51 protein-coding genes and 4 pseudogenes are annotated in these 55,121 nt (G+C 43.2%); 24 read left to right on the top strand and 31 right to left on the bottom strand.

Translation table 11 applies throughout. The features are described 5' to 3' along the window. Nucleotides 1-165: 165 nt before the first annotated feature. The 3 genes from F6K64_RS30070 to F6K64_RS30060 form a co-directional block, all read right to left on the bottom strand. Nucleotides 166-1,206 (bottom strand): adenylate/guanylate cyclase domain-containing protein, encoded by a 1,041-nt coding sequence (locus F6K64_RS30070; protein WP_008181506.1) that lies wholly within the window; start codon nt 1,204-1,206, stop codon nt 166-168. Nucleotides 1,207-1,526: 320 nt separating this feature from the next. Beyond that, entirely contained in the window at nt 1,527-2,168 is a 642-nt protein-coding gene (locus F6K64_RS30065) for a DUF3120 domain-containing protein (RefSeq protein ID WP_008181504.1), read from the bottom strand. A gap of 221 nt (nt 2,169-2,389) precedes the next feature. After that, nucleotides 2,390-2,551, bottom strand: coding sequence for a hypothetical protein (locus F6K64_RS30060; protein WP_154659716.1), 162 nt, complete (start codon nt 2,549-2,551; stop codon nt 2,390-2,392). A gap of 24 nt (nt 2,552-2,575) precedes the next feature. On the opposite strand from F6K64_RS30060, the gene F6K64_RS30055 reads away from it, so the two are divergent. The 3 genes from F6K64_RS30055 to F6K64_RS30045 all read left to right on the top strand — a co-directional run bounded on the left by F6K64_RS30055 (nt 2,576) and on the right by F6K64_RS30045 (nt 5,273). Further along, complete coding sequence (locus tag F6K64_RS30055; RefSeq protein WP_131827016.1) at nt 2,576-2,779, top strand: hypothetical protein; 204 nt, start codon at nt 2,576-2,578, stop codon at nt 2,777-2,779. 144 nt (nt 2,780-2,923) lie between these two features. Continuing rightward, nucleotides 2,924-3,910, top strand: coding sequence for an undecaprenyl-diphosphate phosphatase (locus F6K64_RS30050; protein WP_502708086.1), 987 nt, complete (start codon nt 2,924-2,926; stop codon nt 3,908-3,910). A gap of 13 nt (nt 3,911-3,923) precedes the next feature. Beyond that, nucleotides 3,924-5,273, top strand: coding sequence for a TIGR03279 family radical SAM protein (locus F6K64_RS30045; RefSeq protein ID WP_287267300.1), 1,350 nt, complete (start codon nt 3,924-3,926; stop codon nt 5,271-5,273). A 184-nt stretch (nt 5,274-5,457) separates the two neighbouring features. Here the strand turns inward: F6K64_RS30045 and F6K64_RS30040 are convergent, their stop codons facing one another. Next, the gene (locus tag F6K64_RS30040) at nt 5,458-5,580 is read right to left on the bottom strand and encodes a hypothetical protein (RefSeq protein ID WP_287267299.1); all 123 of its coding nucleotides are present in this window, start codon (nt 5,578-5,580) and stop codon (nt 5,458-5,460) included. Nucleotides 5,581-5,832: 252 nt separating this feature from the next. Between F6K64_RS30040 and F6K64_RS30035 the strand changes: the two genes are divergently transcribed. From F6K64_RS30035 to F6K64_RS30025, 3 genes are all read left to right on the top strand, one after another. Continuing rightward, a complete protein-coding gene (locus F6K64_RS30035) occupies nt 5,833-6,087 on the top strand; it encodes a hypothetical protein (protein WP_071986830.1) in 255 nt (84 codons plus the stop codon). A gap of 477 nt (nt 6,088-6,564) precedes the next feature. Further along, complete coding sequence (locus tag F6K64_RS30030) at nt 6,565-6,960, top strand: ArsR/SmtB family transcription factor (RefSeq protein ID WP_008181489.1); 396 nt, start codon at nt 6,565-6,567, stop codon at nt 6,958-6,960. 245 nt (nt 6,961-7,205) lie between these two features. Then, a complete protein-coding gene (locus tag F6K64_RS30025; protein ID WP_008181488.1) occupies nt 7,206-9,368 on the top strand; it encodes a heavy metal translocating P-type ATPase in 2,163 nt (720 codons plus the stop codon). A 287-nt stretch (nt 9,369-9,655) separates the two neighbouring features. Here the strand turns inward: F6K64_RS30025 and F6K64_RS30020 are convergent. From F6K64_RS30020 to F6K64_RS29980, 9 genes and pseudogenes are all read right to left on the bottom strand, one after another. After that, nucleotides 9,656-9,799: pseudogene (locus tag F6K64_RS30020) on the bottom strand (antitoxin family protein); the annotation flags it as partial. Nucleotides 9,800-9,989: 190 nt separating this feature from the next. After that, complete coding sequence (locus tag F6K64_RS30015) at nt 9,990-10,430, bottom strand: HNH endonuclease (protein ID WP_287257087.1); 441 nt, start codon at nt 10,428-10,430, stop codon at nt 9,990-9,992. A 30-nt stretch (nt 10,431-10,460) separates the two neighbouring features. Then, complete coding sequence (locus F6K64_RS30010; RefSeq protein WP_287267297.1) at nt 10,461-10,718, bottom strand: hypothetical protein; 258 nt, start codon at nt 10,716-10,718, stop codon at nt 10,461-10,463. A gap of 38 nt (nt 10,719-10,756) precedes the next feature. Then, nucleotides 10,757-11,086, bottom strand: a complete 330-nt coding sequence (locus tag F6K64_RS30005; RefSeq protein WP_287267295.1) for a hypothetical protein — start codon at nt 11,084-11,086, stop codon at nt 10,757-10,759. A gap of 46 nt (nt 11,087-11,132) precedes the next feature. After that, nucleotides 11,133-12,104 (bottom strand): NAD(P)-dependent alcohol dehydrogenase, encoded by a 972-nt coding sequence (locus F6K64_RS30000; RefSeq protein WP_008181485.1) that lies wholly within the window; start codon nt 12,102-12,104, stop codon nt 11,133-11,135. Between the two features lie 51 nt (nt 12,105-12,155). Next, entirely contained in the window at nt 12,156-12,683 is a 528-nt protein-coding gene (locus F6K64_RS29995; RefSeq protein ID WP_287267293.1) for a P-loop NTPase family protein, read from the bottom strand. 199 nt (nt 12,684-12,882) lie between these two features. Continuing rightward, entirely contained in the window at nt 12,883-18,009 is a 5,127-nt protein-coding gene (locus F6K64_RS29990) for a tetratricopeptide repeat protein (protein ID WP_287267291.1), read from the bottom strand. Between the two features lie 195 nt (nt 18,010-18,204). Next, nucleotides 18,205-18,780, bottom strand: coding sequence for a Uma2 family endonuclease (locus tag F6K64_RS29985; RefSeq protein WP_044492501.1), 576 nt, complete (start codon nt 18,778-18,780; stop codon nt 18,205-18,207). 645 nt (nt 18,781-19,425) lie between these two features. Continuing rightward, the gene (locus F6K64_RS29980; RefSeq protein WP_008181478.1) at nt 19,426-20,748 is read right to left on the bottom strand and encodes a P-loop NTPase fold protein; all 1,323 of its coding nucleotides are present in this window, start codon (nt 20,746-20,748) and stop codon (nt 19,426-19,428) included. Nucleotides 20,749-21,117: 369 nt separating this feature from the next. Here F6K64_RS29980 and F6K64_RS29975 point away from each other — a divergent pair, with 369 nt between their 5' ends. After that, the gene (locus F6K64_RS29975) at nt 21,118-22,065 is read left to right on the top strand and encodes an Rpn family recombination-promoting nuclease/putative transposase (protein WP_008181476.1); all 948 of its coding nucleotides are present in this window, start codon (nt 21,118-21,120) and stop codon (nt 22,063-22,065) included. A 238-nt stretch (nt 22,066-22,303) separates the two neighbouring features. On the opposite strand, the gene F6K64_RS29970 is transcribed toward F6K64_RS29975, so the two are convergent. Together F6K64_RS29970 and F6K64_RS29965 are read right to left on the bottom strand one after the other, a co-directional pair. After that, complete coding sequence (locus F6K64_RS29970; RefSeq protein ID WP_008181473.1) at nt 22,304-23,491, bottom strand: GNAT family N-acetyltransferase; 1,188 nt, start codon at nt 23,489-23,491, stop codon at nt 22,304-22,306. A gap of 81 nt (nt 23,492-23,572) precedes the next feature. Beyond that, the gene (locus F6K64_RS29965) at nt 23,573-23,989 is read right to left on the bottom strand and encodes a hypothetical protein (RefSeq protein WP_131827015.1); all 417 of its coding nucleotides are present in this window, start codon (nt 23,987-23,989) and stop codon (nt 23,573-23,575) included. A gap of 261 nt (nt 23,990-24,250) precedes the next feature. Here F6K64_RS29965 and F6K64_RS29960 point away from each other — a divergent pair, with 261 nt between their 5' ends. Together F6K64_RS29960 and F6K64_RS29955 are read left to right on the top strand one after the other, a co-directional pair. Beyond that, on the top strand, nt 24,251-24,469 hold the full coding sequence (locus F6K64_RS29960) for a hypothetical protein (protein WP_287267289.1): 219 nt from the start codon (nt 24,251-24,253) through the stop codon (nt 24,467-24,469). A 280-nt stretch (nt 24,470-24,749) separates the two neighbouring features. Further along, the gene (locus tag F6K64_RS29955; protein ID WP_008181471.1) at nt 24,750-25,877 is read left to right on the top strand and encodes a hypothetical protein; all 1,128 of its coding nucleotides are present in this window, start codon (nt 24,750-24,752) and stop codon (nt 25,875-25,877) included. 33 nt (nt 25,878-25,910) lie between these two features. On the opposite strand, the gene F6K64_RS29950 is transcribed toward F6K64_RS29955, so the two are convergent. Further along, on the bottom strand, nt 25,911-26,054 hold the full coding sequence (locus F6K64_RS29950) for a hypothetical protein (protein ID WP_229414379.1): 144 nt from the start codon (nt 26,052-26,054) through the stop codon (nt 25,911-25,913). 164 nt (nt 26,055-26,218) lie between these two features. On the opposite strand from F6K64_RS29950, the gene secA reads away from it, so the two are divergent. Beyond that, on the top strand, nt 26,219-29,035 hold the full coding sequence (gene secA, locus F6K64_RS29945) for a preprotein translocase subunit SecA (RefSeq protein WP_008181469.1): 2,817 nt from the start codon (nt 26,219-26,221) through the stop codon (nt 29,033-29,035). Nucleotides 29,036-29,309: 274 nt separating this feature from the next. On the opposite strand, the pseudogene F6K64_RS29940 reads toward secA, so the two are convergent. Next, nucleotides 29,310-29,655, bottom strand: a pseudogene (locus tag F6K64_RS29940) (zinc ribbon domain-containing protein); the annotation flags it as partial. A 369-nt stretch (nt 29,656-30,024) separates the two neighbouring features. After that, the gene (locus tag F6K64_RS29935) at nt 30,025-30,858 is read right to left on the bottom strand and encodes a DUF3153 domain-containing protein (RefSeq protein ID WP_008181465.1); all 834 of its coding nucleotides are present in this window, start codon (nt 30,856-30,858) and stop codon (nt 30,025-30,027) included. Nucleotides 30,859-30,995: 137 nt separating this feature from the next. On the opposite strand from F6K64_RS29935, the gene F6K64_RS29930 reads away from it, so the two are divergent. Next, nucleotides 30,996-31,319 (top strand): PepSY domain-containing protein, encoded by a 324-nt coding sequence (locus tag F6K64_RS29930; RefSeq protein ID WP_008181460.1) that lies wholly within the window; start codon nt 30,996-30,998, stop codon nt 31,317-31,319. Between the two features lie 20 nt (nt 31,320-31,339). Here the strand turns inward: F6K64_RS29930 and F6K64_RS29925 are convergent, their stop codons facing one another. The 3 genes from F6K64_RS29925 to argB all read right to left on the bottom strand — a co-directional run bounded on the left by F6K64_RS29925 (nt 31,340) and on the right by argB (nt 33,080). Then, nucleotides 31,340-31,534, bottom strand: coding sequence for a hypothetical protein (locus F6K64_RS29925; RefSeq protein WP_154659714.1), 195 nt, complete (start codon nt 31,532-31,534; stop codon nt 31,340-31,342). A gap of 33 nt (nt 31,535-31,567) precedes the next feature. After that, nucleotides 31,568-32,086, bottom strand: coding sequence for a hypothetical protein (locus tag F6K64_RS29920; RefSeq protein ID WP_008181458.1), 519 nt, complete (start codon nt 32,084-32,086; stop codon nt 31,568-31,570). Nucleotides 32,087-32,186: 100 nt separating this feature from the next. Further along, the gene (gene argB / locus F6K64_RS29915; protein WP_008181456.1) at nt 32,187-33,080 is read right to left on the bottom strand and encodes an acetylglutamate kinase; all 894 of its coding nucleotides are present in this window, start codon (nt 33,078-33,080) and stop codon (nt 32,187-32,189) included. 549 nt (nt 33,081-33,629) lie between these two features. On the opposite strand from argB, the gene F6K64_RS29910 reads away from it, so the two are divergent. From F6K64_RS29910 to F6K64_RS29895, 4 genes are all read left to right on the top strand, one after another. Beyond that, nucleotides 33,630-34,283: a DUF8692 domain-containing protein gene (locus F6K64_RS29910; RefSeq protein WP_008181455.1), complete on the top strand. Its 654-nt coding sequence runs from the start codon at nt 33,630-33,632 to the stop codon at nt 34,281-34,283. A 294-nt stretch (nt 34,284-34,577) separates the two neighbouring features. Further along, nucleotides 34,578-36,614 (top strand): PAS domain-containing sensor histidine kinase, encoded by a 2,037-nt coding sequence (locus F6K64_RS29905; protein WP_008181453.1) that lies wholly within the window; start codon nt 34,578-34,580, stop codon nt 36,612-36,614. Nucleotides 36,615-36,634: 20 nt separating this feature from the next. Then, nucleotides 36,635-37,084, top strand: a complete 450-nt coding sequence (locus tag F6K64_RS29900) for a response regulator (RefSeq protein ID WP_008181452.1) — start codon at nt 36,635-36,637, stop codon at nt 37,082-37,084. A gap of 2 nt (nt 37,085-37,086) precedes the next feature. Beyond that, entirely contained in the window at nt 37,087-38,397 is a 1,311-nt protein-coding gene (locus tag F6K64_RS29895) for a hybrid sensor histidine kinase/response regulator (RefSeq protein ID WP_287249190.1), read from the top strand. 59 nt (nt 38,398-38,456) lie between these two features. Here the strand turns inward: F6K64_RS29895 and F6K64_RS29890 are convergent, their stop codons facing one another. After that, nucleotides 38,457-39,284, bottom strand: coding sequence for an ABC transporter permease (locus tag F6K64_RS29890; RefSeq protein ID WP_287249193.1), 828 nt, complete (start codon nt 39,282-39,284; stop codon nt 38,457-38,459). Between the two features lie 91 nt (nt 39,285-39,375). On the opposite strand from F6K64_RS29890, the gene F6K64_RS29885 reads away from it, so the two are divergent. Beyond that, entirely contained in the window at nt 39,376-39,501 is a 126-nt protein-coding gene (locus F6K64_RS29885; RefSeq protein ID WP_287267286.1) for a hypothetical protein, read from the top strand. Nucleotides 39,502-39,607: 106 nt separating this feature from the next. Here the strand turns inward: F6K64_RS29885 and F6K64_RS29880 are convergent, their stop codons facing one another. Together F6K64_RS29880 and F6K64_RS29875 are read right to left on the bottom strand one after the other, a co-directional pair. Then, a complete protein-coding gene (locus F6K64_RS29880) occupies nt 39,608-40,939 on the bottom strand; it encodes a TRAP transporter large permease (RefSeq protein ID WP_287267284.1) in 1,332 nt (443 codons plus the stop codon). Between the two features lie 4 nt (nt 40,940-40,943). Continuing rightward, nucleotides 40,944-41,483 carry a TRAP transporter small permease subunit gene (locus F6K64_RS29875; protein WP_287267282.1) on the bottom strand — a complete coding sequence of 180 codons (540 nt, stop codon included), beginning with the start codon at nt 41,481-41,483 and terminating at the stop codon, nt 40,944-40,946. 504 nt (nt 41,484-41,987) lie between these two features. Here F6K64_RS29875 and F6K64_RS29870 point away from each other — a divergent pair. From F6K64_RS29870 to F6K64_RS29860, 3 genes are all read left to right on the top strand, one after another. After that, complete coding sequence (locus F6K64_RS29870; RefSeq protein ID WP_287267279.1) at nt 41,988-42,254, top strand: DUF2281 domain-containing protein; 267 nt, start codon at nt 41,988-41,990, stop codon at nt 42,252-42,254. A 2-nt stretch (nt 42,255-42,256) separates the two neighbouring features. Next, nucleotides 42,257-42,643, top strand: coding sequence for a type II toxin-antitoxin system VapC family toxin (locus F6K64_RS29865; RefSeq protein WP_287267276.1), 387 nt, complete (start codon nt 42,257-42,259; stop codon nt 42,641-42,643). 328 nt (nt 42,644-42,971) lie between these two features. Beyond that, on the top strand, nt 42,972-44,063 hold the full coding sequence (locus F6K64_RS29860; RefSeq protein WP_287267273.1) for an ISAs1 family transposase: 1,092 nt from the start codon (nt 42,972-42,974) through the stop codon (nt 44,061-44,063). A 260-nt stretch (nt 44,064-44,323) separates the two neighbouring features. Here the strand turns inward: F6K64_RS29860 and F6K64_RS29855 are convergent, their stop codons facing one another. Together F6K64_RS29855 and F6K64_RS29850 are read right to left on the bottom strand one after the other, a co-directional pair. Beyond that, complete coding sequence (locus F6K64_RS29855) at nt 44,324-45,871, bottom strand: WD40 domain-containing protein (protein ID WP_287267271.1); 1,548 nt, start codon at nt 45,869-45,871, stop codon at nt 44,324-44,326. Nucleotides 45,872-46,003: 132 nt separating this feature from the next. Then, nucleotides 46,004-48,364 (bottom strand): nSTAND1 domain-containing NTPase, encoded by a 2,361-nt coding sequence (locus F6K64_RS29850; protein ID WP_287267268.1) that lies wholly within the window; start codon nt 48,362-48,364, stop codon nt 46,004-46,006. Nucleotides 48,365-48,455: 91 nt separating this feature from the next. On the opposite strand from F6K64_RS29850, the gene F6K64_RS29845 reads away from it, so the two are divergent. After that, nucleotides 48,456-48,860, top strand: coding sequence for a CU044_2847 family protein (locus F6K64_RS29845; RefSeq protein ID WP_287267266.1), 405 nt, complete (start codon nt 48,456-48,458; stop codon nt 48,858-48,860). A gap of 380 nt (nt 48,861-49,240) precedes the next feature. Here the strand turns inward: F6K64_RS29845 and F6K64_RS29840 are convergent. After that, nucleotides 49,241-49,635: pseudogene (locus tag F6K64_RS29840) on the bottom strand (tyrosine-type recombinase/integrase); the annotation flags it as partial. Nucleotides 49,636-49,752: 117 nt separating this feature from the next. On the opposite strand from F6K64_RS29840, the gene F6K64_RS29835 reads away from it, so the two are divergent. Beyond that, entirely contained in the window at nt 49,753-50,601 is an 849-nt protein-coding gene (locus F6K64_RS29835; RefSeq protein ID WP_287251475.1) for a hypothetical protein, read from the top strand. 257 nt (nt 50,602-50,858) lie between these two features. Here F6K64_RS29835 and F6K64_RS29830 read toward each other — a convergent pair whose 3' ends face one another. Continuing rightward, entirely contained in the window at nt 50,859-51,311 is a 453-nt protein-coding gene (locus F6K64_RS29830; RefSeq protein WP_287267265.1) for a hypothetical protein, read from the bottom strand. 405 nt (nt 51,312-51,716) lie between these two features. Here F6K64_RS29830 and F6K64_RS29825 point away from each other — a divergent pair, with 405 nt between their 5' ends. From F6K64_RS29825 to F6K64_RS29815, 3 genes are all read left to right on the top strand, one after another. Continuing rightward, on the top strand, nt 51,717-51,842 hold the full coding sequence (locus F6K64_RS29825) for a hypothetical protein (protein ID WP_287255003.1): 126 nt from the start codon (nt 51,717-51,719) through the stop codon (nt 51,840-51,842). 351 nt (nt 51,843-52,193) lie between these two features. Continuing rightward, nucleotides 52,194-52,859 (top strand): hypothetical protein, encoded by a 666-nt coding sequence (locus F6K64_RS29820; RefSeq protein ID WP_287255000.1) that lies wholly within the window; start codon nt 52,194-52,196, stop codon nt 52,857-52,859. Nucleotides 52,860-52,947: 88 nt separating this feature from the next. After that, on the top strand, nt 52,948-53,451 hold the full coding sequence (locus tag F6K64_RS29815; RefSeq protein ID WP_287267263.1) for a hypothetical protein: 504 nt from the start codon (nt 52,948-52,950) through the stop codon (nt 53,449-53,451). Nucleotides 53,452-53,710: 259 nt separating this feature from the next. Here the strand turns inward: F6K64_RS29815 and F6K64_RS29810 are convergent, their stop codons facing one another. The 3 genes and pseudogenes from F6K64_RS29810 to F6K64_RS29800 form a co-directional block, all read right to left on the bottom strand. Further along, nucleotides 53,711-53,905: a hypothetical protein gene (locus tag F6K64_RS29810; RefSeq protein WP_287267260.1), complete on the bottom strand. Its 195-nt coding sequence runs from the start codon at nt 53,903-53,905 to the stop codon at nt 53,711-53,713. A gap of 576 nt (nt 53,906-54,481) precedes the next feature. Further along, a pseudogene (locus F6K64_RS29805) lies at nt 54,482-54,811 on the bottom strand (tyrosine-type recombinase/integrase); the annotation flags it as partial. A gap of 42 nt (nt 54,812-54,853) precedes the next feature. Next, on the bottom strand, nt 54,854-54,994 hold the full coding sequence (locus F6K64_RS29800) for a hypothetical protein (RefSeq protein ID WP_287267258.1): 141 nt from the start codon (nt 54,992-54,994) through the stop codon (nt 54,854-54,856). Between the last annotated feature and the right edge of the window lie 127 nt (nt 54,995-55,121).

The raw sequence follows: 55,121 nt of genomic DNA, 5'->3' as shown, positions 1-55,121 counted from the left end.
AATTCTAAATTCTAAATTCTAAATTCTAAATTCTAAATTCTAAATTCTAAATTCTAAATTCTAAATTCTAAATTCTAAATTCTAAATTCTAAATTCTAAATTCTAAATTCTAAATTCTAAATTCTACTAACCTTTACCAAAATGAGTGATACTTTTTCCTAAAGCTTATTCAACAATTGGTATAGTAGAGTTAACTCGCAAGAAATTATCTAAATCTCCATAGGTTCCAGCGTAGGTAATAGTGGAATTATCATAACCTTTGAGATTTACAGTGTGTTGCTTGAAGTTAAGCTCAGACTTTCCGATTTTAGAAACGTAACGGTATGTATCCTCCCCTAGGGCAATATCTAGACCAAGTTCCTTGGTGGCAGATTCGAGGCGAAAAGCGGCAATTACAGTATCCCCAACAGCAGTGTATTCTGGGCGATCGCCACTACCAGTGGTGTTACCAACAATAGCATAACCGGTGTTGATTCCAGTACCAATTCGCAGTGGGAAGGGCAGAGGATATTCCTTAGAGAGATTGGTAGTCATTTTGTTGAGGTCATTGACTGCTTGCAAAATACTCATGGCTTCTTGATCACTGACCCCTTGAGAGCCATGAAACCAAATCGCCATAATCGCGTCACCGATGTATTTATCTACCCAACTGCCACACCTTTTCAGAATTTCTCCAGACTCCCGGAACCAACTACCAATTGCCACTGAGAGGGTAGTTTCATCTAACTGGTGGGTGAGTACGGTAAAGTTTCGGATGTCCACCACCATCACAGAAATCAGGCGGCGCACGTGCAATATTGACGTTTGGGTATCTTTATGTATAGGTTCGGATGGTTCAGTTTTATGAGCCTTGGGTGGGCAATAAAACTCCAATTCTGTCTGACCAAAGGTAAGATGATCGCCATTGCGCAAGGTCACCGGAATACTGACTCTGCGTCCATTGACAAATGTACCGTTACGGCTGCCTAAATCAATAAGATAGAAATCACCGTTTTCGGTACACTGCAACATCGCATGGTTTCTGGAAATCCAGCGATCTGAAAGTACAAAATTGTTATCATAACTACGACCGACGGTCCAGCAATTACTACCAACTAATGGCATATACTGATCGTCAGAGTCGGTAGGCATAAGTAGGTAAGGGGTGGATCGCAAAGTCACCACAGATATAGGAGCAACAACAGGGTTAACGGAGAGGTTGATCATTGCATCAATTTTCCAAGATTTCCCCTGATCAGGGAAGGATAGCGCAGAAGTTGGAGAAACAATAGCAGCAATAAGTTACTGACTAGTTACTGCTAATCGAGCTTGAGTATGCTGCTGTCAAAAACCCAGCAAGACTCAGAAGCTGACCCTAGTAGATACATTCACAGGATGATGGAGTCATTTCGGAATAACCATCACAATGACAATGGTCAAAACTTACCTAATATTTATATATATATATAAATATCTATATATAAATAAATGAATAAGGCTTCCGAAGAAGCCCACACTGTACCTTTTAGGGTCAGTGTCTGGAGTCATCATGCTAGGTTAGCTGCCAACCAAAAAAGACTATCTACCACGATTGTACTCAAAACGGCTCCACTAAACGTCCACCAATGGGGCTGTTCTTTTGTCAATGACCAAAGACCAACTATTCCTAGCGTAGCAACCAAAAGCACTGCCCAGCTAATTCCCCAAGGAGTTTGGACTTGTGCGATCGCATTTTGAAAGACTGGTTTTGCCAGGACTGGCTCTACTACCATCACCTGACGCCAGTAGGGAATTAGATTCGTCAAGTAGAAATAGATGTCGGTCATGGCTGTACCGAATAACGAACCCAAGTAAAACAGATTTCCTACCTTTCCCCAACCCCGCCACAATCCCCACAGAGCGAATGGTAGACCAATTGCCTCTACCGGTAAATGCAGTAGAGGTTCAGTCCGCAACCAACCCCAATATAGTGAACCAGCCAGCCAACTCCAGCTAAATCCCAACAGCAAGTCACCCCAGACTTGGGTTGATGGACGTTGGAGCAGTTTTATCCCTAGCCACACCCAAGCCAGGGTGATGACTAAACTCAACAGTGGGAAAAGGCGCACTAGGGGAGCTTGGAAGAACACTGGCACAGAAACCAGGAAGGAGGCGGCAGCAAATAATAGCCATCCTTGAGGATTACTCACTCCCCTAGGGGGTATCGATAGAAGTAGTTGCCCTAAATTATTAGAATTCCTTGGGGATATACCAGAAAACCAAGTATTTTTCAACAAAATTTTGTTATTTATCTTTAATTATCTTTATTCAACTTAATATATCATTACCAATATCCCCCCAGGGGGCATATTGGTAAGAGTACTTGAATGTGGTGGTTTATGGCAAGGGTTGAAATATAGCAGTTATAGCGCTACGCGCAAGGCAAGAGGCAAGAGGCAATAGGCAATAGGCAATAGGCAAGAGGCAATAGGCAAGAGGCAAGAGGCAATAGGCAAGAGGCAATAGGCAAGAGGCAATAGGTCTGACGGGGTGAACTCAAAAATTTATGGAAAATTAAGATTTGCTTAGCCATTGGTGATGCCCTACGGTCAGGGCCATGGCTATTGCTAGACTTTTTCCCGATTCCCGATTCCCGATTCCCGATTCCCGATTCCCGATTCCCGATTCCCGATTCCCGATTCCCGATTCCCGATTCCCGACTCCCGACTCCCAATTCCCAATTCCCGATTCCCGATTCCCGATTCCCGATTCCCGATTCCCGATTCCCAAAAAGGATGAAATATTAAGGTTTAAGGATTAAAGATCAAGATGGAATGGAATTGGGATAAGATAAAGAGTTTGCTAAGCATCCAGATTCCCTTGGCGATTATTGGTAACTTATGCCAGAATACCGATTGAATTCAGGCTGGCTGATTCAGCTACAGCAACCTCAATAGGGGAAAGAATGGTCTTATCAAAACGTCAATTTATCAATTTTTCTATCATTGCTGTCCTTAGCGCCTGCCTTACCTTCCCCTTGAAGGTTCTCGCCACAACTCCTGCCCCAGATGTCTTATCCTCAACCAGTACCACTGCCACAATTACTACGCCTCACATGACTATTTTTCAGGCGGTGGTGCTGGGTTTTGTACAGGGGTTTACGGAATTCCTGCCCATCAGTAGTACCGCTCATTTAAAAGTGGTACCTGTGGCCTTAGGCTGGGGTGATCCAGGGGTTGCGTTTACGGCTGTGATTCAACTAGGCTCGATTGCGGCGGTGGTGTGGTACTTCTGGGGAGACTTGAGTAAAGTCACTACTGGCGCATTCAAAGCTATCCGTACATCCGATTACCAATCCCAAGACTTCCAGATGGCACTGGGAATTGCGTTGGGAACCCTACCCATTGTCTTCTTTGGACTGCTGATTAAAATCTTTATCCCTGATTATGACAATTCTCCGATACGGAGTACCATGTCAATCGCCTATGTCTCGATTGTGATGGGTTTGTTGATGGGTGTTTCTGAAGTGGTGGGTAAGCGTAAGCGTAACTTTGAGGATTTAGGTCTTAAAGATGGGATCGGGATGGGCTTGGCTCAGGCGTTGGCTTTAATGCCTGGTGTCTCCCGGTCTGGCTCAACTCTGACTGCTGGTTTATTCATGGGTTTGGAACCAGCAACCGCAGCAAGGTTTTCCTTTTTGTTGGGCATCCCAGCGATTACCTTAGCTGGTTTAGTGGAGTTAGTCGGTTTGCTCAAAGATGGCATCGGGGATGCTGGCGCAATGTCACTGATTGTAGGGGTGATTTCATCAGCAGTATTTTCCTACGTAGCGATCGCATGGATGATCAGCTATCTCAAGAAAAAAGGTGTATGGATATTCGTCTGGTATCGGTTATTGTTTGGGATAGCAATTCTAGGTGGTATCATAACTGGGCTGTTACAAAATAGTTAGCGTCCGCAAGTGAATGAGTCAAAGCTCGATTCGTCCAGTATTAATCACAAAGGTTCTTCCCAACTCCATTGCCGCTGAGATTGGATTTGAACCAGGGGATTCTATTGTTGCGATTAATGGTAGCCATCCCCGTGATTTGATTGATTATCAATTCCTGTGTGCGGATGAAATTTTAGAACTGGAAGTGCTGGATGGGGCGGGTAAGACTCATGTGATCGAAATTGAGAAAGACTATGATGACGATTTAGGGCTGGAATTCGAGACAGCGTTATTTGATGGTTTGATTCAGTGCAATAATCGTTGCCCATTTTGCTTTATCGACCAACAACCACCAGGTAAGCGCCAAAGCCTTTATTTCAAAGATGATGACTATCGGCTTAGTTTTCTCTATGGGTCTTACTTAACTCTGACCAATCTGACTCAAACCGAGTGGGATCGGATCGAACGGATGCGTCTATCTCCTCTTTATGTTTCGGTTCATGCTACTGAACCGGATGTGCGCATACGGTTACTGAAAAATCCTCGGGCTGGGCAAATTTTAGAGCAGTTAAGGTGGTTTCAGGAGCGACGGCTGCAAATTCATGCCCAGGTAGTGGTGTGTCCTGGGATTAATGATGGCATTCACTTAGAACGTACTCTGCTAGATTTAGCGCAATTCTATACCGATGATCTGCCCGCAGTGGCTTCAACGGCAGTAGTACCGGTGGGATTGACTCGATTTCGACCCCAGGAGGATGAACTAATTAGTGTTACTGGGGACAAAGCAAGGGAAGTGATTGGTCAGGTTCAAAGGCTTCAGGAGAAATTTAAGCACGAGTTGGGGTCTACCTTTGCTTGGTTGGCCGATGAGTGGTTTTTGATTGCTAGAGAAGAGTTACCGACAGAATCGGATTATGGAGACTACCCTCAAATTGGAAATGGTGTTGGTTCGATTCGTCTGTTCCTGAAACAATTCCAAACTGCTGCTACTGAAAGGTTGCCTAAGGGTCTAGAAATCCCCCGGCGGGGGACTTGGGTGGTGGGTAATGCGGTGGAAAAAGCGTTTGAACCTGTGGTAGAGCGGTTCAATGCTGTGGCAGGATTGGAGATTAACATGGTTGCGTTATCTAGTGATTACTGGGGTCAGGAGATAACGGTTACTGGCTTGCTGACTGGACAGGATTTACTGAAGGGATTAACAGGAAAAGATTTAGGAGAAATGATTCTGTTACCTGGGTTGATGCTTAAGCATGGTGATACCCGGTTTCTGGATGATATGACTGTGGCAGAAGTGGCTGATCAGCTCAATACTCCGATTATTCCGGTTAATGGTGTTGAGGAATTGATCGATGGGGCAATAGGGAAGTTAGAAGTTAGAAGTTAGAAGTTAGAAGTTAGAATTTAGAATTTAGAATTTAGAATTGGGGATAGGCAAGAGGCAAGAGGCAAGCTAGCAATAGGTAAAAATCCTGTTTACCTGATTAATGGGAGAAGCGCTAGATCAGTTTTGCGATCGCAAATAGTTTAGTTTCGTAGGGTGCGTGATAAGACGGGCTTGCCCTCATTTTCTACGTAGCCAGTTTTGGGACAGTCCGCCGGAAATGAAACGGGCAAGATGCCCGTTCCACCAAGATGCCCGTTCCACCAAGATGCCCGTTCCACCAAGATGCCCATTCCACCCACCAGGTCAAACAGCTTTAATGAGATGCTAGATCAGTTTTGCGATCGCAAATAGTTTAGGAATCAGTAATTAGTAATAATTATAGCACTATTCCCGATTCCCGATTCCCTTTTTTTACTACTCCTAAAAAAATCAGATCCCATTCCGTTCCCGTACATTTTATTTAAAATACCTTTCCTCAAAAAAAATCATAAAAGCCCTTGACAATTAACAATATAATCATTATGATTATATTGTTAACAACAAGCAAAAGGTGACCAATATGGATTCCGAATTTCGCCCAAATCCCGAAAATAACCCTGAGGATATTACTCCTAGTAATAATCCTCAGGAATCTTCTCCAAAAAAATACCCTGTTAAGCACATTCTTAAGGGCTCCCGCAAGGCTATCATCAACACGATGCATAGCCTCTATGCACTGCGTTACGCCGAGATTTCTGAGTGGAGTCCTCTGCAACCGACGGGCATTCCTGGGGAATTTATTACGATGATGACGAAGTACATAACTTTGGGTTAACGGATTAACTTTCTGGGGGGCTTTGCCCCCTGGCAAAATCATCGAGTCTGCTCCCATGGAAGCAGGTCTTGATAGGGTTGAAAACGGAATCACTAATGGTCAATTTCCTAGCCGTAGATAGTATTTCTGCGGCTATTTTTTTTTAAGGGAGTAGGGAATTTAGAATTTAGAATTTAGAATTTAGAATTTAGAATTTAGAATTTAGAATTTAGAATTTAGAATCGGGAATCGGTAATTGGGAGTAGGTAATCGGGAATTGGGAATAGCGATGCGCTGCATCAAGAGGTGCGACCCGAACGCGCCCCGCGTCGGCTTTGCCTCAAGGTGCGCGTTCGGGTCGCACCTTGAGCGAATTTAATTCTTAATGGTAAGAGCGCATCAGACAGGGAATCAATGTAAAAGAAAACTGTACCTCATAACTGCGGGAAACGCTATAGTATCATAGATCTAGAGATTAAATAGTAAATATAATTGATCATGGCCGATTCTAGTTCCTTAAATAAACCAACTGTCTACTCTTCTGATGCTCCAAGCTGTGATGAGTCCCTAGTTCATCTAGATAATGTGTGGCAGGTGCAGAGTAAGGTTCTAGCAACGGAAAAAGCGCAACAGATGGCAGAGTTTTTTAGCGTTCTTTCCGACCCCCATCGGCTAAAGTTGCTTTCAGCCCTCGCACAGCAAGAGCTTTGTGTCTGCGACTTAGCAGCGATAGTAAAAATGGGGGAATCGGCAGTATCTCATCAGCTACGAGTATTGCGATCGCAAAAGCTAGTCAAATATCGCCGTCAAGGTCGCAACGTTTACTACAGCCTTGCCGATGAACATATTGTGACTTTTTATCGAGAGGTAGCTCAACACCTTGATCAAGGTTGATTATTGAGCACAGATAGGGGAAGAAGTAATATAGCAATTCTACGCCTTGTGAGGTACATATTTCCGGGTTTTAGGGACTATTAAGCCTTGTATATGCGAACAGATAAAAAATAATTGGTACCTCATAGTAATGAAAAATACTGTCAATAATTTATTTTGCACAGCTACTTACTATATAATTTGAATTATCTTTCGTCTGAATAGTCTTTCAGATATTCAGGAGATGTTCACAGTTAGATATTGCTATGGCAGAACACCATCATCATCAAGACTGCTGCAAGTCTGGGCATTGCATTGAAGCCGTTGCTGAGGTGACAACCCATGATCACTGCTGCGGCAACAGTCAAGGACAGGAGGTGACAACCCATGATCACTGCTGCGGCAACAGTCAAGGACAGGAGGTGACAACCCATGATCACTGCTGCGGGAACAGTCAAGGACAGGAGGTGACAACTCATGATGACTGCTGCGGGAACAGTCAAAGACAGGAGGTGACAACCCATGATGACTGCTGCGGGAACAGTCAAGGAAAGAATGAATTTAACTTGTGGCGCGAGTTAAGAGCGGTCGCGATCGCTACTCCCCTTTTGTTAATCGGACTGATTTTTCAAGATAGTTTACATCAGACTCCTTTTGGCATAGCTGAATATGCCATCTTGATTCCTGCTTACTTACTCTGTGGTTGGGGAGTGCTAACCACTGCGGGGCGAAATATCCTGGGGGGTCGGATTTTTGACGAAAACTTTCTGATGACCATTGCTACCATAGGCGCGATCGCTATTCACGAACTACCGGAAGCAGTGGGGGTGATGTTGTTTTACCAGGTGGGAGAATTGGTACAGGGGTCTGCGGTGGGGCGATCGCGTCGTTCGATTCGAGCCTTGCTGGAAGTGCGTCCCGATACTGCTAATCTGCTAGTTAACGGCGAGATAAAAACCGTTTCCCCTGATCAAGTTGCTGTTGGAGAAATGATTCGGGTACGCCCTGGGGAGAAAGTTCCCCTAGACGGTGAGATTATTGAAGGAAGTTCCCAACTGGATACTTCTGCCCTCACAGGAGAATCAGTCCCCCGTACTGTTCTAACAGGAGATCTGGTGTTAGCAGGGATGATTAACCAGTCTGGAGGGCTAACCATTCGCGTTACTAAGCCCTTTGACGAGTCTTCCATTGCCAGAATTTTGGACTTGGTGGAAAACGCCAGAAGCAAAAAAGCCGACACGGAAAAGTTTATTACTCGCTTTGCCCGCTACTATACACCCGTTGTGGTGTTTCTTTCCCTAGCAATTGCCCTGTTACCACCTTTGCTGATTTCCGGAGCAAGCGCCAGTACCTGGACTTATCGAGCCTTGGTGCTATTGGTGATTTCCTGTCCCTGTGGATTAGTCATTAGTATTCCTCTGGGCTATTTTGGCGGTATTGGAGGAGCAGCCAAGCGCGGTATTTTGATTAAAGGTTCTACCTTTTTAGATGCCCTAACTCAGGTGAAAACCGTCGTCTTTGATAAAACTGGCACCCTTACTAAAGGAAACTTTCGAGTCACCGATATTATTACCCACAATGGTTTGAGTCAAGAGCAACTACTAGAATTAGCTGCTCATGTAGAATCTGGGTCAAATCATCCCGTCGCCCAATCGATTCGACAAGCTCATGGCAAACCGATTGATAGTTCTAAGGTTGAAAATTATCAAGAAATTGCGGGACAGGGTATTTGCGCCCAAATTGATGGAAAAGTTGTGATCGCAGGAAACGATCGCTTACTCCATCGAGAGGGGATTTCCCATGATGTTTGTGTGGCTGATGGTACGGTAGCTCACTTAGCGGTGGATGGTGAATACAGTGGGCGTATCTTAATTGCCGATGAACTCAAAGAAGATGCTATCAATGCTATCCAAGCACTGCACCAACAGCAGATTAAAACTGTGATGCTGACAGGAGACAGTCAAACCATAGCTAATACTATCGCTCGAACCCTAGGGATAGATGATTTTCAAGCCGAACTTTTACCAGAGGATAAGGTGAATGCTTTAGAGAAGATCCTCACAGCAGTAAACCAAACTAACCATAAAACCGCATTTGTGGGAGATGGCATCAACGACGCACCAGTAATTGCTCGTGCTGATGTGGGCATAGCTATGGGGGGATTAGGCTCAGATGCTGCTATCGAAACCGCCGACGTGGTAATTATGACTGATGCTCCCTCTAAAGTAGCAGAAGCGATCGCGATCGCCCGCCGAACCCTAGGTATTGTTTGGCAAAATATTATTATTGCTTTGGGAGTGAAAGTCATCTTTATTGCTCTGGGTGCGATGGGGGTAGCAACTCTCTGGGAAGCTGTATTTGCCGATATGGGAGTGGCTCTGTTGGCGATTCTTAATGCTAGTCGGGTATTGCAGATAAGGGAGAATTGAAGATGAGGTTTATTTCAATTAGGTGAGGTACATTTTTTAGGGAGCAGGCAAGAGGCAAGAGGCAAGAGGCAAGAGTTACAAAATATTTGTACCTCATAAAAATAAAAAAAAGCTATAAATCTTTGAATGAATAGGAGTAGAGTGGGCATCCTGCCCGCTCCAAAAGATCAGGAACAGGCAAGATGCCTATTCCACAGATGCGACCCAAGGGCGATTTACTCGGCCATTGGAAAGCGCACCTACTATTAAAATCATTCCATTATTAAGCAACACCATTATTTAAGCTTTTAACTATCTTCATGCAACACATCTCGTGTAAACTGAGGAGCATCAGAAGGAATAGGGTTTTGTTGCATTCGCTCAACAAGTAACCTTAAAAAATCTTGTCTAGCCTCAATATCGGTAATCTTAGGAGGAATAACTTGAGGGGAAAGCTCCATCATAAGAATTAGGGGTAGATTAGTTAGTTACTTAAAGTTTAGCCTATACAAAGGTAAGCATATGCGCTAAGTGCAGGCTACGCCAACAGCTAATGCGCTACTGGCAATCCGTGCTTTTAGGTGCGACCCGTGGAAATTTAATGCTTCATGGGTCAAGCGCACCTAAGGAAGATGATTTTATTTATGCTTTCATTTGTTTTAAGGCTTCAGGTGAAGGGTATCTATTTACCTCAATCAACAATTGTCTTTCTAAAATGCGATCGCTACTATTAAACTGTAAAATTCTGGCTGTGACTTCCCCAATATCTGTTAAAGATTGAATCATTGCACCCTCAAGACGAAAATGCTCAGACCATTGCTCTCGTCTAGGATTAAAAAATCTCACCAGATCACCTGTGGGCCAAATAATTGACCCTAAATCTGTTCCTTTATTTAGGTTACAATACAAACAAGCATAGGCTAAATTTTCCGCAGTCGTTTCACCCCCATGCTTGACACTAATAATGTGGTCAAATTGACACCCACCGCTATCCTGTTCAGAAATCAGACAATATTCACACAAACCTTTAGCCCGCTGACTGACTAATCGTTTCAGTTCTTTAGTGATATACTGTCTAGGCATAATTAATTTATTTATATACTTCTCTCTATACTAAGAGACAGATTTAAGGTATTGATGAGCTCTAGCTTTCGTCAATCTAATTAGATGTTCGACCACTAAAAACTGTTCAAGTTCGTTTTTTTCAGATGGGGATAAATCTCCTAATTTTGCTCGTTCCACTAAATCGTCTATCTGTTCCTTTGTAGCTTCCGAAAATTGAAAATTAGTCACACTTTCTGGGCTAGTTCCTTGAGCAATAAAATTAATAAATTCATCATATATTTTTTGAGTTTTTACTAAAGTCGTCATGGTCACATTCCGAACAACGATAACAATGGGCAACTATATTATAGACAATCAGGGGATAGAGTTGGTAAAATCAATATCTCTTGATCGATTTCTTGCCGATAGGCAGCAATTTCAGCCTGTAGATCGTCAAAGGTCGGGTCATCCTTAAACCATCCAAATTTATCCAGCCAAGGATTTCCTGTCTTCCCTAGTAGGGGAATGTCAACTTCAACGACTTCAACCTGATTCGTTAGATAGTCAAGTAGTTGGGCTTTAAGCTGATTGATGGCAGCATCACGGCTATTTTCTACAACCATGACTTCGGGCCATTCTTTGGCACGGGCGATATATTTATCGTTTTCTCTACTGAGGATAACTTCATAAATCATGACTCCATTTCCTGCTCATCTTTAGTGGCTATTTCAATTTTACCTCTTACTCTAGAGCGATAACCACTTTGCCCTGATGTTTGCCTATACCGAAATACTGGATCATTTCAGGCACTTCACTTAATGTGTAAGGGCCATCTAGCACGGGCTTGACATCGCCAGCTTTGAAAAGCTTATTGATGTAATCCAAATCCTTGTTTGGTTTGAGAGTAACCAGACAGACTCTCTTATTGCTAAATATACGAATGATTGCCTGCAAGAGTAATACCTGAAAAAGACAAGCGGTGTCCCCCCCAACCGTTACATAGGTTCCCTGGGGATTCAGTACACGTAGATAATTGAATATCGAGCGATTTGTCTTGGTATCTAGTATCAAGTCGTACCGTTCCTTGCCCTGTGTAAAGTCTTCCTGGGTGTAATCGATCGTTTGCCCAAATCCGACTGAGTGCATCATGTCGAATTTATCAGAGCTATCCACTCCAGTCACGTCAGTCACGCCAATGGATTTGGCGATCTGCACAGCCAACGTACCAACACCACCACCTGCACCGTTGATCAATACTTTTTGTCCGGGCTGGATCTGTCCTTGATCAACCAAACCTTGTACTGCTAGCATTGCGGCATGGGGAAGTGCTGTGGCTTCAACAAATGTCATGGGGTCAGGCTTCAAGGCTAAAGCCGTTTCAGGCACACAGACATACTCGGCAAATCCACCAAACCCACATTCAGAAATATCTCCATAGACCGCATCACCAGGTTTAAACTGCGTGACATTGGGGGCGATCGCTTCAACTCGTCCGGCGATTTCAGCACCAGGAATTGGGATGTTTGGCTTAAACAGACCACAGAGCAAACGGATATAAAATGGTGTGCCTCGCATCAGGCACCAGTCCCAGTCATTGATCGCTGTGGCCTGAATTTTGACTAAGACTTCACCCTCCTTCGGCTTTGGTTTTTCTACCTCTTGAAGCTCAAGCACATCTGATGAACCATATTTTGTTAAAACAATTGCTTTCATGAATTTCTATGTCTTTGATAGTGGTGTATTCCATTGCTGATGTGGACCGGCTTACCCTCCAAATTCTGTCACCATAGTTTGCAAAAAATACTTTACCTCTTGGGGCGATCGCAAATGGTAAACCTGCTTTGTTGCTTTAGCCGTTTCCACATAAGTCCGGTACTTAGGCGTTAGCTTTTTATGACACAGCCAGACCGTGTTATAGGAATTCAGTGTGCCTTTTACTAGGGGACTATTTTCAGGCCAGCCTTCCGGTGGCACCCAAAGACTTTTAACAAATCGCTTTGTGACCCACCAGTAATGTCGCAGCACAGCCATATCCAGATAGACCAGGGTATCGGCTACATCTAGCCGTTGCCACACGGTATCGAGTGAGCCAAATCCATCAACGATCCATTGCTCCTGTTGCAAGAGGTGATCATGGGCGGCTTTAAACTCGGCATGGGGCACCTGATCACCGCCCGGTCTATATTGCATGAGATCGAGGGGTACCAGGGGTAATCCAGTTATTTCCGCTAAACGTTTGCTGAGGGTCGATTTGCCAGCGCCAGCATTGCCAAATACTGCAACTCTCTTCATAGTTAGGGAGTAGGGAACAGGGAACAGGGAACAGGGAACAGATAAGAGGGAACAGGGAAAAATCCTGTGTACCTCATTAGGCTAAAAAACGCTATACTGTTCCCAATTCTCCATTCTAAATTCTAAATTCTAAATTCTAAATTCTAAATTCTAAATTCTAAATTCTCCATTCTAAATTCTCCATTCTAAATTCTAAATTCTAAATTCCCTTTAATTGTTGCTCCAATTCTATCACTTTTCCCTGAATATCTAAGGTCCGGTAAAATTCTAAACTTTCACTAAAAAATTGGGAAGCCCTTGCTTTAGCATTCGGTTGATTACCCTCAACACGACGCAAGTAAATTTCCCCTAAGAGCTGGCGAGCCGAGGCTTGTAGTTTCCGACGGTTGTAGTCTAGGAAGACTTGTAAAGATTCCATGGCTAACGCTTCCGCTCGGTCAAGGTTTTCTAAGACATTTACCTCTAGGTAAGCCCGGGAGATATCTAGAATTTCTTCCGCCCTATCGACAATTTCTCCAAGTTCTGAAAGTAACCTTAAGCCCATGGTGTAGTTGGTTTCAAATTGCTCTATCTGTTCCGGTAAAGTAGGATGGTTGGAGGGTAATCGGCGCAAGTGTTCTGAATAGAGTAAGCCAAGAGCGGTATAGTTGTAGGCTTGGTTGGCTTTGTAGTCGTTGGCTTTACTAATTTCGATGGCTTGACCAATACTTTGCTCCCCTTGGCTGAGTAAGTGGAGGGCTTGGGTTGTGTCTGGAGTATTTGTGGCTAGGAGCCGTTGGCTGTTACCAATTTTTCGATACCGATTAGCAATCTTTTCATTTTGACCCAGTTGTTGATGGAGATTTAGGCTTTGCTGGTAATAGTCAATGGCTTTGGTGTAATCACCTAATTCTCGATAACAATCAGCTAGCCAACGCCACTGATTGGCAACATTCTTCTGTAAATCTAACTGGTCATAGAGTTCACGACTTTGTTGGTAAGATGCGATCGCATTTTCATACTGACCCCAAGATTCATAGATTCTACCTAGTTGATAGTAGGCTAATGCTATCCTAGGTTGGTCATCAAGCTGCTGACGAATGGCTAAGTCTTTGAGTTCACAATCAACAGCTTGCTGATATTTACCCCAGTTTCGATAACAATCAGCTAAGTGATACCACAGATTGGCTACATCTTTCTTTTTATTCAACTTATCATAGAGTTCAAGGCTTTGTTGGTAATATGCGATCGCATTTTCATACTGACCCCAATCTTTATAGATTCTACCTAGGTGACCGTAGGCTAATGCTATCCTCGGTTGGTCATCAAGCTGCTGACGGATGGCTAAGTCTTTGAGTTGACAATCGACTGCTTGCTGATATTTACCCCAGTCTCCATAACAAATAGCTAGCCAATACCAGGAATCGGCAACATCTTTCTGTTTATCCAACTGGTGATAAAGGTCAAGGCTTTGTTGGTAGTATGCGATCGCTTGATCATACTTACACCAATCTTGATAAATGTAACCTATCTTCCAGTAGGCTAATGCTATATCTGATTGGTGATCAAGGTGCTGACGGATAGCTAACTCTTTAAGTTGACAATCTACAGCTTGCTGATATTTACCCCAGTCTCGATAACAATCAGCTAGCCAATACCACAGATTGGCGACATTTTGTTGTAAATCCAACTGGTGATAAAGGTCACGGCTTTGTTGGTAAGATGCGATCGCTTGATCATACTGACCCCAATCTTGATAGATTCTACCAAGCTGATAGTAGGCTAATGCTATCCTAGATTGGTCATTAAGCTGCTGACGAATGGCTAAGGTTTTGAGTTGACAATCAACAGCTTGCTGATATTTGCCCCAGTTTCGATAACAATCACCTAGCCAATACCACTGATTGGCGACATTCTTTTGTTTATCTAACTGGTCATAGAGTTCAAGACTTTGTTGGTGGTATGCGATCGCTTCATCGTACTTACGCCAAGCTTGATAGATTCTACCTAAATTCCAGTAGGCATCAGCAAGATTTAGTTGGTCATCAAGCTGCTGACGGATAGCTAAGTCTTTGAGTTCGCAATGGAGAGCTTGCTGATATTTCCCGGATAGTCGATAACAAATAGCCAGCCAGTACCATAATTTTGCTACATTCTTCTGCTTTCCCAACTGCTGATTGATTTCAATGATCTGTTCGTAGGATGCAATCGCTTTGTCATATTCCTCCTGTTTCCGGTAACAGGTAGCTATTGCCCAAGTAATGTAACCATTGATAGGACTATCTGAATTTTGATTAATCTCCTCTAAAATCCCAATAGCCTGATCATAGTTATCCGGGCGGATATAAGACAGTGCTGTTACAAACTCTATGGCTTGTTGACTTGCCTGAACCCGAATCGGATGTTGTCTAATTGCTTCCAGAGCTGGGGTCATGTCTTCCCCTAGTTCGGTCACTAAATCGATCAGATTATTGAATAGCTTAGGCTCTGCTTGGTTAACTAGCTGTTGAACAAATTCATTTACACCACTAACTAAGGTTTCTCCAGCTTGACTACAAGCTATGTATAAACTTGCTAACTGAGTCTTTACCCATCGCTGTTGACTTAGCTTTAAATTATTAGCCGCTTCTTGGAGACACTTAATCACTTCATATTTTTGATTAAACCTTTCAATATCTCGTAACCTGCTCAACAATTCCTTAATCGTTTCATGCTCAAAGTCTTCATCTAACCCCAAGTAAGTCCACACCAACTGCTGAATCACCCTGGCTCGAATCTTGCTGTTGACATCAACATCCGCCAAAACTTTACCTGCAAACAGTAAATCCTGCAATACCGATGGCGACTCCTGGTATGAAACCGTTGAATCTTCCCCTAAGACTGGCCAAACTAAAACCACATCCTGCGATGAATGCTTTATAATCCTGATTTCCCCATGATCAATCCTAGGCTGATACTGATCTAAGGGTTTAAAAAATCCTTGAACTAACTTATTTATTCGTCTGGGATTCTCACTGCCCAAATACCCTAAGGCTAACAAAATTGGTTCATCCCAACGGGCTTCATATCGATGGGAATTAATAATATCGAGAATCTCACTAACATCATTATCCGCAATATACCGAGCGGCAAAATATTCTTCAAAGGTCAGATGCATAAACCCATAACTACCAGGGGCACGTTCTACAAACAAACCGGTTGTTTCCCTGACCCTCAGCAAAAAATCATTAATTTGCCACTGCACGCTCTCGGAATCTGGGTCTTCATCATTCAACTCCCCATGGATTTGGGCTAGTTTTTTCCTAACTTCTGGTTCACTGACTAATCCCGAGGGTTTCTGTTCATGCATCCAGTAAGCCAAGGGAGCCAACAGTGCCATCACCTGACTTTCTTTGAGCACTACGGTCTCAGCACCAGGCAATTTTTTGCTCAATTGCCAATCTTCGGTCAAGGTCTGGACCGCTAATTCATAGAGTTTTACCCGTTGATTGGGCAAGCGAGAGCCATTGCGGTGAATTAATGCCAAAATCGTTAACAATAAGGGATTCCCGGTCATACGCTTGACTCCCTCACTGGCTGCGATCGCGCTCTTAAGTTCCCCACTTTGATGATCGGCTTCCTGCTGCCAATAGTGCTGACTAGCATCTGGCCTTTGAGCTTTCTCTACTGCTAAACACCATCGGTCGAGAAACCGCTCCACCTGTTCCGGTTCCATCTCAGTAATGGTGAAATGGGAAAACCGTTGGCTTAATTTAACCTCCCGATAGCCAGCAATCCGGCTAGTAATCACAAACTTGTTACTAGGGAATTTGGTAACAAACTCTTCAATTTGGTTAACTATCTGTTGGCGTATTTCCTGATTAAACACCTCATCCAAGCCATCCAACAGCACTAGACAATTACCATTATCGAGTTTGTGATGCAAATGCTCAAAAATGGTTGTAGTATTATCGGATCTACCAAGTTGACTTGGTTTTGCCCCCCTAGGGCGTGTCTTCAAACTCGGAGATCCCCCTAAATCCCCCGAGCGAGCAATCCCTCGCTCGGGGGACTTTGAGTATTGCTCCCCCCTTATTAAGGGGGGCTGGGGGGGATCATCATCTTGCGGAAAACTTTGAAAACACGCCCTAACCCCCCAATTTTGCGGGGAAATGGTATCAAAGTACCCCAGAATTGGGGGATTTAGGGGGCTATTGCTAACTCCTGTCTCAAAGTCCCCCAGAATTGGGGGATTTAGGGGGCTATTGCTCAGTTCGTTACCAGTCTGATTTGTAAATTCACCTTGCCACTGCTCAGAGAATTCCCTAAGAAACTGTTGCAAGCTCAAGTCGGATTCGGTTGCCAACCGTTCCGCATAATCAGCAATCCGAAAGAACACCGGTAAGCGAGTTTGCCCCAAATTCTCGTTAGCCTCCCCTGCCAATACCGTTTTCTGGTCATCCCGTTGAGCGGTGGCAAAATGGAGCGCTAGATATTTCAGCAGGGTAGTTTTCCCAGCACCAGGGTCTCCCAAAATCACGCTATACTGACTATCCTGTATAGCTTTCGCTAAATCAACCTTTTCCGGAATAGTTTTAGTATTGCTAGAGATATCGATATCCTGGGATATCCTTTCCAACTGATCTACCCCCATCGAAGGGCTAGATAAATTAGCTTTAGATAAATGCCTAGCATCGGAGGTATCAACCACCAGCTTCTGACGTTCAGCCTTCAGGGAAATATAGACCTGATCCAGAAAAATATCGACTTGGCGCTGCACCTGCATCACGCCACTAAACTTGACATAAGAATTCTGGGCAATTAACCAATCCAGATAGGGATAAAATAACTGTGCCGGGGGGGGATGGGTTTGAAATTCCACAATCTGCTCCCGCCAATCCCAGAAATCCGGAGCCCCGAGGCGAAACTCATCCAAAAATTGTCGTTTATTGAGCCAAAACATCAATACCATGTCTCGCTCAAACAGGGATTCTCTACCGACATTCAGTCGTTTTAGCTCATTGATGCGACGAGGTATCTCCAACTGCTCAATCCCGAAGGCCATGATCAGAGGACGACTGGGAGCAGGAGTGTTGACAGAGGTCTCTTGATCAACGGGATTGAGACGGTATAGAAAATTAATTAAAGAATCCTGACTGTAGAAAAAGTTGCGAACCTGAAACTCTTCCTCACTAAAGGCTTCTTGATTAACAACAGATGTAAACTGCTGCACCACCGGATGGTTGGGACCACTTTCGGGAGCAATAGCAAAAATAATGGTGGTGCCACTAGATAGTGCTAGAGTCGTGACTAAGCTATCCAGCTCATTATGGTCAGCAGGCGTCAATGGGTCAGGGGCTGTTTCCATGGGTGAATCTTGAGTGAGAGTGGGGAGATGGGGAGATGGGGAGATGGGGAGTGTGGGAGCGAGGATTAGTATTCACAAAAATCGTTAATTTATTGGATTTATGAGGTTGAGAAGAGTACCTCATAATAGATGCAAGAAACCCTATCAATTCTAAATTCTAAATTCTAAATTCCCTATTACCCATTACCATCGCGACTACTCAGAAATTGCCTTTCTGAAAAACCTCATTGCCTCAACTGTAGACGCCATTACTACAGACCTAGTTAACAACTCCATATCTAGGTCTGGTAACACCTCTGAGGTATAAATTCGTTCGTAACCGTCTGCTCTGAGATGATGTAAGGTAAATAGACCATCTTCCCAGAACCAGACTTCAGGTACACCCAACTCCCGATAGCGATTGAGTTTGGAGAGATTACCACTGGTAAAAACTACTTCGATAGATAAGTCTGGAATTTTCTTTGGCTTTCCGATACAATAAGACTCATCCGCTTGTGCTGAGGCTACCCCTGGTTTTTCTTGGGTAAAGCTTCCTGTAGGGGTGAACTCAATTCCCTTTTCTTCAAAGTAGATAGCTAACAGAATCCCGATCAAGCGGCTAAAGGTTTCGTGGTCTTGAGAAACTGCCAAGATTTCTACTTCTCCTCTGTAGTAGAATAACCGTATTCCTGGTGAATCAACAAAGCTCTGTTCCAGTAATTTGAATTGTTGCCAATTCATCCCAGAGTGAATCAGCCGTTGGTCTTTTGGTTTTGAGAGTGTCTGTGTCATTGCTTCCATTCCCGATTACCCATGCCCTTCCCCCCTTTTTAAGCAGGGCTGTTTAATTCTAACAAAACCCAAAGCCTAGACCGTCAGCCGTCCGCTTTTAGCTCACGCTACGTAAGCATTCAGCCGTCAGCAGTCAGCTGTCAGCCATTCCTGTCCCGTGGCCATAGGGCAAGGCTCAAGCTAAGCGAACAGCTTATTTTATTCAAAATTACGGCGTTGCTGAATCAAGGAATGAATGCGCGGACATCTGGTTTTAGTCAAGCCCCCTAAATCCCCCAATTTTGCGGTGCGACCCAAGGGCGATTTACTCGCCCATTGGAAAGCGCACCGGAAGGGACTTTGAAAGTCTTGTTCCCCCCAAAATTGGGGGGCTAGGGCGTGTCTTCAAACTCCGAGTACCCCCGTTTCCCTTAAAAAAGGGGGACTTTGAGTATGGCTCCCCCCTTAATAAGGGGGGCTGGGGGGGATCTAATATCTTGCGGAAAACTTTGAAAACACACCCTAGGGGGGCAAAACCATACCCAGAATCAGCAACGCCAAAATTACCTCAAGTAGGTTGGCCACAAGCCCCTGATAGCTGAATGCTGAATGCTGAATGCTGAATGCTGAATGCTGAATGCTGAATGCTGAATGCTTACCTAAAACCTAAGAGCTAACAGCTGAATTCTGACTAGCTTGCCACTGTTCCAAGTCTTCGATAATAATCGGATGCACATCAAACCAGGTATGGTCACCGTAATACCCTAAGACATACTTATTTTGTAAAAGTTCATCACAAATCACAATGTTGCCTTGCTTGGGCAAATGATGGGTATTGGTAGTTAAGCGACCAGTTTCGTGAACAGTAGCCAATTCCGGAAAATGATAGTCGTTGATAGTATAGGCTTTGCGTTCTTCTTGAATTGCCTCCTTAGCAATGGTTGTGTCTACATATTCCTTTCGTTTCTTCAGGGCGACCTGACAAGCCCCCCGCGCTAGTCGGATTAAATCCCGGATCACACCACCACTCTTCTCAGATAATAGATCTAAGGCATCGGGAGTGAATAGGTCTGTCTCGTTAATTTTAGCTAATCGTTTGGTAATCACAGACTTCAAGATATCTCGACCAACTTGGTTAGGGGTTGAGGTGGGACCAGAATTGCGTTCGCGTAGCGTGGCCGTAGGCCAATCGCACTGGAATACAGGCAAATTATACAAATCCAAACATTGAAAGCTTTCCATCGGTTGGCGAAAGCTAGGGGAATATCGTAAAGAAATTGGAATGGTGTAGATGATATGACACTCTAATTCTGTCAGGAGCGGACTAGCAAACATTTCCAGAGCAGTAATATAATCATGGCGATCGAGACCATCTACAATTACTAATAATTTTTGCTTGCGGTCTTTTTCAGCAGCTTTAATAATATCGTTGACGCGAGCAATGATGTCACTAACAGCAGGGCGAATGTTAAGGGTTTTGCTCATTTCCCGAGTTAATCCCCGTTTGAGAATTAACCCCAATTTTTTTAAAACCTCTGGTAACTCTAACTGTTCAGTATCTGTTTCTTTATCTTGATAAATTACAGTTGTCAGGCTATTTTCCAAATCATCCAGTAAGCGCTGATCCCGATTTGACCACCAGTCTGGTTTAATAGCTTGGCGACAAACTTCCATTCCAATCAACACCACCACCTCAGCATAACCAATATTATACCGGTCGAGAGCTGTTGCCGTATCAACCCAGATTACAGCATAATTTTCTGCTAGCTCCTGTTCAATTCGTCGCAATTCCGTTGTTTTTCCACTGCCCCGATGACCAGCTAATAAAAACTTAACTGGCTGGTCTTCCATTTCCAGAATAGGGATTAAATTTTCTACTGGACTATCCTCTCGCTGGATATAAAAGTCTCTGATTTCCTCTGGTGTCGTCAGGGGTTGCTCTGGGTTAAACAGTTGGTAAGCTGGTTTCCAATACTTGGCGTTGCTCATCGTTAAGGGGAATAGGGAGTAGGGAGTAGCGATGCAGCGCGGTCTTGGGGGTTTCCCCCATGAGCGACTGCATCAAGACGGGAGTAGGGAATAAAGTTTAGATGTACCTTAACTATCATAAACACTATACCTGAAGAAGTCAGGAGTCAGGAGTCAGGAGTTAGGAGTCAGGAGTTAGAATAACTTAATTTTTAAGTGAATTAGAAGCATTCAGCTAATTTTGACATTTATTTAAGTTTTTATTGACTTAAATAAAACTGTTTTTATACTAGTTTTGTGACTTGCAAATTTATCAAAAATATAGTATAATATTATCAAATAAATCCATTCATACATGAGCATCAATGGGGCGATTGCTCTAGCAGTGTCATGGCCTATCCACTCAAAGATAAGTACATTAGTTTACTCACCGATTTTGGCTTTAAGCGTGTCTTTGGTACTGAGCCAAATAAAGGGCTACTTATTGATTTTCTAAACACCCTTTTACCACCCCGACATCACATTGAAGATGTCACCTTCAAGAATACGGAAAATTTAGGAAATACTCCTGTAGACCGCAAAGGGATTTTTGACATCTATTGTCAATCCAAAACTGGGGAACGTTTTATAGTCGAGATTCAAAAAGCAAAACAAAACTTCTTTCAAGATAGAAGTGTTTATTATTCCACATTTCCGATCCAAGAACAAGCGCAAAAATGCGATTGGAATTATCAGTTAAAGGCGGTTTATACTGTCGGGGTGTTAGATTTTGTTTTTGACGACCATAAAGACGATAAGACAATCCTACATACCGTGGAGCTAAAAAATCAGGATTGTCAGGTATTTTATGACAAACTCAAATTCCTTTACATTGAGTTGCCCAAGTTTACCAAAACTCTAGACCAGTTAGAAACACATTTTGATAAATGGCTGTTTGTCCTAAAAAATCTCTCAGAATTAAACAATCGCCCTCAACCTTTCCAAGAGTCGGTATTCAATCAACTGTTTGATGTGGCAGAAATTGCTAACTTTTCTCGCACTGAACAGGATAACTACCAAAATAGTCTCAAATATTACCGAGACATGAATAATATTGTCGAAACTTCTAGACAAGAAGGGTTACAAGAAGGCTTGCTAAAAGGTCGAGAAGAAGGAGCACAACGAGAACGAGCACTGATACTCCGTCTGCTATCCCGTAGCTTAGGAGAAATACCCAGTGAACTGCAACAGCAAATTCATCAACTATCACTGGATCAGTTGGAAGGGTTGAGTGAAGCCTGTTTAGATTTCTCTAATCTTGAGGATTTAAGAGCTTGGTTGAATCCAACTCAAGAGTAATATCATGTTCGGTTGAACATTTATAAATAGTAGGGAACAGGGAACAGGGAACAGGGAACAGGGAACAGGGAACAGGGGATGAAGATGGAAATTACTTACCAGAAGTAAGCTATGTTTTTTGATAAATTATTATCTGAATATGATATAACAAGCCTCTGACAAATCGTGGCACAGGCTTCTAGCCTGTGACCCATAACCTGATAGCTGATAGCTGAGCGCTGAGCGCTGACTGCTTATATTAAAACATATCTGGCATCCAAGGTTCAGATCCAGAAAACAATAATGTCGCTACTGACAAAGCTTCGTTTGTGGCTTTCAAATAACCGGTAAGTTGCAGTTGTCTAGGACTATATAAACCAGTATACAAAGACGCTAAGCCTCGGATACTAATTTGAAGATCCCCATTACCTCCTGGAGTAACTTCACCTTGCCCTTGATTAACACGTAAACGGAATCTACCGTTATTAGCACTAATCAAATCATCCTCAACTTCTAAGTGTAATTCCCCATCAATTCCTACCGGATAACCTCGCTTTTCTAAGGCTTTGGGAACATCAATCACTCGTGACATCCAGTAATATCGAGTGTCAATTTTTGCCGTTTGTTCTGGTAACAGTAACATTAACGGGTCATGGGGAGAACTATACCAATACACCTGCTTGACTAGGGAGCGATGATCAGCGATAAAAGTCCAAAAACGCTTGATAGCAGCTGTGGTCAGCAATGCCCAATCGTCAATCGTAATCCGAAGCCCGTGATCGTCTTCCTGTTGAGTAAAAATAATGTAACCTTCCGGTAGAGTTTCTGAACCAATCAGATAGCTATAGATAGTTTCTTCTGGTTTTGCTACTATTGGTTTCACCAGATGTTTCCAGATAGCGTGATGGCGGTCTAAATTCCCATTGTTGGCTTGAGCTTGTTGGTGATAGATCTCCTCGAAGATCTGGTAATTCTCTGGCTCCACTCGATGCATGGGAAGATTGCGTTCGCTTAACGAAATCGTTTTGGTAGACAATTTCCACAGGCAACGGTTTCCTGCTCGTTGATAGCCTACTTTCCGGTATAGGGTGTCAGTAGAAGCATATAAAGTAGAAATTGGCACGCCCTGGTCATGGAGTTGCATGATAGTCTCAGCCATTAATTGGTAAGCTACCCCTTGACCGCGATACTCTGGCGCTACACCAACCACAGCAACTCCTGCCATCGGCACAGGTTTACCACCGTACCATTGTGCCATCGGATAAATTGCTAAATGAGCGATCGCATTTCCAGCTTGGCGAATGATGCGAAAGTTTTCAGTACCAATACGCTCAATGTAAGCCTCACAGTCACTTACGGAAACCCCAAAGCACTGAGATATAATCACCCCAATCTGCTCAAGGTCTTGTGAGTTGTCAACCGGACTATAGTCCAACCCAAGTGTCATATTAAAGAAGTTTGTATTACATATACTACTATAATACAAACTTCCCTTAATGGTGATCGATACCAATCGGATTTGAATCTTTTAGTAACGATAAAAAATCGAATCGTGCCTGCGCCTGGGAGAATATATTCTTACTCCCCTACGGTTACGATAGTAGATTTCATCGTCCCTGCGCTTGGGATAATAGACTCGCCCGCGCCCACGCCTAGGAGAATAGATTCGCACCCCCCCACGCTTAGGAGAATAGATGCGCACCCGCCCACGCCCACGCCTGGGATAATAGATGCGCCGACGCCTGCGGCGTGAACGATTCTTGTATTTACGCCCGAATGAAGAGATGAGAACGTCTCGGTTACTATCCCCAACAACGATGGGACTCTCTTGGTGCGCGTTCCCTAGGTCAGGAAACCCGACCGGGGTCGCACCGCTTTCAGCCTTAACTGGAGCGACAGGCACTAGAGCCATCAGTCCTGTGAGAAGCACAATTGAGAATTTCATATTGCTGACCTCCTGTGGAAGAGCAATGCTATTTCAGCTAGCGATAGATGAGGTAAAAGCGTCAGCTATCAGCTAAAGGCGTTTAGTTAGGTTTGTTTCACCTTTTTAGTCAGGTGTTTTTGCGGTGCGACCCCGGTCGGGTTTCCCGACCTAGGGAAGGCGCACCAAGAGAGTCGAACTAAAGATCCATCCTTGATAGCTGATAACTGATCGCTAAATACTTACACAGATAGACGAGATAGACGTAGCTTACCTTAACGAATGTTCCCATACCCCCCTCTCTGGTGGTATTTTTATGCGATCGCGAAGCGGTTCCAAAGGAACGTAAGCATTCAGCTAATGCGCTACGCGCACGCTTGGCCTTGGCCGTTGGCCACGCTACGCGAATGGCCACGCTCCTTGAGGTGCGAACAGCTATCAGCGTGTCGCGTATCAGCTCATGGGTTATGCACATTCTTATTGATGAGGAAAGCATTTTGAATAAAAGAGGTAAGCATTTGTTTAATCTGAGTTAAGTCTGCTGTTTCCTTAGCTTGAGCCTTGGCCTATGGGCACGCTAGGGGAATGGCTGAAGGCTGAAGGCTGAAGGCTGAAGGCTGAAGGCTGAAGGCTGAAGGCTGAAGGCTGATTGCTGAATGCTTACGATTACTGACCACCAACCCTCACCCCTCACCAAAATAGTTAAGAAGTGTGAAGTTTAGATCTCAAAGATGATTAAAACAGTAGATAATAATAAATTTGGCAGAAAAAGGATAATACCATGGCAGATTACCAGCAGTGGGAGGAATCGCTCGTCGCACCAATTATACGTCAGGCTCAGCAAAAACTGATGTCTCCCAGGAAATTTCATGCCCTCTGCCAACAGGTGATCAAATCTACTGGTCAAAAAAAGCTATACTTTTATCCACCACCTTCCGAGCTACTGGATGTAACTAACGGGATTACCATCAAAGAGTTAAGACAATTTTTCGACAAATTAGCCAACTATGTCAGTAGTACCTCCTCAGAAGGACACCGAGTCACACTCTACCTAAAAAGAGTGCGGCTTAGATTAGGTAGGGTAAACAAGAGATTTATTTTAGTAAAAAAAACCAGAGTATGTCAGCACAGTCCAAAATCTGTTGTAGAGCGGTGCGACCCCGGTCGGGTTTCCCGACCTAGGGAAAGCGCACCAAGAGAGGTGAAGCCTTCCAGAGAAAAATTAGAAGTCAACCCCAAGGGGTTATATTCCAAGGCCATGCTATACCAGGATTTGCCCTGCCAGGATTTGCCTACACAACCAGCTCCAATTCATCCTGAAATGCTATCTACAGGGGGAATGAAGGTTGAGGTAGAAATAGCTGGAGCTGGCATGGTTGGTCGGGTAGCTCGCCTGAGAATTAATGGCAAAGACTTGGCATTTAAAGCATTTTTTGACCCAGATTTCGTCTGGCAGCATGGTCCTTGGGCTGAAATTCCCATTGGGATTAGACTGAAATATGCTCAGGTAACGAAAAACTGTGCAGAATTCTTGTTTGCTAGTCAAGATTGGATGGTATCGGAATGGATTTATCCCGATACTAATCCCCAGTTTCGGAACAATGGCATCACTTATGAACAGTTTGCCGCTCAAGAAGGTCTAACTCAACTCAATTCATTAAATATATATAATTACAATCCATACAATATACGTCTTGATCCAGGTGGAATTCAGAAAGAATACTGGGGGAGACGCTGGCATGATTTTTTCAGAGGAATTGTCTTTTACCTCAGAAAAGTCCAGCGAGAAGGATTAAAATCCCTGACACCATACCTTTCAAAAAGAATGATTACTTACCTATTCCGGCGATTAATTGTTTTAATTTCTCCTTGGAAGAGTGACTCGATCGCAGGAATGGAAAAGCGATGATGGGATGTAAGCATTCAGCGGTCAGCGGTCAGCTTAAACTAAACCTTCCGTAGCGTCCGCCGTTCCCGTAGCGTGGGCGTAGCCCATTAGCTGATAGCACCTCAAGTAGCGTGGGCGTAGCCCATTAGCTGAATGCTGAATGCTGAATGCTGAATGCTTAAGATGGGATGATGGCATGATGGGTATCCCAAGCAAAAGAATAAGGTATAGTTGGGTCAGTGCTGAATTACCTATTACCCTATTTTCCCATATTTTGACACAGGAGTTTGGTAGTATATCTATAAAAGTGTACCTAAACGCACAATTATACATCCCACAACTATACATCTCCCTCTCCTGCTATGCTTAAGAGACTAATTGGTGATCCCAACGCACGTAAGCTCAAACGGTACCAACCTGATGTTGTAGAAGTTAACCTCCTCGAAGAAGACATCCAGCAACTATCGGATGAACAACTCAGGGGCAAAACCACAGAGTTTAAACAGCAGCTGGAGAAAGCCAACACTAGTCAAGAGCGTGATGAAATTCTTGATCAAATTCTGCCAGAAGCCTTTGCTGTAGTGCGGGAAGCAGGAAAGCGAGTGCTGGGTATGCGTCACTATGATGTCCAAGTCATGGGTGGCATTGTCCTGCACAAAGGACAAATCGCAGAGATGAAAACTGGTGAAGGAAAAACCCTGGTGGCTACTCTACCAGCTTACCTCAATGCCATCGATAGTAAAGGGGTTCACATTGTAACCGTTAACGACTACTTAGCCCGTCGGGACGCGGAATGGATGGGACAAGTTCATCGCTTCCTAGGTCTGACGGTCGGGCTGATTCAATCGGGCATGTCCCCGGTCGAGCGGCAAAAGAACTATGCCTGTGATATTACCTATAGCACCAACAGTGAGTTAGGCTTTGACTATCTCCGGGACAACATGGCCACAGCAATGTCAGATGTGGTGCAACGTCCATTTAATTATTGCATCATTGACGAAGTAGACTCAGTACTGATTGATGAGGCCAGAACCCCACTGATTATTTCTGGGCAAGTGGAGCGACCGACCGAGAAGTACATTAAGGCCGCAGAAATTGCCCGCATGCTCTATCCAGAAGATCCAGACAATGCTGAACAACTAGGACACTACGAAGTTGATGAAAAAGCCCGTAACATCTTGATGACCGATGAAGGCTTTATCGAAGCAGAGCAACTTCTAGGGGTTAAAGATTTGTACGACCCCAAAGACCCTTGGGCTCATTATATTTCCAATGCCCTGAAGGCTAAGGAACTCTTTCAGAAAGATGTCAACTATATCGTGCGGAATGGGGAAGTAGTGATTGTAGACGAGTTCACTGGCCGAGTGTTGGCAGGACGCCGGTGGAGTGATGGTCTACACCAAGCCATAGAAGCCAAGGAACGGGTAGACATTCAAAATGAAACCCAAACCCTGGCAACCATTACCTATCAGAATTTCTTCTTGCTCTATCCCAAACTCGCCGGTATGACAGGTACCGCGAAAACAGAAGAAGCGGAATTTGAAAAAATCTACAACTTGCAAGTTACGATTATTCCCACTAACAAACCCTCTAAACGTCGAGACGTTTCCGATGTGGTTTACAAGACCGAGCCAGCTAAGTGGAGGGCAGTAGCAGAAGAATGTGCTGAACTCCATGAACAAGGCCGTCCGGTGCTAGTGGGAACCACGAGTGTAGAAAAATCCGAGTTGTTGTCGGGTCTGTTAGCCGAAAAAGGGGTACCCCATAACCTGCTCAATGCTAAACCCGAAAATGTAGAGCGGGAATCAGAAATTGTGGCTCAGGCAGGACGGAAAGGAGCTTTGACTATTTCCACCAACATGGCCGGGCGAGGAACAGATATTATTTTGGGAGGTAATGCTGACTTCATGGCACGGCTGAAGCTACGGGAATATTTTATGCCCAAAATAGTGCAGCCGGAGGAAGACGAAGCCTTTGCCCCCATAGCGGTAACTACTGCCAAGCCTAAATCGGATGCTGTTGGGTTTGCTCCAGGAAAGAAACCGAAAAGCTGGAAAGTTAGCCCTCAGATTTTCCCGACCAAATTGTCCCGGGAAACGGAACAAAGCCTAAAAGAGGCAGTAAATTTTGCAGTTGAACAATATGGACAGCAGAGTTTACCGGAACTAGAAGCAGAAGAGAAATTAGCGATCGCTTCAGAAAATGCTCCCACCAATGACCCAGTTATTCAAAAGCTGCGGGAAGTCTATAAAGCAATTCGAGGGGAATATGACGCATTCACCACCCGAGAACATGATGAGGTGGTAGAAAAAGGTGGCCTGCACGTTGTTGGTACTGAACGTCATGAATCCCGCCGTATTGATAACCAGCTCAGAGGACGAGCTGGACGGCAAGGGGACCCCGGTTCTACCCGATTTTTCCTCAGTTTGGAAGACAATCTGCTGCGGATATTCGGAGGCGATCGCGTAGCAAAAATGATGGATATGTTCCGGGTTGAGGAAGATATGCCCATCGAATCCGGGATGCTCACCAGCTCCTTAGAAAATGCCCAGAAGAAAGTGGAAACCTTCTACTACGATACCCGGAAGCAGGTATTTGAGTATGACGAGGTAATGAACAACCAACGGCGGGCAATTTATGCAGAAAGACGGCGAGTGCTGGAAGGACTAGACCTCAAAGAACAAGTCATCCAGTATGCCGAAAAGACTATGAGTGATATTGTAGACGCCTACGTTAACCCAGAGTTACCACCAGAAGAGTGGGATTTAGAGAGCTTGGTAGGAAAGGTCAAAGAATTTGTCTACTTACTGCAAGATCTAGAACCACAGCATCTAGAAGATATGACGGTCGGGGAAATCAAAACCTTCCTCCATGAAGAAGTCCGCAAAGCCTACGATATCAAGGAAGCTCAAGTCGATCAAATTCAGCCAGGACTAATGCGGCAAGCGGAGCGATTCTTTATCTTGAATCAAATCGATAACCTCTGGCGAGAGCATTTACAATCCATGGATGCCCTAAGGGAGTCAGTGGGATTACGAGGTTATGGCCAAAAAGACCCCCTGATTGAGTATAAGCAGGAAGGCTATGAGATGTTCTTGGAAATGATGATCGATATCCGCCGCAATGTGGTATTCTCCCTGTTCCAGTTCCAGCCACAAATGCAACCACAAGCAGTTTGATGTCTTATGTAGAATGTAGAATGTAGAATGCAGAATTAAGAATGTAGAATGTAGAATGCAGAATTAAGAATGTAGAATGTAGAATGCAGAATTAAGAATGTAGAATGTAGAATGTAGAATTCCAAATTCTTAATTCTTAATTCTTAATTCTTAATTCTTAATTCTTAATTCAAAAATGTTGCACTTAACTCTATGGTCGAATCAACTTTCGTTCTGCCTGACGATACTGAGCAATCTTTCTGGCTCGTTGCAAAGGAATTTGACACTCCCCGGTCTAAAGACGCGGGGATTCTTTGTTCACAGAACCGTCTTGCTCAACCAGGTCGGAACCAGGAAGAGTAGAGGACAGTTCTCCGAAAGCGTTTCGGTCTAAGACCAGGGTTCCGATGTGCCCCACCGTACCCAATGCTATGGGCGAGGATGTTAATGGCGGCGTTATGGTCTCGTTCGCGTAGCGTCGCCTTCGGCGAATCTAACTGACATCCACACTTACAAATATGGGTTCTAGTTGATAGAGACTTTTTCACAATTTCGCCGCACTCAGAACAATTCTGGCTAGTATAAGCAGGATTTACTGCAACCGTTATCCTGCCAAATTTATTACCAAAGTGCTCCAACCACAATTATTCATAAGATGATAGAAAGTTAACGTAAGCATTCAGCTATCAGCGTGTCGCGTATCAGCTTATGGGCTATGGGCACGCTACTTGATGTGCTTATGGGCACACTTTGCCAAAGGCCAATGGTTGACTGCTGAATGCTTAGATGGGCTTTTACCCAGACTTTCAATTTGATAAAATCTCGAACTGTTAAATTTTTTGGTTCGAGGTTTATTTTAAGCATTAGGCTGTTCGCGTAGCGTGAGCCAAAGGCTCACGGCTGACAGCTAACGGCTGAATGCTTACCAGTTAATGTTGATTAACTTAGTGGTTAAGAAACCAATAGCTATTACTGGTTTCTCTAACTGGTATAACTCTAACTGGTTTAAACTACATCACCTTTGATGGTATTGCTGGTTGATTAGTTTCAGTTCTTTCCCAGGGGAAAGACTTGTATTTTATGTAGAAACCACCTAATACCACCAGTATGATAATAATCATACCAATACCTAGGAAACTGGGTAGCCAAAATGCCACTTCGATATGGTTAATTTGACCAGGTTGCAGTGTCCAAACTAGCTGATGTCCATCATCATAAATTTTGGGGCTAATGACATTGGGGGATTTCTCAATACTGTGTGCTCCCCAAGGGGTCTCTAGGCTAAACTGCAAATCGAACAGTGAACCAGCAGTAACCACAATCTTGCCATTATCAGAGTTGATTACCCCTAGGCTGCGCAAATCCAGGTCATAGCTTAAGTGATTTCGTTGCACCACCAGAAAGTTGTTTTGATCTAGGCGTAAATTAGAGTTAAAACTGGGGTTACTATCACTCTCTGGTGCTAATCGGGCATCTTCTGGGTGACCAACTGGGTTAAAAAACTGCTCAAACTTGGATACTAATTCCTTACCGTTGTTAAAGGGAATTGCGATCGCAATTTCTCGGTCTGAGAGGCGCTGAGTTTTCCCCTGAAGCTGCTTTGCCCGACTTTCGAGACTTCTGAGCCATTCAGTCGCTTCAGCATCGCTCAACTTTGTCAGCTGTTCTCCAAGCTTGATCTGCTGGACAATCTTGCCATGGTGTTCACCGTCAAACCTGACCCCAAGATCATATTTGACACAACCAGACAGTAGCACTGATGCCAGCACAATCACCCCCAGAACCCGTAAATGCCCCAGAGTTCCACTAACCAACTGCCTTAAACTCACAAAATTTAACTTCACCAACCCTTCTCCTTTTTTTCTTAGTGTCCTTAGGGATTTCTTAAACAATAGGTCGATTTGTTACATACATAACCCAAAACTGATACCATAACATGCTGTAATCATGTTATAGAATATCAAAAACCAGCCGAAATCCTATGAATCAGCCTACTTTACGTAAACTGCATAGTACCTTAGCTCCAATCATCTTACTGCCTTTCATGATCACAGCAATCACCGGGATAGCCTATCGATTAGGGAGAAGCTGGTTTGGGCTTTCCAAAGATCAAGCCCACTTTTTAATGGTGATTCACGAAGGAAGATTCCTTGGTGATCAACTGAGGCCAATTTATGTACTTTTAAATGGTTTAGGATTACTTTTTATGTTAATTACAGGTATAGTAATGTATTGGAGAAGTATCAGCAAGAAAGGTCTTTTTTCTAGCAAAGCGATGGATAAAAAAACCGCCCCAGATAGTTAATCAACTGACTATAGCAGTTTTTAATTCGGTGAGGTACATTTTTCTAGGGAGCAGGGAGCAGGGAGCAGGGAATCGGGAATCGGGAATCGGAACCCACCCCTAACCCCTCCCAGGAGGGGAACGGGAATCGGGAATCGGGAATCGGGAATCGGGAGCGGTGCGACCCGCGCTTTTTGCGACGCGGTGCGACCCACCCAACCCTTGGATTTAAGCAAAGTTAAAAAAACAGTCTCTGCTAGCTAGTCATATCAAAGCCCAAACCAAATCAATCCACCCAGGGTTAAACTCACCAAACCAACAGCTAGCCAGACGAATTGATTATCCTTAGTGTTAATCTCAGCAGGATCTAGGGGTTCTGGTACCAAGCCTAGGCTAGGCTGCTTGCGTCCGCTAAAAGACCTATAATTCACATAACTCTCCCGGTCGTCACTTTCTGTGATCGCACCTAAGTCAGGAATGTTGGTCATCCATTCTGCTGGTCTAGTAAGCTGAGGAGCTTGCAGAATATAGAGTAAATTTTTGCCTTCTTTGGAGGTTTCTAGGTCAGGATGGCTAGTCAGCTGTTGACATAGTGCGATCGCTTCCGCTTTTTGCCCAGCTGCCTCATAAGCCATCACCAACCACATTTGCACCTCTCCCCCGAGCCCAGAGGATAGATTTACCAAATTCCTGGCTGTGGTCAAATGCTCTATAGAAGCACGATACTCTCCTCGTTCAAATGCAGCTTTTCCTGACTGGTACTCTAGGGAAAATTTTTCATTAGCCATTAGTCATTCTTTAATTATTAATTGTTAATAATTAATTATTGTTAATTGTTAATTTTAATTTTCAATTAACAATTTCTTAGTTGCCATTGGCCATTTGTGCTTAGTTGGTAAATGCTGATCCGACAATCATCGAACCGATTCCTTCATCGGTGAAGATTTCCAGGAGCAGGGCATGGGGAATGCGACCATCAATAATATGAGCCGCACGTACCCCTTGAGCAAGCGATCGCACGCAGCAGTTTACCTTAGGAATCATCCCACCAGACACTACCCCACTCTCAATCAACTGCCGTGATTGTTGAATATCTAGCTGAGGAATCAGGCTAGATGGGTCTTTAGGATCCTTCAAAATCCCAGCGGTATCAGTCAGCAAGATCAGCTTTTCTGCTTCTAAAGCAGCTGCGATCGCACCAGCCACCGTGTCAGCGTTGATATTGTAAGCTTGGCCAGTATCATCAGCCGCCACGCTAGACACTACTGGAATGTAGCCACTATTGACCAAAGACTCTACTAGCCGCACATCCACAGTGCTCACTTCCCCAACAAAGCCAATACCCTCTTGACCTTCTGGGCGTGCTACGAATAAGTTACCATCTTTGCCACACAGCCCAACAGCATTACCACCGGCGTAGTTAATCCCAGAGACCAACTCTTTATTCACCCGACCCACCAGCACCATTTCCACTACATCCATCGTGGCAGCATCGGTCACCCGCAGACCATTCTTAAATTGTGGCTCAATCCCTAATTTCCCCAGCCAGCTATTGATTTCCGGACCACCACCGTGGATAACGACTGGTCGTACACCTACACAAGCTAAGAATACAATATCCCGGATCACCTGTTCTTTGAGATTGCTGTCTTTCATTGCCGCACCACCATACTTAACCACGACTGTGCGACCAGCAAACTTTTGGATGTAGGGTAGTGCTTCACTGAGTACCCGCACGCGGGTTGCTTCAGTTTCCCTAATGTACTCTTGAGTATAGAGCATAGGCAATCACTGAAATCTATAATCACATCCACAGCAGTTTAAATCATTTTCATGGCTTAGGGCTAGATGGAATCACACCCTCCTTAAGAATTGGAACAGACAAAGCTTCAGGGGAACAGAGGTAGAGCTGTTTTCTTCTCGTAAAAGATAGATGGGTCAGATGGTCAGATGGTGATATGGGTATAATTTTCGACCCGACTCCCGACTCCCTCGGTGCGCTTTCCGTTGGCGAATTAAATTCGCCACGGGTCGCACCGCTCCCGACTCCCGACTCCAATTAACCTAGGACGAGGTACCTCACCCAGATTGAAATCAGATAGTTTTTAGAAAAAATTGCGGATTTACAAGCAAAAGCCAAGACTAATTTAACAGAAGAAAACAAGGCTAACAGCTTCAACCAGGGCTTTATATTAAATTTACCTTAATGGTAAATTAGTAATCAGTAATTTTTCCTCACTACTACCGAGCAATGACCGATTACCATTAGCTCCTGTGTTAGCTTAAGTATATAGCCCAACAAACAATTGCTTATTTACCTGTTTCACCTCGATGCTGAAAATCCTTATAAAACAGCTGCGCCACGATAATTATATTCTTTGGTATAACAGCTTAGTTATTATACTATTTTTAGTTTTAAGTATCTATGTCAAGATTCAGGACAGGGGTTATATAGTCGTAGGACTTTTTGATGATCCTTTTCTTCTCAATCGCCCCTACATCGGCACTTTATCAGCTGTGTCTGAATTAATGTGGTGCGTAGTAGTAACCATTTGTTTATGGTGCTGGTTATTGCTGAACAAAATCCAGCCCAATCAAAAAATAAATCGATTTCTTTTATACTCTGCCCTTGGCATTGGAATATTATTAATTGATGATGTCTTCAGGATTAATTTAATACTAGCAAAACAAGGGATTTCCAAAGCGCCGGTGTATTTTATGTATGGCATAGGTGCCATCCTCTATGGATTAGCTTTTTGGAGGATAATTCGAGCTACACCATATATACTCCTGATGATTGCGGCAATTTTATTTGTCATATCTGGTTTGGTGGACTTCTCCCATTTGTCAGGAAAAGGAACCCGAGCCATGCTAGAAGATGCCACTCGGTTATTGGGTATTATGAACATCACTCTCTATTTCAGCCAGGTATGCTGGCAGGTGATGCTGCAATCTTGGAATAGAAAGAGAAATCGAGCTATCTAATTCCTAAATTGGGATTTAAAGTTCTCTGGGCAAAGAGTTATGGGGCAAGTTAAAATTCCGTAATTTCACAGATTTACAGTCGGTGGTCAAAACGTTAACAATATAAGAACTAAGTGTGTCTTAGTGTCCTCGGAGGTGATTACCTTCTTGATACCCAGTTCCACTTCAAAAGGGAATTAACTCCAACGGATAAGTGGGAGATCTGCTACTTGGTACGAAACCAAGCTGGTTAATCTGACCATTGCTGTTACCGTCGGTGCTGCTGGAAATTCTTGCCCAATTGACCAACGGCATATGCTCAAAACCTTACAAGACATGTTCTCCGGTCATTATCTATCCCAGGAGCATTGCTATGTCTGGAAGCCTGAATTAGTTGGACTTCATGCTGGATCGGATTTGCTAATTGCCCTATCCTATTACTCTATTCTGCTGTTGCTGATCTATTGTTGGTCTCAAAACCAAGATCTGCCATTACTCAAGATTTTATTACTATTTAGTGCCTGGGTTTTGTTCTGTGGCAACAGTCACTTGCTGGAGGTCTGGAGAATTTGGCATCCCGATTATTGGCTCTCTGGTTTAGTCAAAGGGACTAGTGCCATACTTTCTCTTTCTAGCGCGATCGCACTAGTAGTAGTGATGCCAAAAGTCTTAGCATTCTCCAGTCGAGCTCCACTAGAAGCGACTAACACAGCTCTGGAAAAGGAAATTGCTGAACGTAAGCAAACCGTAGAAGAACTACTGAGATCCCAACAAACCTTGTCCCTCTTGGTAGAGCAAACTCCTCTTGGTTTCATTGAGTGGAGCCTGGATGGTGAAGTGATGCAGTGGAACCATGTAGCCGAGAAAATTTTTGGCTATTCCAAGATGGAAGCCTTTGGACATCGTGCCCATCAATTGATCAAGCCGCAATCTTCCGTAGAGCAGTTCCAGCGAGTTCTGCAAGACTGTTTGAATTTTCAGTATAGCAACTGCATTACCGAAAACTACCATCCACAAGATGGCAGTAGTATATTTTGCCAGTGGCACAATGCTCCCTTAATTGAATCTGATGGCACCATCATCGGAGTGGTGTCCGTGGTACAGGATATCACGAAGCGCAAGCTAGAGGATGATGTCCTCACCCAAGCCTATGAAGAGTTAGAACAACGAATATTAGAACGGACAAAGCAACTAGCAGCAGCTAATCAAGTCTTAAAAGCTGAAATCAGAGAGCGACGCCAGGTTGAGTCGGAATTAGGCAACAACCTAGAGCTGCTTAACCGATTTTTGGAATATGTACCCGCAGCTATTGCCATGTTCGATCAGCAGATGAGGTACCAGTTTGTTAGTCGCAACTGGTACTCAGAGTACAACATATCTGATGACAACATCATTGGCAAAAGCTACTACGAGGTATTTCCAGAAACTCCTGAGGGTTGGAAGAAAATACACCAACGGTGCTTAGAGGGTTATTCAGCAGAGTGTGAAGAAGATTTGTTTATTCGCGCTAATGGTGAACAACAGTGGCTCAAGTGGGAAATCGGTCCTTGGGTTGACATTGCTGGGAAAATTAGCGGTATCATTATGAGTACTGAGGTGATTACAGAGCGTAAAGAAGCTCAAGAGGCCCTCAAACGACTTAATCAAGATTTATCCCAATCTAATCGTGAGTTAGAACAGTTTGCTTACGTGGCTTCCCATGATTTACAAGAACCACTGCGAGCCATTAGTAGCTACACCCAACTCTTAGCTAAAAAATACCAGAGTAACCTGGATGCTCAAGCAGATAAGTATATTCATTACATCGTAGATGGCGCTACTAACATGCAGCAGTTAATCCAAGATCTGCTGAGTTTTTCTCGGGTGGGAACCCATGGTAAAGAATTAGCAGCTACTGACTGTGAGGTAGTACTGAATCGGGTTTTAGACAATTTAAATGTAGCGATTATCGAGAGCGATGCCATAGTTACCCATGACTCCTTACCTGTAGTTATGGGGGATGATATACAACTGAGTCAACTTCTGCAAAATCTGATCGGTAATGCCATTAAGTTTCGCAGCCAAGAGCTACCCAGAGTCCATATTTCAGCGGAACTGAAGGCTAAAGAATTTATCTTTTCAGTTCGTGATAATGGTATTGGTATTGAGCCTGAATACTTTGAGCGCATCTTCACTATTTTCCAGCGCTTGCATACCCGCCGTGAGTATCCCGGCACAGGCATTGGTCTAGCAGTTTGTAAGAAGATTGTAGAGCGTCATGGCGGAAAAATTTGGGTAGAGTCAGAGCTAGGAGTAGGCACAACATTTTACTTCTCAATACCACAGCATCACCAGGATTTAAACATTATCTAGAAATTTCAGGAACTGGCATCATGAATATTATCACAAATACTCAACCAATTGATATTCTGCTGGTAGAAGATTCGTCGAGTGATGCCGAACTCATTTTAGAGGCATTATGTGATAGCAACCTATCTAGTAACTTTCATTGGGTTGATGATGGTGCTAAAGCGATCGCATTCCTCCGTCAGCAGGGAAAATATCAGGAAGCCCCACGTCCACATTTAATTTTTCTGGATCTGAATTTACCTAAAAAAGATGGTCGCGAGGTTCTCCAAGAAATCAAGGAAGACCCCCAGATAAGTACGATACCAATTATTATATTAACCACATCTGACTCTCAGCAAGATATTATCAATACTTACAGGCTAAAAGCTAACTGCTACATTTGTAAACCCATTGATTGGGAAAATTTTCTGTCGATGGTGAAGCAGATTGAAGAATTTTGGTTAGACCTTGTTAGACTGCCATCATATCAATAAATATGGACACCAATTCCCTGAAAATACTCCTAGTAGAAGATAACCCAGCTGATGCGGATCTTCTCCAAATCATTTTAACTGATGCCCAAGAGATTCAGTGGTCACTGGTGCAGGTAGAAAAGTTACAAGATGCTATTGATTCTCTCAGTAAACATCATTTTGATATAATCTTGTTAGACCTATCGTTACCGGATAAACAGGGATTGATTACAGTCACAAAAACCCACGAGGTAGTACCGGATTTACCCATTGTGGTGTTAACGGGTCTTAATGATAGAGTGACCGCCCTAGAAGCTTTACGAAAAGGAGCACAAGATTATTTAGTCAAGGGCAAAATTGATAGTGAATTGCTGATCCGCACCATTCGCTATGCTATTGAGCGAGCCAATACTATGAAGCAGCTTCGACAAAGTGAGGAGCAATTGCAACGACTCAATGAAGAATTAGAGCATCGCGTTGCGGAACAAACTGATGAATTAAGGCAAAAAAATCAGTACCTGCAACGGGAAATTGCCAGTCGGAAGTGCTTGGAAGAAGAACTTCGTCAGGCGTTGAATAAAGAAAAAGAACTCAATGACCTCAAATCTCGGATTGTTTCTGTCGTTTCTCATGAATATCGCACCCCACTAGCCACCATCCTCTCTTCGACAGAATTACTAGAACATTATAGTCATAAATGGTCTTCCGAAAAAAAGCGACGTCATTTTCAGCGGATTCAAACCACGGTTCAACATCTGACTAAGTTAGTGAGTGATGTACTGCTATTCAGTAAAGCTGAGGCAGGAAAATTGGAATTCAAACCATTACCTATAGATGTGGTAGCCTTCTGTAAGGAAATTGTCGAAGAATTTAAACTAACAGCTAATACTGGGTTGACTATTAACTTTAACTGTACAAATAATTCAAAGGAAACCTCCTGCTGTATTAATCAGGGTTGGTTTGAAAAAGCTGATCTAGATGAAAAACTATTGCGGCAAATTCTGTCTAATTTGCTCTCCAATGGGATTAAGTATTCACCGGATGGGGGTGATATCCAATTTGATCTGATCATGAGTGATCATAGTACCATGTTCCGGATCCAAGATTCCGGAATTGGCATCCCCCCAGAAGACCAAGAACGGTTATTTGAGGCTTTTCAGCGCAGTAGTAATGTTGGTACTATCTCTGGTACCGGACTAGGATTAGCAATTGTCAAAAAATGTGTTAACCTCCACGGTGGTGAGATTTGTGTAGAGAGTGAAGTGGGAGTTGGTACAGCCTTTACGGTCACATTACCATTACACTCATCCCGTTCTTCAGGTGTTAGGTCTTAGGTTAATAGTGGTTAGTCGTTAACGCTTAATACCTACTGTAAGCGTGTAAGTGTGCCTAATCAGTCTTGCTGGTGAGCAAATTGGTGAGCACCAAATAGAGAAAGTGCGATCGCAAACCCCAGCAGAATCGGTATCGCATACCAGGGAAACTCAGACACAGGTAAGTAAGCAGCAGCCCGGAGTCCAGTGCTGGTATAACTTAGAGGCAATAGATAGACAATAACTTTTAGGGCTGTAGGTAAGGTAGCTGGGTCAAAAAACGTCCCACCTAGGAAGGACATCGGCACAATTAAGAAGTTGTTGAAAAGACCAACCATTTCCAAGGATTTGACATTCAATCCCACTATCACCCCTAAACCGGCAAACACAGCACAATTAAGCACTAGCAACAAGAAAAATAAGGGATTGAGAAAACTCCATACTTTCCCAGTAAACAGCACTGCTACCAAAATTACTGAAGCAGATGTCATTAATCCCCGCAAAATCCCCGCCATCATTTTGCCGACATGCAAGGCTAAGGGATGGACTGGCATCAACAAGGTTTCCTCAAAGGTTTTCGTGTATAGCCGATCACCGCAAATGGAAAAGGTGGTGCCAGCAAAGCTAATGGTCATAGACGACAGCGCCACCATTCCTGGCAGAATAAATTCTAAATAGGATTCACCAACTGGGGGAACCATTGTCCGATCTAAGGTACTCCCTAGACCGAGACCAAATGCCAATATGTAGATCAGTGGGGAGATTAGCCCACTAGCAACGACTTGCGTGACTCGCACCCGTAACTTTAGCCAGTCCCCCCACAAAACCGTGAAGCTATCGGTCACGATAGTCGGTAACTGGGACCCTTTGAAGGTATTGTGATGGGGCAGTGATAGATTGGATTTCACAGTATCCGTTTAAATTAAGTTAATTTTCCTTTACATTACTAAATGTTATCACTGACCCTGAGCACCATTGTGATTAATCGTAGGGTGGGCAGTGCCTACCAACGCGGTTTGCAAGCTTCATGATCTGTCTGCTGCACTGCCCACCCTACATGAACTACTCCTCCCGACTCCCGACTCCCGACTCCCGACTCCCGACTCCCGACTCCCATTAACCTAGATTGTCAAATCAAGTTGCGTAGGGTGTGTTAGGGGCGGGCTTGGCCTGATGTTCAAGACCGAGCGCCAGTATTGGAACAGCCCGCCCCGTAACGCACCACTTGATATCAAGTACTCAATGATGGCAAGAAACTGACTATACCAGGAAAGGCAATAATCAACACTAACACCAGCAGTTGCAACAGGATAAAGGGAATCGCACCTCGGTAAATTTCCATGGTTTTCACTTCTGGTGGGGCGACACCCCGTAAATAAAACAGAGCAAAGCCAAAGGGTGGTGTCAGAAATGAGGCTTGGAGATTGGCTCCGATAATTACCCCGTACCAGACCAAATCAAGGTTAAGCTGTTGGGCGACTGGAGCAAACAGCGGTACTACAATAAAGGCAATCTCAAAAAAGTCTATAAAGAAGCCTAGTAGGAAAATCGTTAACATACTGACTATTAGGAAGCCAATGTAACCGCCGGGAAGGTTTAACAGCATCGCTTCCATGACGCGATCGCCATTCAAGCCACGAAACACTAAACTAAATGCTGTTGAACCCAGCAATATAAATATCACCATGCTGGTAATCCGCATCGTGGCATCAGAGCTCTGTCGCAGGGATGCCAAATTCAACTGACCATTCACACCAGCCAATACTATTGCGCCCAGGCAACCCACCGCCCCTGCTTCCGTTGGAGTGGCAATGCCAAAAAAGATACTGCCCAATACTAATAGAATTAACAATAATGGCGGTACCATTGATTGGATTACCCGCTTTCCCAAGGCTTTTCCACTGATATTTCGGACTTCTAGGGGTAGGGCTGGTGCGGCGTCTGGCTTGAGCCATGCTACGATGACTACATGAATGGCAAACGCCCCAGCCATCATTAAACCAGGAATTACGGAACCGATAAACAGGTCTCCTACGGAAATTCCTAACTGATCCGCTAATACTACTAGGACTACACTCGGGGGGATAATCTGTCCTAATGTCCCCGATGCCACGATTACGCCAGTGGCTAGTTCTTTGTTATAACCGTAGCGCAACATAATTGGTAGGGAAATCAGTCCCATGGCTACTACTGTTGCGGCAACGACTCCAGTAGATGCCGCCAGCAACGCCCCCACAATCACCACCGCTAAGGCCAATCCCCCTCGCAGCCGTCCAAACAGAATTCCCATGGTTTCCAACAGCTGCTCAGCAATGCCAGATTTTTCTAGCATGGAACCCATAAAAATAAAGTAGGGCACTGCTAAGAGAGTGTAGTTGCCCATGATCCCGAAAATCCGCTGGGGCATAGCGGTCAGGAAAATCGGGTCAAAGATACCCAAACTCACTCCCACAATGGCAAACAAAATTGCCACCCCACCTAGGGAGAAGGCTACTGGGTAGCCGATGGAAAGTAATACTAAGGCACCGCCAAACATGGCCGGACCTAACCAGTCATAACCCATGGTTTTATTCCTCCTCCTGGGGTGCCAAATATCCTGCAAAAATTGCCCAGTTTTTGATGGCTTCTGAGATTCCTTGAAGAATCAGCAACCCAAAGCTGACAATAATCATGGATTTAATTGGGTAACGGGGTAACCCTCCTGGATCTGGTGACATTTCTTGAATCGTCCAGGAATTAACAATTGCCCCCCAAGAAAAATAAATTACCATGATGCAGAAGGGAATTAAGAACAATAATGTCCCAATTAAATTAGCGATCGCTTGAGCCTTTGGCTTCAAACTCTTATAAAAAACATCCACTCGCACATGGCCATTATGCTTGAGAGTGTAAGCCGCCCCCAACAGGAATACTAAGTCAAATAAGTACCACTGAGTTTCGATAAACCCATTAGAACTTAAATTTTCTCCTATAAAACGTCCCAAGTAGCGACCAACGACATTCCACACACCAATCATGATCATCAGTGGCAAAATCCAGTAGGTTAAGCGACCAATTCTCTCGTTGAAGCTATCAATTAGTCTAGAAATACGTAATAGTTGTTGCAATAGCCACCCTCCTCACTTACCAGCTATTGGAAAGATATTTTATCATAGCAATTACCGATGACTGCGCTGCATCAAGACATTGTGCCCAAGAATAGATAAGATTGGATAAGTTCTATCCAAGCAAAATAAGGCGTTGGTGATTCTGGGTATGATTGTGCCCCCCTAGGGCGTGTCTTCAAACTCGGAGATCCCCCTAAATCCCCCTTAAAAAAGGGGGAATTTGAGTATGGCTCCCCCCTTTTTCAAGGGGGGCTGGGGGGGATCATAATCTTGCGGAAAACTTTGAAAACACGCCCTAGCCCCCCAATTTTGCGGTGCGACCCGTGGCGAATTTAATTCGCCAACGGAAAGCGCACCGGCGGGGGAACAAAACTCTAAAAGTCCCCCGAGCGAGGGATTGCTCGCTCGGGGGATTTAGGGGGCTTTACCAAAACCAAACAATCGCCCATTCATACTTCAATTCAGCAACGCCCAAAATAATAAGTGTTTGATGAAAGGGTAGTGATGAATTACCAGACGATAGGTTTACCTCAAGAATTCCTGAGAAGTTTGCAGGCATTACCACCACAGCAACAGCGCATGGTGTTTGATTTTGTGGAGTTTCTGGCTCTTAAGTATGTTGAATCTGAACCAAGTCAATCTCAGGCTCCTCGGATTTTCGGCTTGCTGGAAGGAGAAGGATGGATGAGTGATGATTTCAACGAGCCTCTATCTGATGAATTTTGGTTCGGTGAGAACGATCCATTGTCAGATCAGTCTCAGGCAGGTTAATAATGAAACTGCTATTGGATACTCATACGTTTATCTGGTTGACGGTAAGTCAAAGAAAGTTATCGGAACAGGTTAAAAGTTTACTGGCTGATAGGCAAAACGAATTGTTCTTGAGTTTGGTTAGTGTCTGGGAAATGCAAATCAAACTCCAACTTAACAAACTATCATTTAACTTTCCGCTGGCTGAGGTGTTGGAAAGACAGCAGCAGACAAATGATTTGTACTTTTTACCAATTGAGTTAGATCATATCTATGCATTAGCAAATTTACCATTACAGCATCGTGATCCTTTTGACCGACTTCTGATCGCTCAAGCTGTTGTGGAACAGATTCCTTTGTTGAGTATAGATTCTGTTTTTGATGGTTATCCAATCCAGAGGCTATGGTAGAAAGCAGCCAATCGTCATATTATCCGTGCTTTAAAAATACTATTCTTATCCTTTCTAACTTAATTAAAATGTGTTTCATACTGCGCTAAGACATGATATAAGCCAGTCAGAAAATAATCGCGATCGCACCAGCAGGCCAATGCGAAGCGGAGCATGTCAATTTTGTTAATCCCTGATTTAGATCCCCCTAAATCCCCCTTAATAAGGGGGACTTTTGAATCTAATTCCCCCCTTTTTTAAGGCAGGGCTGTTTCATTATAGAGTAAAAAGCTGTATAGTGAAGCAATAGCCGGAAAACAGGGCTAATTTCCCTTATATGCCATGCATCATGGAGAAAAGCTTAATCGACTATCTCAAAGAAATACCTGATCATCGCAGTCCTCATGGTCTTCGTCATCCTCTGTGGCTGGTGCTTCTAATCATAATTATGGGCATGATGAGTGGTTATTGGGGTTATAGACAATTGGGTAGATTTGTAGAACGCCACCGCAGAGAATTGATTAGTATACTTCAAATTCCTTGTGCTCGTGTTCCTTCTTATTCAGCAATCAGAAGGGTCATGATTAATTTAGATTACGAAGAACTCCAAGTTGTATTTAATCAATGGAGTAAACAATATAGTCTAATTCCATCTCATGAATGGATATCCCTGGATGGTAAAAGCCTCAAAAATACCGTGAGTAACTACGATCAGGCGCAACAAAACTTTATCAACTGTGTTTCGGCTTTTTCCCATCAAAGAAGATTAGTATTAGGGGTAAAAATGATGGAAAATAAACAGGAAAGCGAAATTCCCGTCGTTCGAGAATTAATTGAGTTATTAGATTTAACGGGTGTCGTATTTACTTTTGATGCTCTTCATTGTCAAAAAAAAACTCTGGCAGCCGTCGTCGAGTCAGGGAATGATTATCTAGTTAAAGTAAAAAGAAATCAACCCAAATTATATCAACAAATAGAAAGGGAATCAAACCGGCAAACACCACGACAAAAAGTGACCCATTATGAAAAAACTAGAAACCGTAAGACAAATCGTATTATCGAAGTGTTTGAGCCACCCGAAAACCTTGATACCAAATGGATTGGGGCTGGTTGTGTGATTAAAGTTTCTCGGAGTGGAACTCGCGGTAATGAACCCTTCAAAACTATTAGTTATTATCTTTGTTCAAAATCACCTCAATCTCGTCGTTTGATGGATGGAATTAGAGGACATTGGCTGATTGAAAATTCTCTTCATTGGGTAAAAGATGTCATTTATGAAGAAGATATTAGTCCCCAAAAATCCGGATTTGCTCCAAAAAACTTATCTTTGCTCAAAACCTGGGTTTTAACCCTTCTTCGAGCACATGGCTTTGATTCGATTAAGGCAGCAATCAGCGAAATGAGCCATAATCTGAAGTATATCCTCAGTTTTTGTACTTAAGATTAATTATCTCCGATTATCTTCTATTTTAATGAAAATGAAACAGCCCTGCCTTTTTTAAGGGGGGCTAGGGGGGATCTATTTACCTAATTACAAAGGTGACATGCTCCCAGGCGAAGTGCGATCGCAAACCAGAATCGTTTTTGAATTAAGAATATAATTCTACATTTTTAATTCAAAATTTTCATTCGATGATAATTTGGAAGAATCTTTAAGTCCCGGTAACCCCAGTTACTTGCCTTATAAAGACTATAAATTGATTATTTCGAGTTCTGGTATAACTGTTTCGCTACTGTTTTTGGGTCTTTATCTATTTCCTCTGTATCTGGGTTGAGGTCGATGTCAGAATTGAGTTTTTGTGCTTCTTGATAGACAGAAATAGCCTGCTCTATTTTCCCCTGTATTGCTAGCGATCTCCCCTGTTCTACCTTTCCTTGTGCGGCTAACAAGTACGCTACTGTTTTTGGGTCTTTATCTATTTCCTCTGTATCTGGGTTGAGGTCGATGTCAGGATAGAGTTTTTGTGCTTTTTTAAATTTTTTAACACCAGCCTTGACATTTGGCTCTTGTTGTGAAATAAAAGCCCTACCTTGTCTTACCAGAAAGTCTGCTTTCGCTTTATCTTCCCAACCAGCATACTTGAGACAGGCTTCTCCTGCTTTATTATCTTTTTTATTATCTTGATTATGGTGAGGCGCAGCGAGTTCAGGATGAAATTGCAGCTGATCACATGCCTCTTTTAAAGCCTCTTGCCAAGAGTAATTGCCCCACAACCGCACTGTTCTGTCACCACTGCCACTGATAATCTGTTTGCCATCTGGACTAAAAGCGATCGCATAGACAGAACTTGTATGACTTTCTAGTTTATGGATTAGTTGACCGGAATCTGTGTCCCACAACCGCACTGTGTTGTCATCACTGCCACTGATAATCTGTTTGCCATCTGGGCTAAAAGCGATATCAGTGACACTATCTATATGACCTTCAAAGTTATGGAGCAAATGACCGGAATTAGTGTCCCACAACCGTAAGGTGCTGTCGGTACTCCCACTAAGAATCTGTTTGCCATCTGGACTAAAAGCGATCGCATAGACAGAACCTGTATGACTTTCTAGTTGATGGATTAGTTGACCGGATTCTGTGTCCCACAAGCGCACTGTCTTGTCCCTACTGCCACTGAGAATCTGTTTGCCATCTGGACTAAAAGCGATATCAGTGACCCAACTTGTATGACCAACAAATGTATGGATTAGTTGACCGGAATCAGTGTCCCACAAGCGCACTGTGTTGTCCCAACTGCCACTGAGAATTGTTTTGCCATCTGAGCTAAAAGTGATATCAGTGACCTCTTTTGTATGACCAACAAATGTATGGATTAGTTGACCGGATTCTGTGTCCCACAAGCGCAAGGTTTGGTCGGAACTCCCACTAAGAATCTTTTTGCCATCTGGGTTAAACGCGATATCAGTAACAGAATCTGTATGACCTTTCAAGGTATAGAGTAGTTGACCGGATTCTGTGTCCCACAAGCGCAAGGTTTGGTCGGAACTCCCACTAAGAATCTGTTTGCCATCTGGGCTAAACGCGATATCAGTGACCTCGTCTGTATGACCTTCTAGTTGATGGATTAGTTGACCGGATTCTGTGTCCCACAAGCGCACTGTCTTGTCCCAACTGCCAGTGATAATTTTGTTCCCATCTGGACTAAAAGCGATCGTCCAGACACTATCTGTATGACCTTGTAAACGATTCCTTTCTCGTCCCTTATCTAAAGCTGTCAATAAGCTATAATTAACTTCATTTATCACCTTTGGTTCTAAATAGATTACCTTTGCTTGTAAGGATTTTTGGTAATCTGTAATTTTAGCGGTTAATTCAATAGCTTGGATAAATTTTTCTGTGGTAAGTCTTACTGATAGATAATCCTTGATATCGCTTGTTTATGCTTGTAATTCTGCGTTAATTTTCTTTTTATGATCTTGTCTCCAAAAAATCACAGCAATAACTGCAACTATGGTAACCAATATCAACCAAATCCTAAGTTCCTTCTGATTTTTCTCTGCTAATTGACGAGCCTTTCCCTCTGCTTGGCGTTTAGCTTCAGACTCCTCTAGTAGTTTTTTTTGACGTTGTTTCTCTTCCTGTTGACGTTGTTTTTCTTTGTTAAGTATGCGCTCGCGGACTTTTTGACTAACTTTAATAAGTTCTTGTGCCTCACTATTAAGTTGACCCTGATAAAGATCTTTAGCGAGATAATCCTCAGCATTACTTAATTTTGCTCCCTGTAGTAAAAAAGCAATTTCTTCTGGCCTACCTTCCCTTTTCCACTCTTCAGCTGCTGCCTCAATCTTACGGGCTATTCTCATCCCATCCCGGTTTTCACTTATCCAACTCCGCAACAGACTCCAATGACGAATCAAGGCTTCATGAGCTACATCCAACACTGCTACTGTCTTTGCTCCTCCTCCTTTACCTACCATTTCAGTGGTAACAACTAGCTTTTCATCTGCCAATTTTTGAACTACGGTATCAATAAGTTCTTCCCTGTAGCGCTGATTAACTAAATTCGGCTTTAATACTCGTCTGCGGGTATCTTCTGTACCTTCCCCCAACTGAGTCAGTGCTAGAAAAATATGCTTAACTGCTGCTTGTTCTTCTTCAGAAAATAGTTCATACACCTCAGTCGCCCGTTGACGCAAAGTACCCATTACACCACCCAATTTCACATAGGTGTTGAGCCGCAAACAGTTATCAGTGCTTTCTTCCCACAGTCGTGTCAGGGTATATTGCAGTAATGGCAAATACCCTGGCGCATCCGCTACATCTGCCAGTATTTCTTTCACCAGTTCTGGCTCTATCTCCAAATCTACCTGTTTGGCTGGTTCTACAATTGCCTGTTTTAACTCCTCTGGTGACATGGGCATTACAGCAATCCCATGTTCTTGAATCTGCTGTGCCAATCCGCTATAGTCCTGTTCAAGACATTTACCAAAAAAGTCTGCTCGCATCGTCAATACCAAGCAGAGTTTATCCCCGGTTTTAGGTAAAGCTCCTAATAAGCATTCAAAAAACTGCTGCCTTTCTGAGCTATCCTGACACAAGGTAAAGGCTTCTTCAAACTGATCAACTACCAGTATCACCCGCTGGGTATTGGTCACAGCTATTAATTGTCTCAACCCTTCAGAACCTTTTTTGGTCAAATCCTCGGCTTGAGCTAATTGATTCGCCCGTTCGATATCAGATAACCCAGAATCTACAAAGGTTAGTGCTAAGGAATTGAGGGGGTGTTCACCGGGCTGAAGGATTTTTATCTGCCAACTTTCACTACCCGATAACCTCCGTCCCAGTTGTAACTGATACAATAATCCTGCTCTAACTACACTAGATTTCCCACTACCAGACGCTCCCAAAACAGCGAGAAAACTACCAACACGCACCTTTTCCAACAATTGGTCTGTTAAGGCAGTACGACCGTAGAAATACCTGGCATCTTCTTCCGTACAGTCAAAATAAGCTAAACCCTTATAAGGACAGATACTTTTTGCTGAGGCAGCTAACTGTTTTGTTGCTGCTGTCCACCTGCGAGTCAGATTAATCGGTTCACCAGAATTACTAAAAATAGGACGCTGGGGAAAAGCATTCCGTTGTTGAGTTAGTAAATCAACTAAGGTATAGTTAGTTACCCATCGCTCTTGGCTTGGTTCCAATCCTAGGATCAGTGCAGAGGTGAGAACACTATGATTACTACCAATGTCTTCATAGGCGAGTTCAAAGGCACGAGAAGCAGCAATGAAACACCGGTCTCTGCCTTTACCCCGCTCTCCGGGGTCTGCTTCTGCTACATTTAGCACTTCCCCGGCATAACAGCAATCTAAAATAATAATCTGCTGCCTTACTTCACTTTCTTGTAACAGTCGTCGCAGCCATTGTAAGGATAAACCCCAAGAACCCATGTCTGGGTTAACATCACTAGTGGCCAAAAAGCCTTCTTGTATGCCTTTGCTTTTTCGTAAACCATGCCCAGAAAAATAGAGTAGCGCTGTATCTGGGGGTTTTCCATCTGATTTGAACAATTGTACTATGGCGTCTTCTAACTGAGTCAGAGTGACTTTGGTTTTTTTCCCAACCCGAATGGTATTATTCTGTTTATCCTTAACCGCCGGAAGTCGCGTTACCTTAAAGTCTCCATACTTCTCTAGTAATTGGGCTACAGCTTCTGCATCCTGCCCAGGTGCCGTTAAATTATTGAGGCGTTCATAGCTGTAGGTACTAATTCCTATTACTAAGGCATTCCGACTCATAAAAACCAGCTTTTTTAGATAAATAGGTGATTAAGAGGCATACAATTATGTTATCAGTCTTGCCGGTAAATAGTTTAGTAAATATTATACTATGACACAATTAACGCCAATTCAGCTAGAGGATGGCACAATTATTTATGTTGAAGCTACAGAAGATTTAGACATTCCTACGGTAAGCAGCCCAGACAACCAAGACGAAGAGGAAGAGGAAGAAGAAGCCCTTACCGACAAGGGCATGAGTTCTCCTGAAAGGCTACGACAGCAAATAATACAACACGCTCAAATCATTGAAGGTACAATCCGGGCTTACACTATTATTGGTTTAAATGCCTTCAAGAAAAAGCCAATACCTAACGTTAAAAAAGTTACCTTAGAATTTGGAATTGAATTAGGGGGAGAGGCGGGGATTCCTTATGTTACCAAAGGCACTGCTAAAAGTAATCTTAAGATAACAGTAGATTGTGAGCTTCCTAAGCCAGTTGAAGATAAGACTTAGTTAAGACAAATCTAGCAATTATGTCAGCATTTAGCGCTCAACTTACGAGAATTCTACTAAGTCCCTGTGGAAAGAAAATGTGAACTTGAATCTCCGGTAAGAACCGTTAGCGGGATTAAAATAACAGTCAGCTATTTATAAACACAATCCCATCCAGTCCGCATCGATGCTGAATATCCGTACTGATTTCGTGTTAGTCAACTAATAATATTGAACAAAACGATAGCTGCATCCAGCTTGGATTTCAAGCAAATCATAATTTCCAAAAGCTAGGCGAAGGCTAATTTCCTGTCTCTCCCAAAACTGCGGTAACAGGCTGAATTTTAGGCTTTAGCGGCTAATTTTCCATTCATCCAGCACTCAAGCAAAAAACCCCCCTCCTAAAATCCCAACTTCTGCACCGCCCTACGCTTAACCTCCTCACCCCGTCTATCATACTTAGCGGTAGTCACAGGGGAAGCATGGCCAGCTAACTTTTGTACCGTCACAATATCAATCCCAGCATCAAGCAAATCAGAGCAAAAGGTCCTGGGAAAATCATGGGGACTAAAGGACTCGACCCCAGCCTGTTTAGCTCGTTTCTGCAAAATCAACAACACGGCCTGGGGGGTCATTTTTCTGTACTGTATCTGCCCCCCTTTGCGTATGGGGCACAACAGCGCCCCTGGTTGATTGCCTCTTGTGGTCAACCAATCATTTACAAAAGCGATGCTCTTCAGAGCCGCTCCGCGAACGCACTTTCCGGTAAATAAACCCTCCTATCCTTACCCCCCTTTAGCCTAACAGAATGTATCTTTTTGTAACTTATAGACTGAAATTATTACCCAAAAAACATGTCACCCCCCTAGGTAGTATTACTATGATTAACTAGAGACAAATTAGGGAACTAACAATGAGCAACATCTACGTATTTCATCAGGGGCGAGGAGATAGTGGCTGGCTCTGGTATAACGTTTTTGATGGCAATGAATGGGTTGGAGACCAACAAGTTCCTAAAACTGGGATGACAGGAGATCCATCAGCAGTAGTATACAATGACCTTCTCTATGTGTTCCACCAAGGACGGGGAGATAGTGGTTGGCTCTGGTATAACGTTTTTGATGGCAATGACTGGGCTGGAGATCAAGAAATTGGTAAGACTGGTATAACTGCTGGCCCATCAGCAGTAGTATACAATGACCTTCTCTATGTATTCCACCAAGGACGAGGAGATAGTGGTTGGCTCTGGTATAACGTTTTTGATGGCAATGAGTGGGCTGGAGATCAAGAAGTTCCTAAGACCGGAATTACGTCTAGTCCATCAGCAGTAGTATACAATGACCTCCTCTATGTGTTCCACCAAGGACGAGGGGATAGTGGCTGGCTCTGGTATAACGTTTTTGATGGCAATGAGTGGGCTGGAGATAAAGAGGTACGGGGCACAGGTTTAACCGATGATCCAGATGCCTTAGTCTACAACGGTCAAATATACGTGTTTCACGAGGGCAGAGGTGATAACGGTTGGGTCTGGTGTAATATCTTCGATGGCAATGAGTGGGCTGGAGATCACAAGATACATAAAACTGGGATAACTGCTGGACCATCAGCAGTCGTATATAATGACCAAATTTACCTGTTACATCAAGGGCGAGATGACAGTGGATGGATGTGGTGTAATGTGTTTGATGGTTCTGAATGGGTTGGAGACGAAGAAGTACCCAAGACTGGTATTTCTGAAGGACCAAGTGCAGTGCTTTACTAAGTGATTGCGCATTGCTGAATCAAGATAAGAATGTAGAATTAAGAATGTAGAATGTAGAATTAAGAATTTAGAATGTAGAATTAAGAATTGGGAATTGGTAATAAAGAATTGGGAATTGGGAATTGGGAATTCTGCCTTCTGACTTCTGACTTCTGACTTCTGCCTTCTTAATTCTACATTCTGCATTCTACATTCTACATTCTTAATTCTACATTCTTAATTCTACATTCTGCATTCTAAATTCTACATTCTTAATTCTACATTCTCTCCTCCTTCAAGCACAATCGATCAAATAACTCCTTCGGAATAGTCTCAAAATCTTCCAACAAAAAATCCATAATCGCCAGAGGTTGCAAGTGAATAGCAGTCGGAGGGTTACAGCGACGACTAGTATTAAACCAGCCATTAACAGTGTGAGCAGAACAAGAACAGATCAAAGCTATATCTTCCTGGGTTAAGTCCCACTTTTGGTAAAACCGTTGTGGTGTCATACCCAATTGGTAGTAACTATACAGTCGGATTAGTATTTGCTCTCGCTTCTTGATGCAGTCGCTCATGGGGGAAACCCCCAAGACCGCGCTGCATCGCTCCGTGATGGGATAGGGATACAAATTTTCCTGCCTTGGCTCCCTCTGTTGTCCAAGCTGCTCAAGACGCTCCATCGCTTCGTGATAATCGATGGGATGATGAATAAATCGCTTTTTTGCCATTATGATAGAGTTACCTAAACTGTGGTTTGGTAGAGAGCCGCGCTTGAGGGGAGTCAACCAAGAAGCGCGGCTCTTTTCGCCATGTTTATATTATAAATAGTGTCTATGGTTGTTGTCAAGTAAAAAATCAAAAAAAATTGGATAATTTACGAAATTTGTAATAATTATTGACAACTAAAGTGTTAGTTTTGTAACAAGTTTAGCTAATAGCAAACTAAGGATAGTTTAAGACATAGTATTTTGCTTTAGAAGAAGCAGGGAGCAGGGAGCAGGGAGTAGGGAATAGGGAAGAGAAAAGAGGGAACAGGCCAAAAATTATCTGTACCTCATTAGGCTAAAAACCGCTATACTTTGGAGAAAACAAGGCAGAGGACAGAAGGCAGAAGTGAATTCAACCTTGGCCTATTGGCCACGCAATCACGTTCAACCTTAAACAACCTTCAACCTTCAACCTTCAACCTTCAACCTTCAACAACCTTCAACCTTCAACAACCTTCAACCTTCAACAACAGAAGAACCACTACCCGATAATGACTAAGACGTTACCAACGGGATGAGCCGGGCATGGATCGGATAATCCAGGGGATGTAGAGATGGGCTTGAGTACGCGATCGCGTAGCGTCTTTGTAGGAGAATCGCAGCTGCACCTGAACTTGCATGTCACCTCCCCAGAAATTTTTTGCGTAATTGTTGGTGGTTACCCGGATAACTATATAGATACTTAAAAATCAGCTATTAGCAGCTTGCATGTCACACTCCAGCTGCTGTCTGGTCAAAAGGGGACTAAAACTACTACTTTTGTAGCATTACCGTCTAATTTAGAGTATCGATTAGCTGAAAATACGAAAAGTTGCAAACTGATTATAGAAACACAACTAAATCATGATTACAGAAAAATTACTTGATGAAGAATTACTTGATAATGAAGAAATAATTAGCAGTCATGATTCTGCCATATATATTGATACGGAAGAATACCACATAAGTAAACCATTACCAAGCTTCAACCCATTGTGGGCTAGAATACTTACAGGTAGAGGAAGAAAAAATCAAATATTATTGATTCGAGGCAAATTTTATTTAACAAATTATCGAATAGTCTTTAAAGCTAGAGAAGAGAAATCCGATATATTCTTATCAACAGAAAATTCTATTAATTTGATTAATAGTACTAAAAATCGTCTTCACGGTAAAATCGATATATTCTTATGGGATATACAATTGATGAAGCGATTCAAAAGTATGATGACTAGAGGTTTGGATATATACACTAGAAATCATGGAAATTATAAATTTTTAATTTCTTTTGCAAACTTAGAAAAAATAATTAAAGATTTCCAAAGCATGACTATGAAAATAGATGAACAAAAAGTAAGCAATCTTATCAAATTTTCAAATAAAGTTTTTAGATATAGTAGCAATTTAATGGTAAATAAAAGATTAGAAGAACAGAACAAATACTGGTTAAAAGTAAATATAATTGTATTACTAATAAGGCGGATGAGGATACCTTTAGCAATAATTATTGCAATAATATTTTTTATTTAAAAGGTAGCGTTTATTATTGCTTTTGTACCAGTTATTTGTTTGTTGAAGCTGTTTGGTATAGATGTTGATGTTACAGGATAATAGTAAAATGGAAAATAACAACTCTCTTGTTGCAGAAGTCAAGGAAAAAGCAAATTTGACAAATTCTGAAGAATTATCTTTAGAAGAAAGTCAAAAAATTTTAAATCTTATAGAAGAAGGTGAAATTGAGGAAAAACACATAAAAGCTCTTGCAAAAGATTCACCTAAATTTTCTACTAAATTTATTGAATCCATGACTGAGTTAGTTCACACATTCCCGAGCTTAGTGGAAAAAGTAGGTGATGTAAATCAGGAAGCACTTGATAAAATTGATCATATTAACCACACGGTAAAAACCTTAAAGGATTTAGCATCTAATATTCAATCTGACGAAGGAAGAATAAAAATAGCAGAATTAATTTTTCAAATTTCCAAAGACTATAACGAAACTCTAAAAGAAATTAATGCTAATACTAACAATACTTGGTCAAAAATTGGTGGTACTATTGCATCTGCTTTTGTAATCGGATTAGCTATAATATTTCAAGGGTTTGGAGGTGATTCTACTTAATAGTAATAATAAAGAGGAAATAGAAGGTTCTAAACAATAAACAGTTCCAGCGTAGTAGCGCGCCTGATTTTCAAAAAAGCCCCCTTAGTCCCCCGAGCAATCCCTCACTCGGGGGACTTTTAGAGTTTTATTCCTACCCTGGTCCGCTTCCCATCGGCAAATTAAATTCGCCACGGGTCGCACCACAAAATTGGGGAGTTAGGGGGACAAAGTATACCGATAATCAGCAACTAGTACTAATCATCTACAGCATCAAACTCTACTTAGAGCGACGCAATTGTTTAGCAGCCTGTAATCCCTGATTAACAGTAGTAGTGCTAAAGGCTGCTACCTGAAGCCATGGGACAATAGCTTTGATGCTCTGTTGGACACCACTACTCGTAGTGCAAGTAGCGACAACAGCAAGAGCTATAGGAACACAGAAATGCCCCATAGTCTGAAGAGACTTTGTCATTATATGATCTCCTTGATTGTGATGGGTTGAAGGAGATTAAGCTTAATATCGTTAAGACGAACATAATATTAAACTTAATCACTAATATCGAACCATGAATAAGGCTGTGCCATAGTTCGCTTTAAATATTAACCGATTCAATTGATAGTTATATGTTGCGCTTTTTGATTTTCCTAAAACTTTAATTAAACTTTAATTAAAGTTTAATTAAACTTCATCAAAAATTTATATCAAGTAAATTATACTGGATTGCAGACGAACATAATATTAAACCTAACAGCTAATATCGGACTATTGAATAAGGCTGTGTCATAGTCCGATCATTTTCAACTTATTGAGCAAAGACAGCACTACCACAAACATGCTTTTGCCCTAGAATTAACGATCGCCCCTAAGATCAAGAGTAATCTCAGCAGTGATCACCCGGTCTGTCTGTGAGAGAATCTTCACCCGTCTAACCCGACCAGCATAAGGCGTTCGCGTAGCGTCTCCTAAGGAGAATCCCGTCGCCTGGGTATTTTCGGTTGTCTGGTTGAGGAGTTAATTTAAACCTGCTGTGTGAATGCCCCCTGCCTCCTAAAACCCCAACTTCTGAACCGCCCTACGCTTAACCTCCTCCCCCCGCCGGTCGTACTTAGCCGTAGTCACAGGAGAAGCATGGCCAGCTAACTTCTGTACCGTCACGATATCAATCCCAGCATCAAGCAAATCAGAGCAGAAGGTCCTGCGAAAATCATGGGGACTAAAGGATTCCACCCCAGCCTGTTTAGCCCGCTTCTGCAAAATCAACAATACGGCCTGGGGGGTCATTTTTCTGTACTGTATCTGCCCCCCTTTGCGGATTGGGCACAACAACGCCCCTGGTTGGTGACCTCTCGTGTCCAACCAATCATTTACAAACGCGATTCGGCAGAGCCGACGCTTCGCGATGAAGCAAAGCTTCCGCGCTTATGCGATCGCATCCAAAGCTTGCCTCATTGTTGGCTGCGACCCAGGACTCAAAATACTCAAATAAACCCGTGCCGGATGCCCAGTCAATGGCAAAGCTGTGGTCAGAGATAGTGATGTGTTAGTGAGGGTTACACTCATTGGGATACTCTTAAACCGTGATTAATCGGGGTAAACCCGGTACCACGGGTCAAGGTGCAATTTATTGTTGCTTGAGTGAGGGGTGGTCAAACAGCAATTGGAGTCAAGCCTACCACCCATCTTGTCT

It is taken from the genome of Moorena sp. SIO3A2 (assembly GCF_010672265.1).
GTDB classification, from domain to species: domain Bacteria; phylum Cyanobacteriota; class Cyanobacteriia; order Cyanobacteriales; family Coleofasciculaceae; genus Moorena; species Moorena producens.
This window is presented reverse-complemented; position numbering and strand designations above follow the sequence as displayed.

Coding starts and splice junctions, on each gene's coding strand:
- F6K64_RS30070 (WP_008181506.1), bottom strand. CDS start 1,206: ATGATCAACCTCTCCGTTAACCCTGTTGTTGCTCCTATATCTGTGGTG.
- F6K64_RS30060 (WP_154659716.1), bottom strand. CDS start 2,551: ATGGCTAAGCAAATCTTAATTTTCCATAAATTTTTGAGTTCACCCCGT.
- F6K64_RS30055 (WP_131827016.1), top strand. CDS start 2,576: ATGGCTATTGCTAGACTTTTTCCCGATTCCCGATTCCCGATTCCCGAT.
- F6K64_RS30050 (WP_502708086.1), top strand. CDS start 2,924: ATGGTCTTATCAAAACGTCAATTTATCAATTTTTCTATCATTGCTGTC.
- F6K64_RS30045 (WP_287267300.1), top strand. CDS start 3,924: ATGAGTCAAAGCTCGATTCGTCCAGTATTAATCACAAAGGTTCTTCCC.
- F6K64_RS30035 (WP_071986830.1), top strand. CDS start 5,833: ATGGATTCCGAATTTCGCCCAAATCCCGAAAATAACCCTGAGGATATT.
- F6K64_RS30030 (WP_008181489.1), top strand. CDS start 6,565: ATGGCCGATTCTAGTTCCTTAAATAAACCAACTGTCTACTCTTCTGAT.
- F6K64_RS30025 (WP_008181488.1), top strand. CDS start 7,206: ATGGCAGAACACCATCATCATCAAGACTGCTGCAAGTCTGGGCATTGC.
- F6K64_RS30015 (WP_287257087.1), bottom strand. CDS start 10,430: ATGCCTAGACAGTATATCACTAAAGAACTGAAACGATTAGTCAGTCAG.
- F6K64_RS30010 (WP_287267297.1), bottom strand. CDS start 10,718: ATGACGACTTTAGTAAAAACTCAAAAAATATATGATGAATTTATTAAT.
- F6K64_RS30005 (WP_287267295.1), bottom strand. CDS start 11,086: ATGATTTATGAAGTTATCCTCAGTAGAGAAAACGATAAATATATCGCC.
- F6K64_RS30000 (WP_008181485.1), bottom strand. CDS start 12,104: ATGAAAGCAATTGTTTTAACAAAATATGGTTCATCAGATGTGCTTGAG.
- F6K64_RS29995 (WP_287267293.1), bottom strand. CDS start 12,683: ATGAAGAGAGTTGCAGTATTTGGCAATGCTGGCGCTGGCAAATCGACC.
- F6K64_RS29990 (WP_287267291.1), bottom strand. CDS start 18,009: ATGGAAACAGCCCCTGACCCATTGACGCCTGCTGACCATAATGAGCTG.
- F6K64_RS29985 (WP_044492501.1), bottom strand. CDS start 18,780: ATGACACAGACACTCTCAAAACCAAAAGACCAACGGCTGATTCACTCT.
- F6K64_RS29980 (WP_008181478.1), bottom strand. CDS start 20,748: ATGAGCAACGCCAAGTATTGGAAACCAGCTTACCAACTGTTTAACCCA.
- F6K64_RS29975 (WP_008181476.1), top strand. CDS start 21,118: ATGGCCTATCCACTCAAAGATAAGTACATTAGTTTACTCACCGATTTT.
- F6K64_RS29970 (WP_008181473.1), bottom strand. CDS start 23,491: ATGACACTTGGGTTGGACTATAGTCCGGTTGACAACTCACAAGACCTT.
- F6K64_RS29965 (WP_131827015.1), bottom strand. CDS start 23,989: ATGAAATTCTCAATTGTGCTTCTCACAGGACTGATGGCTCTAGTGCCT.
- F6K64_RS29960 (WP_287267289.1), top strand. CDS start 24,251: ATGTTCCCATACCCCCCTCTCTGGTGGTATTTTTATGCGATCGCGAAG.
- F6K64_RS29955 (WP_008181471.1), top strand. CDS start 24,750: ATGGCAGATTACCAGCAGTGGGAGGAATCGCTCGTCGCACCAATTATA.
- F6K64_RS29950 (WP_229414379.1), bottom strand. CDS start 26,054: ATGCCATCATCCCATCTTAAGCATTCAGCATTCAGCATTCAGCATTCA.
- secA (WP_008181469.1), top strand. CDS start 26,219: ATGCTTAAGAGACTAATTGGTGATCCCAACGCACGTAAGCTCAAACGG.
- F6K64_RS29930 (WP_008181460.1), top strand. CDS start 30,996: ATGAATCAGCCTACTTTACGTAAACTGCATAGTACCTTAGCTCCAATC.
- F6K64_RS29920 (WP_008181458.1), bottom strand. CDS start 32,086: ATGGCTAATGAAAAATTTTCCCTAGAGTACCAGTCAGGAAAAGCTGCA.
- argB (WP_008181456.1), bottom strand. CDS start 33,080: ATGCTCTATACTCAAGAGTACATTAGGGAAACTGAAGCAACCCGCGTG.
- F6K64_RS29910 (WP_008181455.1), top strand. CDS start 33,630: ATGCTGAAAATCCTTATAAAACAGCTGCGCCACGATAATTATATTCTT.
- F6K64_RS29905 (WP_008181453.1), top strand. CDS start 34,578: ATGCTCAAAACCTTACAAGACATGTTCTCCGGTCATTATCTATCCCAG.
- F6K64_RS29900 (WP_008181452.1), top strand. CDS start 36,635: ATGAATATTATCACAAATACTCAACCAATTGATATTCTGCTGGTAGAA.
- F6K64_RS29895 (WP_287249190.1), top strand. CDS start 37,087: ATGGACACCAATTCCCTGAAAATACTCCTAGTAGAAGATAACCCAGCT.
- F6K64_RS29880 (WP_287267284.1), bottom strand. CDS start 40,939: ATGGGTTATGACTGGTTAGGTCCGGCCATGTTTGGCGGTGCCTTAGTA.
- F6K64_RS29870 (WP_287267279.1), top strand. CDS start 41,988: ATGAATTACCAGACGATAGGTTTACCTCAAGAATTCCTGAGAAGTTTG.
- F6K64_RS29865 (WP_287267276.1), top strand. CDS start 42,257: ATGAAACTGCTATTGGATACTCATACGTTTATCTGGTTGACGGTAAGT.
- F6K64_RS29860 (WP_287267273.1), top strand. CDS start 42,972: ATGGAGAAAAGCTTAATCGACTATCTCAAAGAAATACCTGATCATCGC.
- F6K64_RS29850 (WP_287267268.1), bottom strand. CDS start 48,364: ATGAGTCGGAATGCCTTAGTAATAGGAATTAGTACCTACAGCTATGAA.
- F6K64_RS29845 (WP_287267266.1), top strand. CDS start 48,456: ATGACACAATTAACGCCAATTCAGCTAGAGGATGGCACAATTATTTAT.
- F6K64_RS29835 (WP_287251475.1), top strand. CDS start 49,753: ATGAGCAACATCTACGTATTTCATCAGGGGCGAGGAGATAGTGGCTGG.
- F6K64_RS29830 (WP_287267265.1), bottom strand. CDS start 51,311: ATGGCAAAAAAGCGATTTATTCATCATCCCATCGATTATCACGAAGCG.
- F6K64_RS29820 (WP_287255000.1), top strand. CDS start 52,194: ATGATTACAGAAAAATTACTTGATGAAGAATTACTTGATAATGAAGAA.
- F6K64_RS29815 (WP_287267263.1), top strand. CDS start 52,948: ATGGAAAATAACAACTCTCTTGTTGCAGAAGTCAAGGAAAAAGCAAAT.
- F6K64_RS29810 (WP_287267260.1), bottom strand. CDS start 53,905: ATGACAAAGTCTCTTCAGACTATGGGGCATTTCTGTGTTCCTATAGCT.
- F6K64_RS29800 (WP_287267258.1), bottom strand. CDS start 54,994: ATGAGTGTAACCCTCACTAACACATCACTATCTCTGACCACAGCTTTG.